The organism is Streptomyces sp. NPDC002232, from assembly GCF_042890295.1.
Lineage (GTDB): Bacteria > Actinomycetota > Actinomycetes > Streptomycetales > Streptomycetaceae > Streptomyces.
The window spans coordinates 508,909-565,095 of sequence record NZ_JBIARV010000005.1 but is presented as its reverse complement, the minus strand read 5'-3'; the positions used below and the strand labels follow the sequence as shown (position 1 = coordinate 565,095).

Here is a 56,187-nt window from a genome sequence, read left to right as displayed (position 1 = left end):
TTCCGTCCATGACCTCAACCGCGTCCTCCGGCAGACCCGGCCCCTCCGGCAGACCCGGCCCCTCCGGCAGACCCGGCCCCTCCGGCAGGCCCGGCTCCTCCGCCGGTGACGGCCGTGCCGAGCTCGCGCCCGGCACGGCCCCCGCCGACCCCCGCTTCGTCAACGACGACCTGCTGCCCGTCCCCGTGGCCGCCCGCCGCTGGACCACGTACAACTTCGCCGCCCTCTGGGTCGGCATGGCCCACAACATCCCCTCCTGGATGCTCGCCTCCGGTCTCGTCGCCCTCGGCATGGACTGGAAGCAGGCCGTCCTGACCATCGCCCTGGCCAACGTCGTCGTCCTCGTCCCGATGCTGCTCACCGGGCACGCCGGGCCGAAGTACGGCATCCCCTTCCCCGTCCTCGCCCGTGCCTCCTTCGGGCTCCGCGGGGCGAACCTGCCCGCCCTCGTCCGGGCCGGCGTCGCCTGCGCCTGGTTCGGCATCCAGACCTGGATCGGCGGCCAGGGCGTCTTCGTCCTGCTCGACAAGGTCTTCGGCGGCGGCTGGACCGAGGCGTCACGGGTCGGCGGCCAGCCGTGGACCCTGTGGCTCTGCTTCGTCCTCTTCTGGGCGCTCGAACTCGCCATCATCTACCGGGGGATGGAGGCGCTGCGCCGCTTCGAGAACTGGGCGGCGCCCTTCGTCATCCTCGGCGCGCTCGCCCTGCTGGTCTGGATCACGGTCGAGGCGGGCGGCCTCGGCCCGCTCCTCGACCAGCCGTCGAAGCTGGGCTGGGGGGCCGACTTCTGGCCCGTCTTCTTCCCCGCCCTCATGGGCATGATCGCCTTCTGGGCGACCCTGAGCCTCAACATCCCGGACTTCACGCGCTTCGGCGCGGGCCAGCGCGCCCAGGTGTGGGGGCAGACCCTCGGCCTGCCCACCACCATGACCCTGTTCGCGCTGCTCTCGGTGCTCGTCACCTCGGGCTCGCAGGCCGTGTACGGGGCGCCCGTCTGGGACCCGGTGGCGCTCGCCGCGAAGACCGACAACGTCTTCGGCCTGCTGTTCGCCCTGGTGACGGTGCTCGTCGCCACCCTCTCGGTGAACATCGCTGCGAACGTCGTCTCACCGGCGTACGACCTGGCCAACCTCGCGCCGAGACTGATCACCTTCCGCAGGGGAGCGCTGATCACCGGCGTCGTCGGCGTGGTCATCATGCCGTGGAAGCTCACCGCCACCCCCGAGCTGTACATCTTCACCTGGCTCGGTCTCGTCGGCGGCCTCCTCGGCACCGTCGCGGGCATCCTCATCGCCGACTACTGGCTCGTCCGCCGGACCGCCCTCGACCTGGAAGGCCTCTACCGGGCCGACGGGCCCTACTGGTACCGGGGCGGCTGGAACCCGGCCGCCGTCCTCGCCTTCGCCGTCGGCGGCGTCCTCGCCGTGGGCGGCTCGCACTCGGCGCCGGGCACCGGCCCCTTCCCTGAGGACGGGCTGATCCCCTTCCTCAAGCCGCTCGCCGACTACGGCTGGGCCGTCGGCCTGGCCGCCGCGCTCCTCCTGTACACCGCCCTCATGCGGCGCGCGGGAGCTTCCCGGCCGTCCTCGTGATCCAGCTGAGATAGGACCAGACCCGGGTGTTCACGGCGGGGGTGTCGGTCGCGCACCCCTTCCCGTACGAGACCAGACCGACCACGTACGGCGTCCCCGCGACCGTGTGGACCAGGGGGCCGCCGGAGTCGTACTGACAGGTGTCCCGCCCCGGCGCGTACGTGCAGAGCTGGGCGGCCGTGACCGGTGCCATGCCCCGGGCCTCGCACGCCGGATTGCCCATCGTCGACAGGACCGTGGTCCGCAGGACGTCGGAGGTGCGGCCCCCGAAGGAGGTGGTGCCCCAGCCGGGTGCCTCGACCTGGACGTGGTCGAAGGAGCCGTGCGCGAACCGCGCGGGCAGAGCGACCGGCCGCACGTCGCGGTTGAACGCCACCGGCGCGTCCAGCCGGACCAGCGCGATGTCGTCCCGCTGCGTGTCCGGGTCGTAGCCGGGGTGCGGGAGGAAGGCGGCGGGGGCGGCGAGCACGGCGTGCGGGCTGTCGTCGGCGCGCGTCAGGTCGTGGTCGCCGAGGAGGATCCCCACGCGCGCGGTGCTGCTGTACGAGCCGGTGAGGCAGTGCGCCGCGGTGAGCACGTACCGCTCGCCGACCAGCACCCCGCCGCACATCACCCGCCGCTCCTCCAGATCCACCAACCCGACCATGAAGGGGTACTGATGGGGCCGCGCCTCCCGCCCGCCGACGACCGCGTGCGCGGCGGGGGCGCCGCCGGCCGCACCGAGCGCCATGACGGCGCCCAGGAACCCCACCAAGAGCTTCCGCACCTGCCGTACCTGCCGCACCTGACCTCCTGCCCGGGCCCGGCCCACCGGCGCGGAGACGTTTCCGCACCACCACCACGCCCCACCAGATCCCCAACGACCCGAGGCCTTCGGGGTCACCGGCCGTCCCGTTGTGCTTGCGGCTCCGTTCTGCTTGCCGCTCCGTTGGGGGCATGCGTTCCGCCGGGGCGGAACGGGTGGGCACAACGGAACGGCGCCCTTGCCGGCGCCAGAGGCTGTAGTGCCCCGACCCGCACCACCAGTGACGGCACCCGGGTGGTGCGGGTCAGGCCCAGATCGCGGAGGCGCCGCTGAGCGCGCCGTCCCGTGTGCCCACCCGTCCCGCCCTGCGGGGCGATTGCCCACACGGGCGGGGCACACGGGGGGCACGGGGACACGCGGGGCGGCGCGCGCGGCAAGCCAACCGACCCGGCCCGCCCTACGGCACCCTCGCGGTCCACTCCTCCGTCGCGAACTTCGTCCGCACCAGTTCCTCCGCCCGGACCAGCTCCTCCCCGGTGACCTCTCCCGTGGTCAGCCCATAGCGGTCCCGGAAGGAGGCGATCATGTTCTCGATCACCTGCTCCCGCGCGAGGCCGGTCTGTCGCCGCAGCGGGTCGACGCGCTTCTTGGCGCTCTTGGTGCCCTTGTCGGACATCTTCTCCCGCCCGATGCGCAGGACTTCCAGCATCTTGTCGGCGTCGATGTCGTACGACATGGTCACGTGGTGAAGGACGGCCCCCGGCCCGCCGTCCGGGCCGACCACCCGCTTCTGCGCGGCGCCCGCGATCTTCCCGGCCTCGGTGGCGATGTCGTTGAGCGGTTGGTACCAGGCCTTGATCCCCATGTCACCGAGCGCGCCCAGGACCCAGTCGTCGAGGTAGGCGTAGCTGTCGGCGAAGGAGAGGCCCGACACCAGGGACTCCGGTACGGAGAGGGAGTAGGTGATCGTGCTCATGGGTTCCACGAACATGGCGCCGCCACCGGAGATACGACGCACCACGGTCATCCCGTGCCTCGCGGCCCCATCGGGGTCCACCTCGTTCCGCAGCGACTGGAAGCTGCCGATCACCACGGCGGGCGAGGCCCATTCCCAGACCCGCAAGGTGGGCGCCCGGCGCCCGGCCGCGACCTCGGCGGTGAGCACCTCGTCCAGCGCCATGTGCAGGGCCGGGGCCTGAGGCCCCGCGTGCACCAGCTGCCAGTCGTAGTCGCTCCACTCGGTCGCGTGGGCGAGGGCCCGACGGACAGCGATGCCGATTCCCTCCGAGGTCAACCCGAACATCACGGTCGACTCGGGCAGGGCCGCGGTGATCCGGGCCGCCAGCTCCGTGCTGCTTGCGGAGGAAGGGGCGCCTTCCAGGGCGCTGTTGATCGCCAGGATCGCCTCGTCGGGCTCCAGGAAGAAGTCCCCGGCCACTCGTACGTCGCTCAGTACGCCGTCCTCGACGTCCAGATCGACGACGACGAGCTTGCCGCCGGGCGCCTTGTACTCACCGTGCACCGTCTCGTTCCCTTCCCGCGCGCGGCCTCCTGGCCCTCGGGCTCCCAGGATACGGACGGACACCGTCCGACCCACACCGTTTCGTGAGCGTGTGCCGGTCGCGGCACGATTCAGCCACTCCAACGGCCTCTGACCCGATATCAGTTCCTGTACGCCGTTCCCGTTCCGTAAGTTGCTCGAGAGGTTGGTGAAGGGGGATGGGTATGGCCTGGGACGAATGGGAGCACATCAAGGCGGGCGCGGCGGCCGGGCAGTCCACGTCGACGCGGCTGAACCAGCTCGCGCCGAGTGCGGGAGGCGGGGGTGCCGGCAAGCCGGACCTGGCCACCAGTCCCGCGGCCAAGAAAGCGCCGACGGCCTGAGGGCACCCGGGGCGACGTGTCCCGGGGTGAGGAGAAGAACCGATGAAGCCCTGCCGTACCGCGCGCGTCCTCCCGCTGATCCCGGCGGTCACTCTCGCCGCGGGGCTGACACTGGGCGGCTGCACGTCCGCGCCCGCGGACCACGGCGCGCGTACGGATTCCTCCCCCCGTTGGGAGCAGGGAGCGGGCGCCCCGGAGGCAGCGGCTTTCATGAAGGTTCAGATCCCCCGGGGGGCGACGGAGGTGAAGGGGGCCGTGCGGGTCCAGCCGCAGGAGAACGTCTACCTGTTGTCCTTCGTCACGACCGAGCGGACCGCGCAAGAGATCACCGAGGACCTGCACCCCGACTACCCCCTGGCCGCGGAAGGTCCGTCGTCCTCGTCGTTGAGCGGACAGGGATTCGAGCACCTCGATCTCACTCCACCGCAAGAGCTCACGAACGTGCGGACGACGAGTGCGTGTCCGCCCTGCGCCGGCGACTCGAGGCGCCGCCACGTCCAAGCCGTCGAGATCCACATCGCGGCGGCTTCGGGAGATCGCGTGCGGGTCTATCTGACGGCGTACTGACCCACCCGTACCGCGAGAGTTCCCGTACGCGGGAGCTGGTACGCGCCGTGCACGGACCCTCCCTGCGTGTAAGGGGTGAACTCGGCCAAAGGGTACTCCCCGGGGAAACGGGGGGTGACAAGTGCGGCATTCCGGTTGTCAGCGCCCCGTGCTTAGCTGGACGCATGATCGAAGACTTCCTTGAACACGTGCTCGCCGGCCGTACGACCGAGGTCGAGGAGGCCGTCCGCAAGGCGGCCGCGGCCGAGATCATGCCGCGGTTCCGGCAGCTCTCCGCCGACGACATCGTCGAGAAGAACGGGCCGCACGACCTGGTCACCGTCGCGGACCGGGCCGCCGAGGCGCACCTCACCGCGTCCCTCACCGCCCTGCTCCCCGGCTCCGTGGTCGTCGGCGAGGAGGCGGTCCACGCCGACCCCTCCGTGTACGAGGCGCTGCGCGGCGACGCCCCCGTGTGGATCGTGGACCCGGTCGACGGCACCCGCCAGTTCGTCCACGGCGACCCCGCCTTCTGCACCCTGGTCGCGCTCGCACAGCACGGCGAGGTCCTCGCCTCCTGGACCTTCGCCCCCGCCCTGGAGGAGTTCGCCGTCGCCGTGCGCGGACGCGGCGCCACGCTCAACGGCCGGGCGATACGCTCCGGTTCCCCGGCGCCCGGGGCCGTCATCGAGGTCGCCACCTCGCACCCCGACTACACCACCCCGGACCAGAAGCGGGCCCTGCTCGGCCTCGCCGTCGACGGTGTCCGTCCGCGCCCCTGCGGATCGGCCGGCCTGGAGTACCTCGCCGTCGCGCGCGGCGCCCTCGACGGCACCGCCTTCAGCTGGGAGTACGCCTGGGACCACGCCGCCGGACTGCTCCTGGTCGCCGAGGCGGGCGGAGCGACCACGACGGTCGCGGGGGAGCCGTTCCGCATCGCCGGGGGGAACGCGCTGCCGTTCACGACGGCCCGGGACGCGGCGACCGCCGAGCGGATCCGGACGCTCCTCGGGGGCGCGTGAGGGGCCGCCCGGCACCCGCCTATCCTGGGGTCCCTGGCCATCGGCTGACGAAGGAGTCCGAAGGTGACGAACGAGACGTCGATGCTCGATGCCGTCGTCGTGGGGGCGGGACCCAACGGACTGACGGCCGCCGTCGAACTGGCCCGGCGCGGCCACTCCGTGGCCGTGTTCGAGGCCAAGTCCACGATCGGCGGCGGCGCCAGGACCGAGGAGCTCACCCTCCCCGGATTCCGCCACGACCCGTGCTCCGCCGTGCACCCGCTCGGCGCCGGGTCGCCGGTCTTCAGGACGATGCCGCTCGACCGGTACGGCCTGGAGTGGCTCCACCCCGAACTGCCCATGGCCCACCCGTGGCACGACGGCACCGCGGCCGTGCTGGCCCGCTCCGTCGCCGAGACCGCCGCCTCCTTCGGCCCCCGCGACGCCGGGACGTACCGCAGGCTCGTCGCCCCCTTCCTCGGCAAGTGGGACACGCTGGCGAGCGACTTCATGCAGCTGCCGCTCACCGCGCTGCCCCGCGACCCGGTGACCCTCGCCCGCTTCGGCCTCGCCGGACTCCCGCCGTCCACCTGGCTGATGCGCAGGTTCCGGGACGAGAAGGCCCCGGCGCTCCTGGCCGGCCTCGTCGCGCACGTCATGGCCCCGCTCGGCGGCTTCGCCACCGGCGCCGTCGGCCTGGTCTTCGCGCTCGCCGCGCACGCGGGCGGCTGGCCGCTGCCCCGGGGCGGCTCGCAGTCCATCTCGGACGCCCTCGCCGGGTACCTGAAGGACCTCGGCGGCGCCGTCCACACCGACTTCGAGGTCAAGCGGCTCGACGACCTGCCGCCCGCCCGCGCCTACGTCTTCGACACCTCGCCCACCGCCCTCGCCCGGATCGCCGGCTTCGGCGGGCACTACGACCACTACAAGTACGGCGCCAGCGCCTTCAAGATCGACTACGCGCTCGACGGGCCCGTCCCCTGGACCGCCGAGGAGGCCCGCCGGGCCGGCACCGTCCAGGTCGGCCCCACCGCCGGAGAGATCGGCACCGCCCTGCGCGAGGCCTCCTCCGGCACCGCCCCCGAGGCTCCCTTCCTCATCACCGCCCAGCCCAGCCTCGTCGACCCGTCCCGCGCCCCCGAGGGCAAGCACGTGTTCTGGGCGTACGGCCACGTGCCGAACGGCTGGCGCGGCGACCTCACCGAGGCCATCGAGCGCCAGATCGAGCGCTTCGCCCCCGGCTTCCGCGACCGCGTCCTGGCCCGCGCCACCGCCGGACCGGCCGAACTCGCCGAGCGCAACGCCAACTACGTCGGCGGCGACATCGCCTGCGGCGCCGCCCGCGGCCTCCAGCTCCTGCTCCGCCCCACCCTCTCCCTCCGCCCCTACGCCACCCCGCACCCGGCGGTCTTCCTCTGCTCCTCCGCGACCCCGCCGGGCCCCGGAGTGCACGGCATGTCCGGGCACAATGCGGCGAAGGCCGTGTGGCGGAGCCTGCGAAAATAGACTGCACCCATGGCCAAGTACTTCGACGTGCACCCCGACAACCCCCAGCCCCGCACCATCGGCGCGGTGGCCGAATCCATCCGGAACGGTGCGCTCGTCGCGTACCCGACCGATTCCTGCTACGCACTGGGCACCCGGCTCGGCAGCCGCGACGGCATCAGCCGCATCCGCTCCATCCGCGACCTCGACGACCGGCACCACTTCACGCTGATGTGCTCGAACTTCGCCCAGCTGGGCCAGCTCGTGCACATCGACAACGACGTCTTCCGCGCGGTCAAGGCGTCCACGCCCGGCGCGTACACCTTCATCCTCCCGGCGACGAAGGAGGTGCCGCGCCAGCTCCTCCACCCCAAGAAGAAGACCGTCGGCGTCCGCATCCCCGACCACGTCGTCACCCAGGCGCTCCTCGCCGAGCTCGGCGAGCCGCTGCTCTCCAGCACCCTGCTCCTGCCCGACGAGGCCGAACCGCTCACCCAGGGCTGGGAGATCAAGGAGCGGCTCGACCACCAGGTCGACGCGGTCCTCGACTCCGGCGACTGCGGTACCGAACCGACCACCGTCGTCGACTTCTCCAGCGGCGAGCCGGAGATCGTCCGCCGGGGCGCGGGCGACACCACCCGCTTCGAGTAGACGGCGGGCGGCGGGCCCTCCACCGGGCCCCGGGTCCGAGACGGCCCGGCCCCTCACCGGTCCACCGGTCCCGAAGCGGCCCTTCCCGGCCGGTCCGTGATCACCGTACGGTCGCGTGGACGCCCGTTCCCGCGCACCCACGGAGGCCCGGCCGCATGATCGTCATCGCCCACGTCAGCGACATCCACCTCGACGCCGGGCGGCGCAGTCAGGACCGCACCCGCGCCGTCCTGCGCCACCTGGAGCAGCTGCCGTACGACCTGGCGGCCGTCCTCGTCACCGGGGACGTCGCCGACCACGGGACGCCGGAGGAGTACGCGGTGGCGCGGGAGCTGCTGGCCTCCCGCCATCCGCTGCTCGTCTGCCCCGGCAACCACGACGACCGCGCCGCCTTCCGCACGGGCCTCCTCGCCGAGGAGGCGGCGGCGGGCCACGCCCCCGTCAACCAGGTGCTCCGCGGCGAGGGCTTCGTCGTCGCCCTCTGCGACTCCTCGGTGCCCGGCGAGCACCACGGCCTCCTGGAGGACGCGACCCTGGAGTGGCTCGACGGCGTCCTCGCCGGCACCCCGCACGAGGTGCCCGTCCTGGTCGGCTTCCACCACCCGCCGGTCCCGCTGCACACCCCGTACGTGGACGGGATCCGGCAGTTCGGCGAGGAGCGGCTCGCCGCGCTCGCCGACCGCCACCCCCACCTGACGGCCTTCCTCGCGGGCCACGCCCACACCGCCGCCGCCACCACCTTCGCCGGGCGTCCGCTGCTCGTCGCCCCCGGGGTCGTCTCCACGCTCCGGCTGCCCTGGGAGAGCCCGGGCCCCGACCATCCGCACGTCCACCTCGACCAGCCGCCCGCTCTCGCCTTCCACGTCCTCGGCGACGACGGCCGGCTGACCACCCACTACCGGACGGTCACCGTCTGACCGCGCGGCGCCCGGCGCGGACGTCCATGTCGTTTTCTCGCCAGCCCGCGCGCCGCCCGTCCCGGATCCTGGAACCATGCACACCGACACCGAGCGCTGCGTACGGGCCGTCCAGTCGAAGGAGTCCCGCTTCGACGGCGTGTTCTTCACCGCCGTCCGCACCACCCGGATCTACTGCCGCCCCAGCTGCCCGGCCGTCCCGCCCAAGCCCGAGAACATGGAGTTCCACCCCAGCGCCGCCTCCTGCCAGCGCGCCGGCTACCGCGCCTGCAAGCGGTGCCGGCCGGACACCAGCCCCGGATCGCCCGAGTGGAACGTCAGGGCCGACGCCGTGGCCCGCGCCGTACGGCTCATCCAGGACGGTGTCGTCGACCGCGAGGGCGTCCCCGGCCTGGCCCGGCGGCTCGGCTGGTCCACCCGGCAGATCGAACGCCAGCTCCTCGCCGAACTGGGGGCGGGACCGCTCGCCCTGGCCCGCGCCCAGCGCGCCCAGACCGCCCGGCTGCTCATCGAGACCACCCCCATGCCGTTCGGCGAGATCGCCTTCGCCGCCGGGTTCTCCTCGATCCGCACCTTCAACGACACCGTCCGCGAGGTCTTCGCCCTCACCCCCGGCGAGCTCCGCGCCCGCGCCGCCCGCCGCTCACCGGCCGGACCGGCCGCCACCCCCGGCGTCATCAGCCTCCGGCTGCCGTTCCGCACCCCGCTGGAACCCTCCAACCTCTTCGGCCACCTCGCCGCGACCGCCGTCCCCGGCGTGGAGGAGTGGCGGGACGGCGCCTACCGGCGGACCCTGAGCCTCCCGTACGGACACGGCATCGTCGCCCTCGCCCCCCGCGACGGGCACATCGCCTGCCGGCTCTCGCTGACCGATCCCCGCGACCTCACCCAGGCGATCAGCCGCTGCCGCCGCCTCCTCGACCTCGACGCCGACCCCGTCGCCGTCGACGAACGGCTCCGCTCCGATCCGCTGCTCGCCCCGATCGTCGACCAGGCGCCCGGCCGCCGGGTGCCCGGGACCGTCGACCCCGCCGAGTTCGCCGTCCGCGCCGTCCTCGGCCAGCAGGTCTCCACCGCCGCCGCCCGCACCCATGCCGCCCGCCTGGTCACCGCGCACGGCGTCCCCGTCGACGATCCCGAGGGCGGACTCACCCACCTCTTCCCGGGGCCCGAGGCGCTCGCCGCGCTCGACCCCGAGACCCTCGCCCTGCCGCGCAGCCGCCGCACCACCCTCCTCACCCTCGTCCGCGCCCTCGCCGACGGCTCACTGCCGCTCGGCCCCGCCGACGACCGCGAGGAGGCCCGCGCCCGGCTGCTCGCCCTCCCCGGCTTCGGCCCCTGGACCACCGAGATCATCGCCATGCGGGCCCTCGGCGACCCCGACGCCTTCCTCCCCGGCGACCTCGGCGTCCGCCGCGCCGCCGAGGGACTCGGCCTGCCCGGCACCCCGGCCGCGCTGACCGCCCGCGCCGCGCACTGGCGGCCCTGGCGCGCCTATGCCGTCCAGTACCTCTGGGCGACCGACGACCACCCGATCAACCTCCTTCCCGCCTGACGGACCGTAAGGACCCGCACCATGCCCGCCATCCAGCACACCGTCGTGGACAGCCCGTACGACCCCCTGACCCTCGTCGCCGTCGACGGGGTCCTCAGCCGGCTCCACATGACCGGACAGCGCCACCGCCCGCCCGAGGAGACCTTCGGCGAGCCCGACCCGCGCCCCTTCGGCGAGGTGATCCACCAGCTCGACGCCTACTTCGCGGGCGAACTCACCGAGTTCAACCTGCCGTTGAACCTCGTCGGCACCCCGTTCCAGCTGCGCGTCTGGGAACAGCTGCTGCGCATCCCGTACGGCGAGACCCGGACGTACGGCGAACTCGCCGAAGAGCTCGGCAGCCCCGGCGCCTCCCGGGCGGTGGGCCTCGCCAACGGCAAGAACCCCGTCGGCATCATCGTCCCCTGCCACCGGGTGATCGGGGCGGGCGGCTCACTCACCGGCTACGGCGGCGGCCTGGACCGCAAGCAGCGGCTCCTCGCCTTCGAATCGGGCACGGCGGCCCCGGAGTCGCTCTTCTAGACGGCGCCTGGTCGGCCCCGGAGTCGCTCTTCTAGACGGCGCCTGGTCGGCCCCGGAGACGCTCTCCTCGACGGCGCCTACCGGAGCCGTTCGAGCAGCGCCGGGAGCGCCGTGCCGATCGGCTCGCGCACCACCTCGTCGGCGACGGGATCGTACGGAGTGGGCTCGGCGTTCACGATGACCAGCCGGGCCCCGTACTCGGCCGCGACCCCCGCCAGGGAGGCCGCCGGATTCACCTGGAGGCTGCTGCCGACCACGACGAACACCTCGGTGGCCTTGGCGATCGACAGGGCCGTGCCGAGCACCACCGGATCGAGCCGCTGCCCGAACATCACCGTCGCGGCCTTCAGGATCCCGCCGCACCCCCGGCACGCCGGGTCGTCCTCGCCCGCCCGCACCCGGTCGAGCGCCTCCGCCATCGACGACCACGCGTCACAGGCCGTGCACACCACCGACCGCGCCGAGCCGTGGAGTTCGAGGACCTTCCGTGCGGACACCCCGGAAGCCTGGTGCAGCCCGTCCACGTTCTGGGTGATCACCCGCAGCGCGTGGCCGCTCGTCCGCTCGTACGCGGCGATCGCCCGGTGCGCCACGTTCGGCTCGGCGTCCAGGACGGGACCGTCGAGCCGCATCCGCCACGAGAGCCGCCGGATCTCCGGGTCGGCCATGTACGGCCCGTACGTGACGAGCCGCTCGGCCTCCGGGTCCCGCCGCCACAGGCCGTTCGGCCCCCGGTAGTCGGGGATGCCCGAGTCCGTGGAGATGCCGGCACCGGTGAAGATCGCGACCATCGTCATGGGGGAGACCCTAGGGATCGGCGAACCGCTCCCGCGAGCGGGTTTCCCGGTGCTAGGTTCCCGCCATGGCCAAGGTGAACATCGGTCTCGACGCCGAACTCGTCGTGGAAGTCATGGTCCTCGCCGGCATCGGCAACCCCCAGGACGCCGTCGAGGCCGTGGTCCGCGACTACATCGCCCGCGGCCACCGCACCGAGGCGCGGGCCGTCAGCCGCGAGGAATCCCCGCGCTCCGGCGAGATCGTCCCGCCGGAGCCCCAGCAGGGCTGACCGGCCGGGCCGGACGGTCAGAGCCCTCCCTCGGGAGGCTCCCCCTCGGAGCGGGACCGCGCCGCCCGCCGCAGCCGATGGTGACGGTCGCCGCCCTGCTCCGTCATCGCCTCCCCGACCAGCGTCCGCACCGCGTCCCGCAGCCCGTGCAGGGCGTGGTGCCGGGCCGGGCCCGCACCCGGGTCCTGCCGCAGCTCCTTCACGAGCGCGAAGCACAGCACCAGCATCACGACCACGAACGGGAGCGCCACCAGGATCGTCGCCGTCTGGAGCGAGGACAGGCCGCCCGCCACGAGCAGCACCGCCGCCACCGCGGCCATCAGCACGCCCCACGTCACCACGAGCCAGGTCGGCGGGTGGAGCGCGCCCCGGCTCGTCAGCGAACCCATCACCAGCGACGCCGAGTCCGCGCTCGTGACGAAGTACGTCATCACGAGCAGCATCGCGATCACCGAGGTGACCGTCCCGATCGGCAGCGCCTCCAGCATCGAGAACAGCGAGGCCTCCGCACCGTTCTTCAGCGCCCCCGCCAGGTCCGCCGCGCCCGTGGACTGCAACCGGATCGCGGTCCCGCCCATCACGCAGAACCACACCACCGTCGCCCCCGACGGCACGAGCAGCACCCCCACCAGGAACTCCCGGATGGTCCGGCCCCGCGAGATCCGGGCGATGAACGTGCCGACGAACGGCGCCCAGGACAGCCACCACGCCCAGTAGAAGATCGTCCACGCCCCCAGCCACTCCCGGTCGGTGAACGCGCCCGTCCGGCTCGCCATCGGCAGCAGCTGGTCCAGATAGCCGCCGACCGAGGCCGGGATCGTGTCCAGGATGTAGACGGTCGGACCGAGCAGGAACACGAACAGCATCAGACAGCCCGCGAGGACGATGTTCAGCGTGGACAGCCACTTCACGCCCTTGTGGAGGCCGGAGAAGGCCGACAGGACGAAGGCTGCCGACAGCGACACGATGATGATCAGCTGCGTGGCCGTGGTGTTCTCCACGTCCATCGTCAGGTTCAGCCCCTCGGCGACCTGGAGCGCGCCCAGGCCGAGGCTCGTCGCCGTGCCGAACACCGTCGCGAACACGGCGAGCAGGTCGATGGCCCTGCCCGGCCAGGAGGCCGCCCGGCGCGCCCCGATCAGCGGCACGAAGGCCGAGCTCAGCCGGTTCCCCCGGCCCTTGCGGAAGCCCGCGTAAGCCAGCGCGAGGCCCGCGATGCCGTAGATCGCCCACGGAGTCAGCGTCCAGTGGAAGAACGAGTACTCCAGGGCCGTCCGCGCCGCGGCGCCCGTCCCCGGCGCGACCCCGCTGGCCGGGGGAGGGAACAGGAAGTGCGTCAGCGGCTCCCCGACCCCGTAGAACATCAGGCCGATGCCCATCCCCGCGCTGAACATCATCGCGATCCACGCGAGGTTCGTGAACTCCGGCTCCGAGTCGTCCGCGCCCAGCCTGATCCGCCCGAAGCGGCTCAGCGCGATCACCAGGCACAGCACCAGGAAGGTGTCCGCGGCGACCACGAACAGCCAGGCGAAGTTCGCCAGCACCCACTTCAGGGCCGTGGACGAGGCACTGTCGAAGGAGTCCTCGCCCAGCGCCGCCCAGCCGACGACCGCGACGACCGCGGCGATCCCGATCCCGATGACCTTGCCGTCCGGCCGGCCGTCGGGCCCGCTGCCGGGTCCACTGTCGGCCGGGCCATCCGGAATGATCTTTTCCGTACTCATGTGACCCCACTATGGTGCGGAATATCGCCTTATCAGGGGGTGGCACGCCGTCTGGCGGTGCGGATAGGCTCCCCCTCGGCGCGACTGCACGTTCGAAAGCAAGGGATGCAAGGTGACGGACGGGGCAGCAACTCAGGTCGCTCACGTGCTCGTGGCGGCCGACAAGTTCAAGGGCTCGCTCACGGCCGTACAGGTCGCGGAGCGGGTCACAGCAGGACTGCGACGGGTCGTCCCCGACCTCACGGTGGAGACCCTCCCCGTGGCGGACGGCGGCGACGGCACCGTCGCGGCGGCCGTCGCGGCCGGTTTCGAGCGGCGCGAGGTCCGGGTCACGGGCCCGCTCGGCGAGCCGGTCACCGCGGCGTACGCGCTGCGCGGCACCACCGCGGTCGTCGAGATGGCGGAGGCCTCGGGCCTCCAGCTCCTCCCGCCCGGCGTGTTCGCCCCGCTGACGGCGACGACGTACGGCTCCGGTGAGCTGCTCCGCGCCGCCCTCGACGCCGGCGCGACCACGCTCGTCTTCGGCGTCGGCGGCAGCGCCACCACCGACGGCGGCTCCGGCATGCTCGCCGCGCTCGGCGCCCGCTTCCTCGACGCGTCCGGAGAGCCCGTGGGCCCCGGCGGCGCGCCCCTCGCGGACCTCGCCACGGCCGACCTCAGCGGCCTCGACCCGCGCTTCTCCTCCGTCGACCTCATCCTCGCGAGCGACGTCGACAACCCGCTGACCGGCCCCAAGGGCGCCCCCGCGGTCTACGGGCCGCAGAAGGGCGCCAGCCCGGACGACGTCCGCACCCTCGACGCGGCCCTCGCCCACTTCGCCACCGTCCTGGAGAAGGCCATCGGCCCCCGGGCCGCCGAGGCCGCCCTCGCGCCCGGCGCGGGCGGTGCCGGCGGCATCGGCTACGGCGCGCTCATCCTCGGCGCGAGCTTCCGCCCCGGCATCGAGCTGATGCTGGAGGTCCTCGGCTTCGCCCCGGCCCTGGAGCGGGCCACGCTCGTCATCACCGGCGAGGGCTCGCTCGACGAGCAGACCCTGCACGGCAAGGCGCCGGCCGGCGTGGCGGCGGCGGCGCGGGCCGCCGGCAAGGAGGTCGTCGCGGTCTGCGGCCGCCTCGCCCTGCCGGCGGAGGCCCTCGGCGCGGCGGGCATCCGCCGCGCGTACGCCCTCGCGGCGCTGGAGCCGGACCCGGCGAAGTCCATGGCGAACGCGGGGCCGCTGCTGGAGGAAGCGGCGGCGAACCTGGCGCGGGACTTCTTGTCGTAGGTCTTGGCGCGGGCTCGCGTCTGCCCGCGCCTTGAGTACCAGCCCCTGGCCGCCCTTGTGGGCCCGCCATGGCCCCGTGCGGGCCTTCGCCACGTGCCCGTGGGGGCCCGCTGCCCGCGCCGCCGTGCGGGCCGTCTCCCCCGCCCCGTGTGGGCAATCGTCCCGCTGGGGCGGGACGGGTGGGCACACGGGACGGCGCGCTCTCGCGGCGCCTCCGCGTCCTGTGCCTGGACCCGCACCACCATGTGCTGCACCTAGCGGTGCGGGTCGGGGCGCATGAGCCTCTGGCGCCGGCAAGGCGCGGCTCCGTTGTGCCCACCCGTTCCGCCCCTTGCGGAACGCCTGCCCACAACCGGGGCGGCGGGGCGCAAGCCCGCAGCGGGGACCTGCGGGGGCGCCGCCCACAGCGGGCGGGCGCGGGCTCGCAACGGCGGGGCCCGGGCCCGGAACGGGCGGGGCGCGGGGGCGGCGTCGTCACCTCGTCGAAACACCGTGGTGTGAAGCTCTCCCCATGACTGCCGCACGCATCGAGGAGAACCGCTCCCACCCCCGCCTCCCCGCCCTGCTCGCCGCCTACCACCTGGTCAACCAGGCCGGGAAGGGCGCGGTCGTGGCGACCGTCGCCGAGCTCCCGGCCGTATACCGGGTCGAGGCCGAGGACCCGGCGGGAGCCTTCGCCGCCGACACCGTCCTGCTCGCCACCCCGCCCGGCGCGGACGCCCCGGCCGGTTGCGTCGTCCTCAAGGCACCCCGCGAGGGCCACGCGCCCGAGATCAAGCGGCTCTGGGTGGAGCCCGGGGCCCGTCGCAACGGCCTCGCGAGGGCGCTGATGGCCGAGGCCCTGCGCCGCGCGGAGGCGTCCGGCGTCCCCGCCGTGCGCCTGACCGTCTGGGACGGCCGGGAGGAGCCGCTCGCGCTCTACCGGAGTCTAGGCTTCGAGACCGTCGCCTCCTGGGACGACCGCCCCGACCTGCTCTGCCTGGAGCGGCGGCTCGACGTCATCGAGCGGCTCGCGCCGGAGGCCGTCCGCGCCCACGCCCCGGCCGGACTCGCCGCGCTCCTCGTGGACGCCGTGGACGGCGGCGCCTCCGTCGGCTTCCCGGGGCCCCTGGACCCCGCCGAGGCGGCCTCCTGGTGGCTCGGGGTCGCCGAGGAGGCGGCCGGGGGCGTACGGGACGTCTGGGCGGCGCACGGGCCGGACGGGCGCCTCTCCGGGGTCGTCACCCTCGTCCGCGTGGGCGCGGCGAACGGGCGGCACCGGGGCGAGATCGCCCGGCTCCTCGTGCACCGTTCGGCCCGCGGCCGGGGTCTGGGACGCCGGCTGCTCGCCGCGGCGGAGGCCCACGCGGCCGCCACCGGGCTCCGTCTGCTCGTCCTGGACACCCAGACGGACAGCCCCGCCGAGCGCCTCTACCGGGGTGCCGGGTGGACCGCGGCCGGCACCATCCCGGACTTCGCCGCCGACCCGGGCGGCACCCTGCGCGCCACGACGCTCTACTACAAGCGGCTCTGAGCGGAGACGTGGAAGGGCCCGGGAGGCGATGTGCCTCCCGGGCCCTTCCACGTGCTTGCGTCGTGCCTGCGTACGCCGTCCGTCCGCTACGGCAGCTGCGCCGTCCGCGCCTCCCGGCTCTCACGCCGGTTGCCGCGGAAGGTGTTCACCCGGCGGGCCGTCGCGAAGAGGGGGATCACGGCGCCCAGCACGACCTGGAGCGCGCAGCCGGTCTGGAGCAGGAACGCCCCGCCCGGGGCGTCGAACGCCCAGGCCGCCAGCATGGCCATCGCGCCGACGATCCAGCTGAGCATCGCCACCGCGAGGACGCCCCTCGGCTTCGGGTACTCGACTCGGCTGACCATCAGCCACGCCACTCCGATGATCGCGAGCAGCGTCGGGATGAAGGGCAGCTCCAGAAGCACGATCGAGACGACCGTCAGCGCGCCGAACGGGCTCGGCATGCCCTGGAACATGCCGTCCTTCATCGTCACGCAGGAGAATCTCGCGAGCCTCAGCACCACGGCCAGCAGGACCACGATCGCGGCCACCGCCGAGACCTTCTGCTGCGCGTCGTCCGCGACCATGCCGTACACGAGTACGAAGTAGGCCGGGGCCAGACCGAAGCTGATCAGGTCCGACAGGTTGTCGAGCTCGGCGCCCATCGGCGAGCTGCGGAGCTTGCGCGCCACGATGCCGTCGAACAGGTCGAAGATCGCCGCGGCCAGCATCAGGATCACGGCGGTGGCGGCGCTGTTGCGCGCCATGCCGGTCTCGCTGCTGCCCGTGAGGTGCGGGATGAGGATGCCGGTGGTGGTGAAGTACACCGCCATGAAGCCGCACGTGGCGTTACCGAGCGTGAGGGCGTCCGCTATGGACAGCCTCAACGACAGCGGCATCTCCTCGGCGTCCTCGGCGGTCTCCGACTCGTCGTCGGCGGCCCACTCGGCAGCGCGTGTGTCGGGATCAATCACGGTCAATGCGAGTCACCCCCGCGGTGGTGGCCTGGCCGACCTCGACCGCGACCTCGACACCCTCGGGGAGGTAGATGTCGACGCGCGAGCCGAAGCGGATCAGACCGATACGGTCACCCTGCTCCACCTTCGTGCCCTGCGGGATGTACGGGACGATCCGCCGGGCGACGGCGCCGGCGATCTGGACCATCTCGATGTCGCCGAGCTCGGTGTCGAAGTGCCAGACAACGCGCTCGTTGTTCTCGCTCTCCTTGTTGAACGCCGGGACGAACCCGCCGGGGATGTGCTCCACGGACGTCACCGTGCCGGCCAGCGGCGCGCGGTTGACGTGGACGTTCAGCGGGCTCATGAAGATGGCGACCCGGGTGCGTCCGTCCTTCCACGGCATGATGCTCTGCACCACACCGTCGGCGGGGGAGATGACCCGGCCCGGAGCGATCTCACGCTCGGGGTCGCGGAAGAACCACAGCATGCCGGCCGCGAGCGCGGTGGTCGGCACGGCGATGGCCGCGGCGCGCCTCGACTTGCGCGCGCGCACGAGGCTGAGCGCCGCGGTGGCGACGGTCGGGAGGAGCCACGGCGATGCTCCGCGCGCGAGGCGTACGCCGGAGAGGCTGTCGCGGTGTGCAGAGGTTTGGCTGTGGGGCATGGATGACCTTCGTAGCGGATGATGCCGCACTGGCAACGGGGGACGGCGGCTTTCCGTCGATGCTATCGGTTGCGGGGCGCAACTGGGCAAGCCAGGAACCGAGTCGACGGCCGGAAGACGAACACGGGGTGTGATCTTCTTCGCGGCCGAACCGACTCAAAAGCGACAATCAACCCTGGAATCGGTACTCCTCGAGCAGCCGGCGACCAATGATCATTTTCTGGATCTCGGCGGTACCTTCACCGATGAGCAGCATCGGGGCCTCCCTGTAGAGGCGCTCGATCTCGTACTCCTTGGAGAACCCGTAGCCGCCGTGGATGCGGAAGGCATCCTCGACGACCTCCTTGCAGTACTCGGAGGCGAGGTACTTCGCCATCCCTGCTTCGAGGTCGTTTCGTTCCCCGGAGTCCTTTTTGCGTGCTGCATTCACCATCATGGCATGCGCGGCCTCGACCTTGGTAGCCATCTCGGCCAGCTTGAACTGAATCGCCTGGTGCTGGGCGATCGGCTTGCCGAAAGTGTGACGTTGCTGGGCATACGAGACACCGAGTTCGAAAGCACGCTGTGCGACGCCGCAGCCACGGGCCGCCACGTTGACGCGGCCGACCTCGACGCCGTCCATCATTTGGTAAAACCCTCGGCCGGTGGTGCCGCCGAGGACACGATTGGCCGGAATGCGCAGTCCGTCCATGATGAGTTCGGTCGTGTCGACGCCCTTGTAACCCATCTTGTCGATCTTCCCGGGGATCGTGAGGCCGGGGCGGACCTCTCCGAAGCCGGGCTCCTTCTCGACGAGGAAGGTCGTCATCGACTTGTGGGGGGCCGTGCCCTCCGGGTGTCCTTCGTCACTTCGGACGAGAACGGCCACCAGCGTCGACGTGCCGCCGTTCGTCAGCCACATCTTCTGGCCGTTGAGGACGTACTCGTCGCCGTCCCTGACCGCCTTCGACGTGATGGCGGACACGTCCGAGCCGAGGGCCGGCTCCGACATCGAGAAGGCGCCGCGCGTCTCGCCGGCCGCCATCCGCGGAAGGAAGTACTCCTTCTGCTCCTGGGTGCCGTGCTGCTTGAGCATGTACGCCACGATGAAGTGGGTGTTGATGATGCCGGAGACCGACATCCAGCCGCGCGCGATCTCCTCCACGCACAGCGCGTAGGTCAGCAGCGACTCGCCCAGGCCCCCGTACTCCTCGGGGATCATCAGGCCGAACACGCCGAGCTCCTTGAGCCCGTCGACGATCTGCTGCGGGTACTCGTCCCGGTGCTCCAGCTCCGTCGCGACCGGGATGATCTCCTTGTCGACGAAGTCCCGGACGGTGGCGAGGATCTCCTGCTGGACATCGGTCAGACCGTGGGTCTGGGCGAGTCGCGCCATGACTACTTCCCCTGTTCCTTCAGCTGGGGGCGGCCGGGCTGCTCGCCGCCGCGCTCCTTGATGTACGTCTCGGTGGGGACCATCACCTTGCGGCGGAAGACGCACACGAGGGTGCCGTCCTGCTTGTAGCCCTTGGTCTCGACGTAGACGATTCCGCGGTCGTTCTTCGACTTCGACGGGGTCTTGTCGAGGACCGTGGTCTCGCCGTAGATCGTGTCGCCGTGGAAGGTCGGTGCCACGTGCCGCAGCGACTCGATCTCCAGATTGGCGATGGCCTTGCCGGAGACGTCCGGGACGGACATGCCGAGCAGCAGCGAGTAGATGTAATTGCCGACGACGACGTTCCTGCCGAAGTCCGTCGTGTTCTCGGCGTAATTCACATCCATGTGCAGCGGATGGTGGTTCATGGTCAGCAGACAGAAAAGGTGGTCGTCGTACTCGGTGACCGTCTTTCCGGGCCAGTGCTTGTAGACGGCACCGACTTCGAACTCTTCATAGGTGCGGCCGAACTGCATCGCTCTCAGGCCTCCGGGATCTCGAACTTGCTCGTGCGCTGCATGCCGGCGGCGCGGCCCTTGCCGGAGATGACCAGGGCCATCTTGCGGGAGGCCTCGTCGATCATCTCGTCGCCGAGCATCGCGGAGCCCTTCTTCCCGCCGGCCTCGGACGTGTAGTAGTCGTACGCGTCGAGGATCAGCTCGGCGTGGTCGTAGTCCTCCTGCGAGGGCGAGAAGATCTCGTTCGCGGCGGCGACCTGGTCCGGGTGCAGCACCCACTTGCCGTCGAAGCCCAGGGCGGCGGCGCGCCGCGCGACGGCCTTGTAGCCCTCCTGGTTGCGGATCTGCAGGTAGGGGCCGTCGATCGCCTGGAGGTTGTTGGCGCGGGCCGCCATCAGGATGCTCATCAGGATGTGGTGGTACGCGTCCGCCGGGTAGCCGGGCGGCTGCTCGCCCACGACGAGGGACTTCATGTTGATGGAGGCCATGAAGTCGGCCGGGCCGAAGATGATCGTCTCGACGCGCTGGGAGGCCTGCGCGATCGCGTTGACGTTGTTCAGGCCCTGGGCGTTCTCGATCTGCGCCTCGATGCCGATCTTGCCGACCTCGAAGCCCATGGTCTTCTCGATCTGCGTGAGCAGCAGGTCGAGGGCGACGATCTGCTGGGCGTCCTGGACCTTCGGCAGCATGATGCAGTCGAGGTTCTGGCCGGCGCCCTCGACGACGGTGACGACGTCGCGGTAGGTCCAGTGGGTCGTCCAGTCGTTGACGCGGACCACGCGGGTCTTGCCGGTCCAGTCGCCCTCGTTCAGGAACTTCACGATGGTGTGCCGGGCCTCGGGCTTGGCCAGCGGGGCGCACGCGTCCTCCAGGTCCAGGAAGACCTGGTCGGCCGCGAGCCCCTGGGCCTTCTCCAGGAAGCGCGGGTTGGAGCCGGGCACCGCGAGGCAGGAGCGGCGGGGGCGGAGCCGGTTCACAGGGCTGGTCATGCGAGGACCTCCGTACTTTCAAGGGGGCTGAGCTGGTGGGCTGTGCGGATCTCGTCGACGATACGGCCGATGATCTCCGTGATGCCGAAGTCCTTCGGTGTGAAGACGGCGGCGACACCCGCGCGCTTCAGTTCTGCGGCGTCGGCGGTGGGGATGATCCCGCCGACGATGACCGGCACGTCGTGCGCGCCCGCCTCGCGGAGACGCTCCAGGACGTCCGGGACCAGCTCGGCGTGCGAGCCGGAGAGGATCGACAGGCCCACGCAGTGCACGTCCTCCGCCAGCGCGGCGCCGACGATCTGCTCGGGGGTGAGCCGGATGCCCTGGTAGACCACCTCGAAACCGGCGTCTCGCGCGCGTACGGCGATCTGCTCGGCCCCGTTGGAGTGCCCGTCCAGGCCCGGCTTGCCGACCAGCAGGCGCAGCCGGCCGACGTTCAGCTCCTCGGCGGTGCGGGCCACCTTGTCGCGGACGACGGCGAGCGGGGTGCCCGCCTCGGCCGTCACGGCGACCGGGGCGGAGGAGACGCCCGTCGGGGCGCGGAACTCGCCGAACACCTCGCGCAGGGCCCCGGCCCACTCGCCCGTGGTGACCCCGGCGCGGGCGCACTCCAGGGTGGCCTCCATGAGGTTGTCCGTGCCCTGGGCGGCCTCCTTGAGGCGCTCCAGGGCCTTGCAGGGCCTCGGGTGGTTGAAGGGCGGCTGGTAGCGGTTGTCGCGCCAGGTCTTCAGGGAGCCGGTGACCCGGGCCTCGACGGCCGGGTCGACCGTCATGATCGCGGTGTCCAGGTCGGCGGTGAGGGGGTTCTCCTCGGTCGACTGGAAGATGTTGACGCCGACGATCTTCTCGTCGCCCGCCTCGATCCGGGCGCGCCGCTCGGCGTGCGAGGAGACCAGCTGCGACTTGAGGTAGCCGGACTCGACGGCGGCCATCGCGCCGCCCATCTCCTGGATCCGGTCGATCTCGGCCAGGCACTCCTCGACGAGGGCCTCCACCTTGGCCTCGATCACGTGCGAGCCGGCGAAGATGTCCTCGTACTCCAGCAGGTCGGACTCGTGGGCGAGCACCTGCTGGATGCGGAGCGACCACTGCTGGTCCCAGGGCCGGGGGAGGCCGAGGGCCTCGTTCCAGGCCGGGAGCTGCACGGCGCGCGCGCGGGCGTCCTTGGAGAGGGTGACGGCGAGCATCTCCAGGACGATCCGCTGGACGTTGTTCTCCGGCTGGGCCTCGGTGAGACCGAGCGAGTTGACCTGGACGCCGTAGCGGAACCGGCGCTGCTTGGCGTTCTCGATGCCGTACCGCTCCAGCGTGATCTTGTCCCAGATGCGGCCGAAGGCGCGCATCTTGCACATCTCCTCGATGAACCGGACGCCCGCGTTCACGAAGAAGGAGATGCGGGCGACGACCTCGCCGAAGCGCTCCTCGGGGACCTGACCGGAGTCGCGGACCGAGTCGAGGACCGCGATCGCGGTGGCCATCGCGTACGAGATCTCCTGGACCGGCGTGGCCCCGGCCTCCTGCAGGTGGTAGCTGCAGATGTTGATCGGGTTCCACTTCGGGATGTGGTTGACCGTGTACGCGATCATGTCGGTCGTGAGGCGGAGCGAGGGGCCGGGCGGGAAGACGTGCGTCCCGCGCGACAGGTACTCCTTCACGATGTCGTTCTGGGTGGTGCCCTGGAGCCGGGTGATGTCCGCGCCCTGCTCCTCGGCGGCCACCTGGTAGAGCGCCAGAAGCCACATGGCCGTGGCGTTGATGGTCATCGAGGTGTTCATCTGCTCCAGGGGGATGTCCTGGAACAGCCGGCGCATGTCACCGAGGTGCGAGACGGGGACGCCGACCCGGCCGACCTCGCCGCGGGCGAGGATGTGGTCGGGGTCGTACCCGGTCTGCGTCGGCAGGTCGAACGCGACCGAGAGGCCGGTCTGACCCTTGGCGAGGTTGCGCCGGTACAGCTCGTTGGACGCCTCGGCGGTCGAGTGACCGGCGTACGTCCGCATGAGCCACGGCCGGTCCTTCTGGCGCTCAGTCATCTTCGGGACCTCAGATGTTCCGGAAGCGGTTGATGGCGTCGACGTGCTGGGCGCGGAGCTCGGGGTTGCTGACGCCGAGGCCCTCCTGCGGGGCGAGCGCGAGGACGCCGACCTTGCCCTGGTGCAGGTTGCGGTGGACGTCGTAGGCGGCCTGGCCGGTCTCCTCCAGGGAGTAGACCTTCGACAGGGTGGGGTGGATCTTGCCCTTGGCGATCAGGCGGTTGGCCTCCCACGCCTCGCGGTAGTTGGCGAAGTGCGAGCCGATGATCCGCTTCAGCGACATCCACAGGTAGCGGTTGTCGTACTGGTGCATGTAGCCCGAGGTGGAGGCGCAGGTGGTGATGGTGCCGCCCTTGCGGGTGACGTACACGGAGGCGCCGAAGGTCTCGCGGCCCGGGTGCTCGAAGACGATGTCGATGTCCTCGCCGCCGGTCAGCTCGCGGATCTTGGAGCCGAAGCGCTTCCACTCGCGCGGGTCCTGGGTGTTCTCGTCCTTCCAGAACCTGTAGCCCTCGGCGTTGCGGTCGATGACCGCGTCGGCGCCCATGGCCCGGCAGATGTCGGCCTTCTCGGGGGAGGAGACGACACAGATCGGGTTGGCGCCGCCGGCCAGGGCGAACTGGGTGGCGTACGAGCCGAGTCCGCCGCTCGCGCCCCAGATGAGGACGTTGTCGCCCTGCTTCATGCCGGCGCCGTTGTTGGAGACCAGCTGGCGGTAGGCGGTGGAGTTGACGAGGCCGGGGGCCGCCGCCTCCTCCCAGCTCAGGTGGCCGGGCTTCGGCATGAGCTGGTTGGACTTGACGAGCGCGATCTCGGCGAGGCCGCCGAAGTTGGTCTCGAAGCCCCAGATGCGCTGCTCGGGGTCGAGCATCGTGTCGTTGTGGCCGTCCGAGGACTCCAGCTCGACCGAGAGGCAGTGGGCGACGACCTCGTCGCCGGGCTGCCAGGCGTTGACGCCGGGGCCGGTGCGCAGGACGACGCCCGCGAGGTCGGAGCCGATGACGTGGTACGGCAGGTCGTGGCGCTTGGTCAGCTCCGAGAGCCGGCCGTAGCGCTCCAGAAAGCCGAAGGTCGAGACGGGCTCGAAGATCGAGGTCCAGACCGAGTTGTAGTTGACGGAGCTGGCCATGACGGCCACGAGCGCCTCGCCTGGGCCGAGCTCGGGGAGCGCCACGTCGTCGAGGTGGAGCGACTTGCGCGGGTCCTTGTCGCGGCTCTCGACGCCGGCGAACATCTCCGCCTCGTCCTTGTGGACGGTGACGGCCCGGTACGACTCGGGGAGCTTGATGTTCGCGAAGTCGGCGGACGTGGAGTCCGGGGACTGGATCGCGTCCAGGATTTCCTTCACGGGTTGCCTCCGGCGGTGAGCGTCCTGAGGGAGGGACGCCTGGGGGTTACGGCGGGACGTGCTGCTGTGGAGGTGTGCCGTCGGTTCGGCTGGGTGGTGCGGTGGCGGCGCTGTGTGGTGGAGCGCGAGGGTGCCTGTGACGCAGGCGTCCGGGCGCACCGGCCGTCGGTCGGTGGGGACAGCCGGCCCGCGGAGGTGTGTTCTCCGTGGGCCGGCCACCCGGACAACATCAACGTATGGCACGCCGTGTCACCTGACAAGGCACTGCGTGCCAACAATTTCACTCAGATGCAATCTGCCCCTCTCGGATGAGCGATGATCGATCGAAAACACCCGTGAGCTGCGGGAACACAAAGAGGGCCGCCCCCGGAAACCGGGGGCGGCCCTCTTCGAGGAGTGGTGCTCAGGCCTCCTTGAGCGCCTGCTGGATCGTCCGCATGACCTCGTCGAGCGGAGCGTCCGTGCGGGCCACGGCGACCACCACGTCGCCCGCGCCGGAGACCCGCGCGACGGGCGCCGCGGCGGAGGCGTCCGCCGGGGCCGCCGCCTGACCGGTCTGGCCCGCCGGCGTGGAGGCGGGCGCCGGACGGCCGCCTATGCCCGTGCCGAAGGTCTCCCGGACGATCGCGAAGGCGTGGTCGAGCTGGGCCTCCACGTCACCCTGGCCGCCCGCCCGCAGCCAGCGGCGCAGGACGTGGTTGTGGGCGGTGACGACCGCCGAGGCGGCCACCTCGGCGAGCAGCGGGTCGTCGTTGCCGTCGTGGTGGTCCCGCTCGTCGAAGTGCCCGAGGAGATAGCGGGTGAAGAGCCGCTCGTAGCGGGCCACCGAGGCGATCTCCCGCTCGCGCAGGGTCGGCACCTCACGGGTGAGCCGGTAGCGCTCCACGGAGACCGCCGGGGACGCCGCGTACATCTTCATGACTTCCTTGATGCCCCGGCACACCGTGTCGAGCGGGTGCTCGTGCGGCGGGGCCGCGTTCAGCACCGCCTCCGCCCGCACGAGGGTGTCGTCGTGGTCGGGGAAGATCGCCTCTTCCTTGGACCGGAAGTGCCGGAAGAAGGTCCGCCGCGCGACCCCGGCCGTGGCCGCGATCTCGTCGACGGTCGTCGCCTCGTACCCCTTGGTCGCGAAGAGCTCCATCGCCGCCGTGGCGAGCTCCCGGCGCATCTTGAGCCGCTGCGCGGCGGCACGCGTGCCCGCCGTGCTCTCCGGAGCGTCGGACGGGGACGTGGCACGGGGTGTCTTCGCGGCCTTGGGCATGGTCCGAACGTACTGCATCGGAGCGGGAGTGTGCCCAGGTGGGGGCGGGGAGGCCCCCGGGGCACCGGCGGTGCCCGGGGGACTCAGCAGACCGCCCCAGCCGGCGGCGCGGGGCTCAGCGTCGGGCATATTCGCGGAAGCCGCGACCCGTCTTGCGGCCCAGGCAGCCCGCCGCCACCAGATGCTCCAGGAGCGGGGCCGGGGCGAGGCCCGGGTCGCGGAACTCGCGGTGCAGCACCCGCTCGATCGCGAGCGAGACGTCCAGGCCGACCACGTCGAGCAGCTCGAACGGGCCCATCGGGTAGCCGCCGCCCAGCTTCATGGCGGCGTCGATGTCGTCCAGGGTGGCGTAGTGCTCCTCGACCATCTTGATCGCGTTGTTCAGGTACGGGAAGAGCAGCGCGTTCACGATGAAGCCGGCGCGGTCGCCGCAGTCCACCGGGTGCTTCCTGATCCGCGCGGTGACCTCGCGGACGGTCGCGTGGACGTCGTCGCCGGTCAGGACCGTACGCACGATCTCGACCAGCTTCATCGCCGGCGCCGGGTTGAAGAAGTGCATCCCGACGACGTCCTGCGGGCGGGTGGTCGCCCGGGCGCAGGCGATGACCGGCAGCGAGGAGGTCGTGGTGGCGAGCACCGCGCCCGGCTTGCAGATCTTGTCGAGCCGCGCGAACAGCTCCTGCTTGACCGTCAGGTCCTCGGCGACCGCCTCGACGGCCAGGTCGACCTCGGCGAAGGCGTCGAGCGAACCGGCCGGGGTGATCAGGGCCAGCGTCGTGTCGCGGGCCTCGGCCGTCATCCGGCCCTTGGTCACTGAGCGGGCGAGCGACGTGGCGATCCGGGCCTTGGCGGTGTCGGCCTTCTCCTGGGAGCGGGCGGCGAGCACGACCGCGTACCCGGCCTTGGCGAAGACCTCGGCGATGCCGGAGGCCATCGTGCCGGAGCCGGCGACGCCGACCGAGGAGACCGCGCGCCCGGCACCGGCGCCGGCGGAGGTCAGCGGGGTCAGGGCGTCGCGCACGAGCTCGCCGGAGCCCGGCGCCGCGTACGTGTAGAAGCCGCGGCCCGCCTTGCGTCCGGTCAGCCCGGCCTCGCTGAGCTGCTTCAGGATCGGGGCGGGCGCGTGCAGCCGGTCGTGCGAGGCCGCGTACATGGCCTCCAGGACCGTACGGGCCGTGTCGACGCCGATCAGGTCGAGCAGTGCCAGCGGGCCCATCGGCAGGCCACAGCCCAGCTTCATCGCCGCGTCGATGTCCTCGCGGGAGGCGTACTTGGCCTCGTACATGGCCGCGGCCTGGTTCAGGTAGCCGAAGAGCAGGCCGTCCGCGATGAAGCCCGCCCGGTCGCCGACCGCCACCGGCTCCTTGCCGAGGTCCTGGGCGAGGCGGGTGACGGTGTCGACGGCCCGGGGGTCGGTCAGGACGGACGAGACCACCTCGACCAGCTTCATGGCCTGGACCGGGGCGAAGAAGTGCAGGCCGAGGACCCGCTCGGGGTGCGCCGAGTCGGCGGCGAGCCGGGTCACGGACAGGGCGTTGGTGCCGGTGGCCAGGATCGCGTCGGGGCGCACGATGCCGTCGAGGGCCCGGAAGACCTCCTGCTTCGCCTCGTACGACTCCGGCACGACCTCGATCACGAGGTCGGCCTCGGCGGCCGCCTGGAGGTCGGAGTAGGTGCGGAAGCGGGCCAGGACGTCCTGCCGCTCCTCCTCGGTGATCCGCTCGCGGGCCACCGCCCGGGCGGTGGAGGCCTCCAGTGCGGCGACGGCCTGGGCCGCGGCGGTGTCGCTGATGTCGATGCCGATGACCTCGCGGCCGGCCCGGGCGAGGACGTCGGCGATGCCCGCGCCCATGGTGCCGAGACCGACGACGGCGATGGTGGAGAGAGGGGTGTCCATCAGGGGACTCCAGAGGAAGAGTGACGACTGAGGGCAGTGCGCGCGCGAAAGGCGCGGGAAAGTGCGAGGGCGATGCCCGGAAAGCAGGGCGGAGCCCTGGAGAAAGGGGCTACGGACTCTGTCCCGGAGCCACGTCGAAACTGCCGAACCGACGAACGAACACAACGGCTGCGTCACCAGGCCGTCGTGCGAAGTGCGGGTGGTGCCCGCTCACCTGAGACTAACCGGCCGGTAACGAGCGCGCCAGTCCCGGGAAGTTGGGAAAGTGTGATCTGGATCGCGGATAGGGTCGGATTCATGGAAATGTCCGAGGACCCGGAATTCTGCTCGATGATCGATCGATTGCGGGAAGAGATCGAGAATGACACCGGAGAAGTCCCGGCGGCATTCGGCGAACTCGCCGCGACGGACGATCCCGAAGAACTGCACCGCCTCCTCACCGCCCCCGGACAGCCGCTCTGGGCCCGCGAGATCGCCGCCTACGTCCTGGGCGTCACCGGCGACCCGCGCGCCTTCGAGGCCCTCGTCCTCCTCCTCAACCACCGCGACCCGGAGCGGTGCGTCACCGCCGCCCACGCCCTGGCCCGGCTCGGCGACCCGCGCACCGCGCGCGCCGCCGCCGCCCTCGCCACCAACGAACTCCGCGCCGCCTACGCCCTGCTGCCGGTGCGGCTGCTCGCCGAGCTGCGCGCCCCCGAGTCCGCACCGGCCCTGATCACCGTCCTGGAGCGGCGCCTGCGCACCGGCGACCCGCACTGGCGGGTCGGTCTCGCCTGCGTCGAAGGACTGGGCACCCTCGGCGACCCCCGGGCCCGCCCCGCCCTGGAGGCCGCGCTCCCGCACCCCCGGCTCGCCGCAGCCGCCCGGCGGTCACTCACCCGCCTCGACGGCGCCCGTTGACCCGGCACGCCGTCGCGCACCGGCCGGGGACGGCGTCACGACCGCCGTGAGCACCGCCGGGAGCAGCGTCACGACGGCCATGAGCACCGCCGGGAGTGCGGCCACGGCGAAGCACAGCGCCATCGGAAGCCGCCCCACCAGGAGCCCAGCCCCCGCCGTCGCCACCGTCGTGCCCGCGTTGAACCCGGTGCCGACCCAGGCGCCGGCCCGGGTGCGCCCGCCCTCCCCGGCGGACTCGTCGGCGAGGAGGTAGGCGCTGGTGATCGCCGGTGCCAGGAAGAGACCGCCGAGCGCCACCCAGCCGACCATCGCGTACGGATGCGGGGAGAGCCCCGCGGACGCCAGGACCGCGCCGAGGCAGAGGGACAGCACCGACAGGCGCACGGCCGTCGGGACCCGCCACGGCACGGCGCCGTGGACCAGGCCGCCGACCGCGCTGCCCGCGGACAGGGCCGCCATCGCCCACGGCACCGCCCCGGGACGGTGGTGTCCGTCGGCGAAGGCGATCACCAGCAGCTCGACGGCGCCCAGGCACATGCCGACCGCCGCCGCCACGGCCACCGCCCTGGACAGCCCGGGACCGGACGCACGCCGGCCGCCGGCCGCCCGGCCCTCGGCGGTGGAGCCGCGCTCCCCGGCTCCGTGCCGCACCGCGGGCGAGGCGACGAGGGCCAGGGTGCCGGTCAGCACGAGCCCCGCACTCAGCACGAGGCCGGCCGGCGCCGAGGCGAACCGCACGAGCAGCCCCACCAGCAACGGACCCGTGACGAAGAGGAGTTCCTCCGCCACCGTGTCGAGGCTGTACGCGCGCCGCAGCAGGTCCCGGTCGGTCAGCGTCGCGCTCAGCATCGCGCGGGTCACCGGCCCGAGCGGCGGCGGCAGCGCCCCCGCGGCGGAGGCCAGGACCGTCAGGGCGGCGGCCGGGGCCGCGGGCCGGGCCGTCGCCACCGCGAGCGCGACGAGCAGCAGCGCCTGCGCGGCGGCCGGCGGCACCAGGGCGCGGCGCGGCCCGAAGCGGTCGACGAGGGCCGCCCGCGCGGGCGAGAGCAGGACGGCGGTCAGCCCGTACGCGGCCATGACCGAGCCGGCCACGGCGTACGAACCGGTGCCGTCCTTGACGGAGAGGATCAGGGAGAGCGGGGCGGTGCCGTTGGACAGCCTCCCCAGGAGGCCCGCCGCGAAGGTGCGGCGCGCGTACGGAGCCCGCAGCACCGCCGCGTAGGTGGGTGCGGGGGAGTGGGCGGGGGAGGTCACGGACATGACGGGGTTCCTCGTCGGAGGGCGCCGGGCGAGGGCCCGGGACGCCGGGGCGTGCGGGGTCGGCGGGACACCGCGCCCGGTGGGCACGGTCGTCGGATCGCCGACTCCTACGCACGGAAGAGGAACATGCGCGTCAACGTAGCAAACGGAGCTCCGCCACGGTCTCGCCCGGGGCCGACCCGGCCTGCTCCGGAACCAGGGCGAACGCCTCGATCTCGACCAGGAGTTCCGGGCGGACCAGCGCGGAGACCTGCACCGCCGAGCTCGCCGGCAGCGGCGCTCCCGCGAAGTGGGCGTCCCGGGCGTCCCGGACCGCCGGGAGGTGGGCCACGTCCGTGACGAAGTAGGTCAGCTTCACCACGTCGCCGAAGCCCGCCCCGGCCGCCGCGAGGCAGCGCTCCAGGTTCGCGAAGACCTGATGGGCCTGGGCGGCGGCGTCGCCCGCGCCGACCACCGCCCCGGAGGCGTCGAGGGCGCACTGCCCGGATATCGCGACGAACCGGCCCGTGCCCCAGACGACGTGGCTGTACTGGGGGCTGGGCGCGAGGCCGTCGGGGGCGGGCAGGTGGGTGAGGTGGCTCGTCATGCCCCACATCCTCGCCCATGCCACTGACAGTGCCCGCCACCCCTGGCGGGGCGCGGGCACCGGGGGGTCGGAGGACCGGTCAGCGGACGTGGCCCAGGAGGCCGTGGAGGGCGGTTCCGGCCGGCTCCGCGCGCAGTGAGCCGGCCCGCTTGCCGGACGGCTCCGGGGCGGCCGCGGTCACCGGCTCCGGCTCGGGCTCGGGGAGCGCGGCGCACACCGCGTCCACCTCGGAGTCGCCCTCACCGCGCGGGACCTTTCCGGTGGCGAGGTAGGCGGCGAGGTGCTCGTCGAGGCAGTCGTTCCCGCCGAGGGTCACCCCGTGGTTCCCGCCGCCCTGCTCGACGACGAGGCTGGAGCCGCGCGTCAGCCGGTGCAGCGCGGCCCCTCCCTCGTACGGGGTGGCCGCGTCGTCCGTGGCCTGGAGGATGAGGACCGGCGGCAGCTGGTCGTTGCTGAGGTCCGGCGGGGTGAGGGACTCCACCGGCCAGAAGGCGCAGGGCGCGTTGTACCAGGCGTTGTTCCAGGTCGAGAACGGCGCCTTCGCGTGCACGTCCCAGGTGTCCTTGCGCCACACGTTCCAGTCGCGGGGCCAGCCCGCGTCCCGGCACTGCACGCTCGTGTAGACCGAGTAGCCGTTGTCGGCCGCCGCGTCGGCCTCCCCGTACCGCTCGTACGCCTCCGTGAGCGGCTTCGGGTCCGCGTCGTTGACGTACGCCGCGAAGGCGCTCGCCAGGCGCGGCCAGTAGCCGTTGTAGTACCCGCCCGGCAGGAAGGTGTCCTCCAGCTCGCCGGGACCGACCTTCCCGCCGGCCGGGGTCGCGCGCAGCGCGTCGCGCATCCGGTACCAGGCGGCCTCGACCCTGTCGGGGTCGGTGCCCAGCTTGTACACGGCGTTCTGCCGGGCCACCCAGGCCATGAAGTCCTTGTGGCGGGTGTCGAAGGCGTAGTCCTGGGCGATGTTGTCCTCGTACCAGACGCCGTGCGGGTTCACGACGGAGTCGAGCGCCATGCGCCGCACCCGGTCCGGGTACAGGCGCGCGTACACGGCGCCCAGGTAGGTGCCGTAGGAGTAGCCGAGGTAGTTGATCTTCTGGGCGCCGATCGCGTGCCGGATCGCGTCCAGGTCCCGGGCGGTGCTCACGGTGTCGATGTACGGCAGCACGTCCGCGTACTTCTTGCCGCAGGCCCGGGCGAAGGTCTGCGCCCGCTCGACGGCCGCACGCTCGGCCGCGGCCGAGCCCGGGACCGAGTCGGCCCGCACGGGGGCGAAGTGACCGGGCTCGCAGTCGAGCGCGGGCTCGCTCTTGCCGACCCCGCGCGGGTCGAAGCCGATCACGTCGTACTCGGCCGCCACCTTCGGGGGCAGCGAGGCCGCGACGTACCCGGCCATCCCGCGCCCGCTGCCGCCGGGGCCGCCCGGGTTCACGAGCAGGGGGCCCTGGGAGGTCTTCGCGGTGTGCGGGACCCGGGTGAGGGCGAGGGTGATCTTCCGCCCGGCCGGGTCGTCGTGGTTGAGCGGGACCTTCAGGGTGGCGCACTGGAGCCGGGGGTACGCCTGCGTGGCGCAGTCGGTCCAGGCGAGCGGGGGGAGCGGGCGGGGGGTCGGTTCACCGGCGTCCGCGGGGGCGGCGGGCAGGACGGTGACCGTCCCGGCGACCAGCGCTCCAGCGGCGATCAGCATTCCTGCGCGTGGGGTCATAGGGCGTTTGTGTCCCGAACCGGCCCGGAGAGGTCCTGTTTCGCCGAGAGTTGACCCGAACGGATGCGGATCCGACGGCGTGTCAGGTGACCGGTCCGATGATCGGAGAAGAGCTCCGGGGGTGCCTCACAGCAGGGTGAGCTGCTCGGGACCGGCGGCGTCGGCGGGCTCCTCCGGTACGGGGATCCGGCGTCCCGTGCCCCGGTGCGCGGGCCCGATGCCGAACTCGGCCGCCAGCTCGTGCACCTGACGGGTGATCCGGCGCTGGTACCAGGTCGGCGCGTAGGCCCCGTCCGCGTACATCCGCTCGTACCGCCGCACCAGGCCCGGGTGGTGCGCGCGGAGCCAGGTCATGAACCACTCGCGCGCGCCCGGGCGCAGGTGCAGCACGAGCGGGGTGACCGAGCTCGCGCCGGCCTCGGCGATCGCCCGGACCGTGGCGCGCAGCTGCTCGGGGCGGTCGCCGAGGAAGGGCACCACGGGCGCCATCAGGACCCCGCAGTCGATGCCGTGCGCGCCGAGGGTGCGGACGACGTCGAGGCGCCGCTGCGGCGAGGGGGTGCCGGGCTCGATCGTCCGCCAGAGCTCCTGGTCGGTGAAGCCGACGGAGACGGAGATGCCGACCTCGGTGACCCGGGCGGCCTGGGTCAGGAGCTCCAGGTCGCGCAGGATCAGGGTGCCCTTGGTGAGGATCGAGAACGGGTTGGCCCGGTCCCGCAGCGCGGTGAGGATGCCGGGCATCAGCCGGTAGCGGCCCTCGGCGCGCTGGTAGCAGTCGACGTTGGTGCCCATGGCGACGTGCGCGCCCTGCCAGCGGGCGGAGGCGAGCTGCCGGGCGAGCAGTTCCGGGGCGTTGATCTTGACGACGATCTGGGAGTCGAAGCCGAGGCCGGTGTCGAGGTCGAGATAGCTGTGGGTCTTGCGGGCGAAGCAGTACACGCACGCGTGCGTGCAGCCCCGGTAGGGGTTGACCGTCCATTCGAACGGCATCCGGGAGGCGCCGGGCACCCGGTTCAGGATCGAGCGGGCCCGGACCTCGTGGAAGGTGACGCCCCGGAACTCGGGGGTGTCGAAGGTCCGGGTCGTGACCGCGTCCGTGCCGAACAGCGAGATGTCGGCGGGGGCGGTGGGGTTTTCGCCCAGATTGTCCCAGCGCATGGACGCCTCCTCGGTGGCTCTGCCTCGACCGTTCGCCCAGAATAGAACATCTGTTCCCTTGATCGCCGCAACCCGGATTTCGCCCCCCGCAGCCCACGTGGTTCGCTTGGGCCACACCCTTGAGGAATCACGAGCTGGAGGAAGTCGATGGCGCAGGTCGAGGCCACCACGGAACGGATCATCGCCGCGGACGCGGAGACGGTGTTCGACGCGCTGGCCGACTACAGCGGCACGCGCGCGAAGGTGCTCCCCGAGCACTTCAGCGAGTACGAGGTGCGCGAGGGCGGCGACGGCGAGGGCACCCTCGTCCACTGGAAGCTCCAGGCCACCAGCAAGCGCGTCCGCGACTGCCTCCTGGAGGTCACGGAGCCCACCGAGGGGCAGCTCGTCGAGAAGGACCGCAACTCCTCCATGGTCACCACCTGGACCGTGACCCCCGCCGGTGAGGGCAAGTCCCGCGCCGTCGTGACCACCGTCTGGAACGGCGCCGGCGGCATCGGCGGCTTCTTCGAGAAGACCTTCGCGCCCAAGGGCCTCGGCCGCATCTACGACGCCGTCCTCGCCAAGCTGGCGGACGAGGTCGAGAAGTAACGCCCGGAGCGTTCACCGATTCGAGTGGATCGCCCGCACCCCCGTACCGGCGCTCCCGCGCGCCGGGGGGCGCGGGCCTTCTCGTAAACGCGCTGATGAGCGACCCAAGTGCGCCGTGGCGCAGGGACGTTCGCCCCCGGAGCGCCACCGCCCTCCCGCGCCGCCCGACTTGCTCCCCCTTCGCGCCCAATGCGAAGAATGGCGCGGCGCAGACGCCGCGACGAGGGGAGCAGGTACGTGGGTGCGATCACGATGGTCAAAGGCGTCCAGGACGCCGTGGGGGAAGCGGAACCCCTGCACGCTCCGCCCGCCGATCTCGCCCCGCCGGACGGGCCGGGCCCCGCCGCCCTCGACCCCCGCCGCGTACGGCTCGTCTTCTGCGGCCTCATGCTCGCGCTGCTCCTGGCCGCGCTGGAGCAGATGATCGTGGCCACCGCCCTGCCGAAGATCGTCGGCGAACTCCAGGGCCTGGACCGGATGTCCTGGGCGATCACCGCCTACCTGCTGACCTCCACCATCGGCCTGCCGGTCTACGGGAAGCTCGGCGACCTGCTCGGCCGCAAGGGCGTCTTCCTCTTCGCGATCGTCGTCTTCGTCATCGGCTCCGCACTCGCCGGCTGGTCCCGGACCATGGACGAACTCATCGCCTTCCGCGCGATCCAGGGTGCCGGAGCCGGCGGCCTCATGATCGGCGTCCAGGCGATCATCGCCGACATCGTCCCGCCCCGCGAACGCGGCCGCTACATGGGACTCATCGGCGCCGCCTTCGGCCTCGCGTCCGTCGCCGGCCCCCTGCTCGGCGGATTCTTCACCGACCACGTCTCCTGGCGCTGGTGCTTCTACTTCAACGTCCCCTTCGGGCTCGTCACCCTCGCCGTCGTCGCCGCCGTCCTCAAGCTCCCCAAGCCCACGGCACGCGCGCGCTTCGACGTCCTCGGCGCCCTGCTCCTCGCCGCCGCGTCCACCTGCCTGGTCCTCCTCACCAGCTGGGGCGGCACCGAATACGCCTGGGGCTCCCGGGTCATCCTCGCCCTGGCCTGCGGAGCCGCCGGAACGACCCTGCTCTTCCTGGTCGTCGAACACTTCGCGCCCGAACCGCTCATCCCGCTGCGCCTGTTCCGCGACTCCGTCTTCACCGTCACCGCGCTCGTCGGCGCCGTCGTCGGCATCGCGCTCTTCGGCGCCGCCAGCTACCTCCCCAGCTTCCTTCAGATGGTCGAGGGCGCCAGCGCCACCGAGTCCGGGCTCCTGATGCTCCCCCTCATGGGCGGCATCGTCATCGCCTCCGTCGTCTCCGGCCAGCTCATCAGCCGCACCGGCCACTACAAGATCTACCCGGTGATCGGCGGGGCCGTCGCCGTCCTCGGCATGTGGCTGCTCTCCCGCATGGACGCCGACACCCCGCGCCTCCAGCACAGCCTCTGGCAGGCCGTCCTCGGCACCGGCATCGGCCTGGTCATGCCGGTGCTGGTGCTCGCCGTGCAGAACTCCGTCCGCCCCGCGGACCTCGGCACCGCCACCAGCGCCCACACCTACTTCCGCCAGATCGGCGGCAGCGTCGGCGCCGCCGTCTTCGGCACCCTCTTCGCCTCCCGCCTCGACGACGCCCTCGGCGACCGCCTCGCCGGCGTCCTCGCCCAGGGCGGGCCGGTGTCCCTGCCGCCCGCCGAGTCGATCACACCGGGGACCGTCCACACCCTGCCGCCGGCCCTGCGGGACGCCTACATCCAGGCGTACGCGGACGCGATGCCGCGGATCTTCCTCTACCTCGTGCCGGTCCTCGTGCTCGGCCTCGTCCTCGCCTTCTTCCTCAAGGAGAAACCGCTGGTGTCCCACCACAGCCCCCTCACCGAGGCCACCGAGGCCATCGACCTCGGCGCCGCGCAGGCGTTCCCGCACGCCCGGCACGCGGCCCCCGCTCCCGCCAGCGCCGGACCCGCCCCCACGCACTCCGGGGTGCCGGTCTGCGGCACCGTCCAGCACCACGACGGCAGCCGCGTCCCCCGGGCCGCGCTCACCCTGATCGACGTCCAGGGCCGCCAGGTCGGCCGCGGCGCGAGCGGCGAGGACGGCCGGTACGCCCTCAGCGCCCCCGGTGGCGGCGCCTACGTCCTCATCGCCGCGGCCGGCGGACACCAGCCGCAGGCCGTCTCCGTCACGGTCGGCGACCGGCCCGTCGAGCTCGACGTCGTCCTCGGCGGCGCCGGGCGGCTCGCGGGCACCGTCGTCACGGCCGACGGCACGCCGGTCCGGGACGCCGCGGTCACCCTCACCGACGTGCGCGGCGAGGTCGTCGCCTCCACCCGCAGCGGACGCGAGGGCGGGTACGTCATCGGGGAGCTCGTCGCGGGCGAGTACACCCTCGCCGCCAGTGCCCCCGCCTTCCGGCCCGCCGCGCTCCCCGTCAGCGTCCAGTCCTCCCGCGAGACCCGCCAGGACATCGAACTGGCCGGCGGCGCGGTCCTGCGCGGCACCGTCCGGGCCGGCGGCGGGCGTCCCGTGGAGGACGCCCGGGTCACCCTCCTCGACGCCGCGGGCAACGTCGTCGACACCCTCACCACCGGCGCCGACGGCTCCTTCCGCTTCATCGACCTGTCCTCCGGCGAGTACACGGTCATCGCCGCCGGCTACCCGCCCGTCGCCACCGTCCTCCAGGTGGCCGGCGGAGGCCGCACCGAGCGCGACCTCCAGCTCGGCCACCAGGACTGACCGGGGCGGTGCTCAGGAGGTGGTCGTCGCCTTGCGCAGCGCGCTGATGCAGGTGCCGATCGCCTCCTGGAGGGCCTCCAGGCGCTGGAGCATGTCCGCCTCGTAGATGTCCTCCTCCATCACCTCGTCGAGGGTCAGCTCCTCGAAGACCTTCGTCGCCTTCTGCAAACTGCTGTAGAACCGCGTCCGCCGTTCCTGGACGCGCAGCGCCGGATCCTCCTCGACCGCCTTGGCGACCAGGCCCTTCACGGTGTCGTAGGCCTCGCCGGCCCACTCGCCCGCCTCCTCCGAGTCGTCCAGCTCGTCGAGGAGCGACAGATGGCGCTCGGCCTCGGCCCGCAGCTCGGCCGGCGCCTCCACGGTCTGTCCGGCGGGGGTCTTGATCTGGCCGTTCTCGACGATCTGCCGGACGTATCCGATGCGGTCGGCCGCCTTCGCCTCGCTCGCCACGGCCTTCTTCAGGTCGTCGGTGCGCGCGAAGGCCCTGGCCATCTCCGTCTGGAGCGCCGGGTCCTCCTTCATCCGGTCCAGCAGCGCCCCGCGCGCGGCCTCCGCCGTCCCGGGGTCGGCGAGGATCGCCGCCCGCAGCGCCGTCGGGTTCTCCGCGACCTCCAGTGCCTTCGTCGGCCGGATGCCCTCGGCCTCGGCCGCCGCGCTGATCGCCTGGCCCCGCACGGAGGAGGCGCTGTTGCGCGAGGCGTAGTACTGGAGCCACACGTCCGCGTCCGGCAGCTCGATGTCCTCGCCGGGGACCAGCACCTCGAACTGCGGGACCAGACCGTCGTCGGCCGCCATGTCCCAGGCCCGGTAGTGGCGCATGACCCGCTCGGGGGAGCAGCCGGCGAGCTGGGCGAAGGCCTTCGCCGAGACCTTCCTCAGGGCCGTCCCCTCGGCCGCCTGCCCGCCGGGCCGGACGCTCCGGGCCACCTTGAGGGCGAAGGCCCAGCCGCCGGTCCGCGCGTACACCCCGAAGTCGTGGGCGTCACGGACGACGACGGGATCGTGGGCCTGTCCGTCCAGGGGGTCGTCGTCGTCCTGGTCACCCTGGTCCTCCTGGGGTGCGTGGTGCTCCAGGGGCTCGGGGTCCTCCTGGTCCGGCTCGGGCTCCGAGTCCTCACGGTCCTCACGGTCCTCCAGGGGCTCGGGGGCCGACGGCTCCCAGAACTCGGGCTCCTCCGCCATGACGGGCCCCGCGGGCTCGGGGACGACGGGGGATCCGGGGACGACGGGGGATCCGGCGGGTCCCGGTACGACGGCGGATTCGGCGGGTCCGGGGACGGCGGGGGGCTGGGCCGCGACGGGCTCGGTCTCGGCGGGCGCGGATTCGGACGGGGTGAAAGCGATGGTCACCGAGAGCTCTCCGGAAGGTCGACAACGACGGCTGCGGCCGACAGCCTATACGCACCCCTTGGCGGCGTTTCGCCCGATTCGAGGGCCGCCGATCGGGTGGCGCGCCGGCGCGGCCCACGGCATCGTGCCCCACCGGGTGCCCGGGGCGCATCCGGAACCCGCCGGGCGAGCCGTAGGGCCGTCCGGCGGATGCCAGTGGTCCACTCCAACGACGTTTATCCACAGGGGTGGTAGGGCGGCCGGGCGGCGCGTACGGTGCCAGACATGAAGATCCTCATCAGCGCCGACATGGAGGGCGCGACCGGTGTGACCTGGCCCGCCGACGTGCTGCCCGGCACGCCCCAGTGGGAGCGGTGCCGCGCGATGTTCACGTCCGACGTGAACGCCGCCGTGCTCGGCTTCTTCGACGGCGGCGCGGACGAGGTCCTCATCAACGAAGCGCACTGGTCCATGCGGAATCTGCTCCTGGAGCGGCTCGACGAGCGGGCCGAGATGCTCACCGGGCGGCACAAGTCCCTCTCGATGGTCGAGGGCGTGCAGCACGGGGACGTCGACGGCATCGCCTTCGTCGGCTACCACACGGGCGCCGGTACCGAGGGGGTCCTCGCGCACACCTACCTCGCGAACTCCATCACCGGGGTCTGGCTCGACGGCGAGCGGGCCAGTGAGGGCCTTCTCAACGCCCAGGTGGTCGCGGAGTTCGGCGTGCCGGTCGTCCTCGTCACCGGGGACGACCTGACCTGCGAGGACGCCCTCGGATACGCCCCCGGGGCACCGAAGGTCGCCGTCAAGGACCACGTCTCGCGGTACGCGGCGGTGTGCCGCCCCCCGGCCAGGACCGCCGCCGACATCCGCGCCGCGGCGAAGACCGGCGCCGCACTCGCCGTCCGGCACGAGCCGGTCCGGGGCGGCCCCTTCACGGTGGAGCTCGAGTTCGACGCCGATCACCTGGGCGCCGCCGCCACGGTGGTTCCCGGCGTGGCGCGGGGCGGCGAGCGGCGCGTCGCGTACACCAGCGAGACCATGTACGAGGCAATTCGCACGTTCAAGGCGGTCACGACCATCGTCTCGGCCGCGGTGGAGGAGCAGTATGGCTGAGGAGGTCCGGAGCCCGGACACGAAGGCGCTCGACGAGGTGGTCACGTTCACCTCCGAGCTCATCCGCATCGACACCACCAACCGCGGCGGCGGCGACTGCCGCGAGCGGCCCGCCGCCGAGTACGTCGCCGAGCGGCTCGCGGACGCCGGGATCGAACCCACCCTCCTGGAGCGGACCCCCGGCCGCACCAACGTGGTGGCACGGATCCCCGGCACCGACCCCTCGGCCGACGCGCTCCTGGTCCACGGCCACCTGGACGTGGTGCCCGCCGACCCCGCCGAATGGAGCGTGCACCCCTTCTCCGGCGAGGTCCGCGACGGGATCGTGTGGGGGCGCGGCGCCGTCGACATGAAGAACATGGACGCGATGGTCCTGTCCGTCGTCCGCGCCTGGGCCCGCCACGGCGTCCGTCCCCGCCGCGACATCGTCCTCGCCTACACCGCGGACGAGGAGGCCAGCGCCGAGGACGGCTCCGGCTTCCTCGCCGACCGGCACGCGTCCCTCTTCGAAGGCTGTACGGAGGGCATCAGCGAGTCCGGGGCGTTCAGCTTCCACCCGCACCCCGGCCTCACCCTCTACCCGATCGCGGCGGGCGAGCGGGGCACCGCCTGGCTCAAGCTCACCGCCCACGGCCGGGCCGGCCACGGCTCCAAGGTGAACACGGCGAACGCCGTCACCCGCCTCGCCGCCGCCGTCGCCCGGATCGGGGCCCACACCTGGCCGGTCCGCCTCACCACGACCGTCCGCGCGGCCCTCACCGAACTCGCCGCCCTGTACGGCATCGACATCGACACGGCGGCCCGCGACCTCGATGTCGACCTCCTCCTCGACAAGCTCGGCCCCGCCGCCGCCCTCGTCGAACCGACCGTCCGCAACAGCGCCAACCCGACCATGCTCGACGCCGGGTACAAGGTCAACGTCATCCCCGGACAGGCCGTCGCGTACATCGACGGGCGGATGCTGCCGGGCGCGGAGGAGGAGTTCGCCGCGACCATGGACCTGCTCACCGGGCCCGACGTGGAGTGGGAGTTCCACCACCGCGAGGTGCCCCTGGAGGCCCCGGTCGACTCCCCGACCTTCGCCAAGCTGCGCGCCGCCGTCGAGCGCTTCGACCCGGCCGGCCGCGTCGTGCCCTTCACCATGTCCGGCGGCACCGACGCCAAGCAGTTCTCCCGGCTCGGCATCACCGGGTACGGCTTCTCGCCGCTCCGGCTGCCCCCGGACCTCGACTACGGCGCGCTGTTCCACGGAGTCGACGAGCGCGTGCCGGTGGACGCCCTGCACTTCGGCGTCCGCGTCCTCGACCACTACCTGAAGTCCGCGTAGACCCAGCACAGGGGGAGATGGGATGACCACGACCACGGCCCGGTACGGCAGCTGGCCGTCACCCGTGAGCGCCGCGCTCGCCGCCGCGCACGACGGGCGGCCCGAGTACCTCGGCACCGTCGGAGACGAGCTGTGGTGGACCGCGCCCCGCCCCGCCGAGGGCGGCCGGCGCGCCCTGGTCCGGCGGCGCGCCGACGGCACCGAGGAGAGCCTGCTGCCGCCCCCGTGGAACGTCCGGAGCCGGGTGATCGAGTACGGCGGCCAGCCGTGGGCGGCCGTCGCCCGGCCGGCCGGCGGACCGCTCGCCGTGTTCTGCCACTTCCCCGACCAGCGGCTCTACGCGTACGAGCCCGACGCCGCCCCCGGCGCCGAGCCGAGGCCGCTGACCCCCGTCTGCGACGTCGGCGGCGGGCTGCGCTGGGTGGACCCGGTCATCCATCCGGACCGGGACGAGGTGTGGTGCGTCCTGGAGGAGTTCACCGGCCCCGCGCCCACCGACGTGCGCCGCGTCCTCGCCGCCGTTCCCCTCGACGGCTCGGCGGCCGAGGACCGTGGCGCCGTCCGTGAACTCGCCGACGAGCGGCACCGTTTCGTCACCGGCCCCCGGCTCTCCCCGGACGGCCGCCGCGCGGCCTGGATCGCCTGGGACCACCCCCGGATGCCCTGGGACGGCACCGAGGTCCTGCTCGCCGAGGTCACCCCCGAGGGCACCTTCGGCGCGGCCCGGACCGTCGCCGGAGGGACCGCCGAGTCGATCCCGCAGGCCGAGTGGGACGCGGCCGGCCGGCTGCTCTTCGTCAGCGACCGCACCGGCTGGTGGAACCTCTACCGTGCGGAGGTCGCCGCCGACGGCTCCCTCGCCGCGCCGGAGGCGCTCTGCCCGCGCGCCGAGGAGTTCGGCGGCCCGCTCTGGAAGATCGGACTGCGCTGGTTCACGCCCCTGGAGAACGGGCTGATCGCCGTCGTCCACGGCCGGGGCACCACCACGCTCGGCATCCTCGACCCCGAGCGCCGCGCCCTCGCCGACGCGGCGGGCCCCCGCACGGAGTGGGCCGCCGCCCTCGCCGCGCACGGCACCCGGGTGGTCGGCGTCGCCGCCGGACCGCACAGCGCCTACGAACTCGTCGAGCTCGACACCCGCACCGGACGCAGCCGCGTCGTCGGCGCCGCCCACACCGACGCCGTCGACCCCGCCCACCTCCCCGAGCCCCGCGTCCGCACCTTCACCGGACCCGGCGGCAGGGAGATTCACGCACAGGTGTACCCGCCGCGCCACCCCCGCTACAGCGGACCCGAGGACGAGCTGCCGCCCTATGTGATCTGGGCACACGGCGGTCCCACCGGCCACGCCCCGCTCGTCCTCGACCTGGAGATCGCCTACTTCACCTCGCGCGGCATCGGCGTCGCCGAGGTCAACTACGGCGGCTCGACCGGCTACGGCCGGGAGTACCGGGACCGGCTGCGCGAGCAGTGGGGCGTCGTCGACGTCGAGGACTGCGCGGCCGTCGCGGCGGCGCTCGCCGCCGAGGGTACCGCCGACCCGGCCCGGCTCGCCGTGCGCGGGGGCAGCGCCGGCGGCTGGACGACGGCCGCGTCCCTCGTCTCCACCGACGTGTACGCCTGCGGCACCATCATCTATCCCATCCTCGACCTGCGCGGCTGGGCCACCGACGAGACCCACGACTTCGAGTCCCAGTACCTCCACGGACTCATCGGCCCCCTCGACCAGGTGCCCGCCCGCTACAAGGAACGCTCGCCGATCGAGCACGTCGACCGCGTCACCGCCCCGTTCCTCCTGCTCCAGGGCCTCGACGACGTCATCTGCCCGCCCGCACAGGCCGAGCGCTTCCTCGCCCGCGCGGCCGGCCGGGGCGTGCCGCACGCCTACCTCGCCTTCGAGGGGGAGGGGCACGGCTTCCGCAGGGCCGACACCATGGTCCGTGCTCTGGAGGCCGAACTCGCCCTGTACGCGGGGGCCTTCGGGATCGAGCGCACCGACGTGCCGGACCTGGAGTACCGCACGTGAGCCCCGTGGAGGCCCTCACCCGCGCGGAGCGGCTCCGGCCCGGGGCACGGGTCGCCGTCGTCGCCCCCAGCGGCCCGGTCCCCGAGGAGCGGCTCGCCCCCGGGCTCGACGTGCTGCGCGGCTGGGGTCTCGAACCGGTGGTCGCGCCGCACGTCCTCGACACCCACCCCGCGCTCCGGTACCTCGCGGGCGACGACGCGGCGCGGGCCCGCGACCTCACCGAGGCCTGGTGCGACCCCTCGGTCTCCGCGGTGCTCTGCGCCCGGGGAGGGTTCGGCGCCCAGCGCATGGTGGACCTCGTGGACTGGGCGGCGATCCGCGCGGCCGGGCCCAAGGCCTTCGTCGGCTACAGCGACGTCACCGCCCTGCACGAGGCACTCGCCGTCCGCGCGGGCTTCGCCACGCTGCACGGACCGATGGTCGCCGCCGCCACGTTCCTCTCCGACCCGGCCACCCAGGAGTCGCTGCGCGCCACCCTCTTCGAGCCCGACACGGTCCGGACGCTCGGCCGGGGGACGGGGCGGCCCCTGGTGCCGGGACGGGCCCGGGGCGTGACCCTCGGCGGCTGCGTCAGCCTCCTCGCCGCCGACCTCGGCACCCCGCACGGGCGGCCCTCGGCCCGGGGCGGGCTGCTGCTCCTGGAGGACGTGGGGGAGGAGCCGTACCGCCTCGACCGCATCCTCACCCAGCTCCTGCGCTCCGGGTGGCTCGACGGCGTCGCGGGCGTCGCCCTCGGCTCCTGGGAGGAGTGCGGTCCCTACGAGGACGTGCGGGCGGTCCTCACCGACCGGCTCGGCGGCCTCGGGGTGCCGGTGGTGGAGGAGATGGGCTTCGGCCACGGCCCGACCGCGCTCACCCTGCCGCTCGGCGTCCCCGCCACCCTCGACACGGACACGTGCACGCTCACCCTGGAGGTACCCGCCTTGCGGTGACGGGGCGTGTCGCCCCGCGCTGGTCGGACCGCTACTCCGGTGCCGTCCTGCGCTGGTGTGCGGCGGCCTCGTCGCGGCTGGTCTCCAGGTGGCGCAGGGCCAGCGCCTCGACGCGCTCCACGTCCCGTGCCTCGATGCCCCGGTACAGCTCCGCGTGCTCCTCGGCGACGACGGTGAAGTCGTCGTGCTGCCCGAGCATCCAGCGCATCCGGCTGCGCAGCGTCGCGTTGAGTTCGGTCAGCAGGGCGTTGTCCGCGAGCTCCGTGACGGTCTCGTGGAAGTCGGCCGCCGCCCGCCGGGCTGCCTGGCCGTCGCCCCTGGCCGCCGCGGCCAGTTCGGCGTCGAGGTCGGCGCGGAGCTGGGCGAGCCCCGCCCGGGTGCGGCGCTGCGCGGCGAGCCGGAAGCCGAGGACCTCCAGGGCGGACCGGACCTCGCCCAGGTCGGAGATGTCGGACGCGCTGAACTCGCGGACCACCGCCCAGGTGCGCGGCCGGGGCGTCACGAGCCCCTCCGCGACCAGGTCCCGCAGGGCGTCGCGGACGGGCAGCCGGCTCACGTCCAGCTCGGCCGCGATCTCCCGCTCGACCAGCCTGCTGCCGGGCGCCCGGGTCCCGTCGATGATCTGGTCGCGCAGGGCGCGCGTCACCCGCTCCGATTCGGGCTTGAACTCCTCAGCGCCTGTCATGCCGCCATTCTCCCACCGAGGAGGGCCGGGCGGGCCGCGGGACGAGCCGTCGGAGCGGGCTGCGCGGCCTTCACTGAATCTCCGTCAACAACCCGTGTCCGACGCGTTGACGGGCTTATGACACGTGTCACAGCATGGGCGGCGACCGAGTACCTACCAGTCGGTAGGTGCGGTGGGTCTCTCGGCGTCGCCCTCAGCGTGGAGGTCTCTGTGTCCCGTGCCGTGCCCCGATCCCGCAAGGTCCTCGCACTCGTGGCCGGTGCGGCCGCGCTCGCCGGGCCGCTCGCCCTCGCCGGCCCCGCCGTCGGTGCGGAGGAGCCGCCCGCCCCGTACACCGTCACCCCGCTCCGCTTCACCGTCGAGGCGGGTGGGCGCAGTTGCGCCGTCGACGCCGACCTCTACCGGCCCGCCGGGGTCGACGCCGCGCACCCGGCACCCGCCGTGCTCGCCACCAACGGCTTCGGCGGCAGCAAGAGCGACGACTCCACCGCCGCCGTCGGCAAGGCCTTCGCCGAGCGGGGCTACGTCGGCCTCGTCTACTCCGGCCTCGGCTTCGGGAAGTCCGGGTGCCTGATCTCCCTCGACGCCCCGGAGGCCGACGGCCGGGCCGCGGCCCGTCTCGTCGACTTCCTCGCCGGGACCCGCGCCGCCGACGACGGCACCCGTGCCGACTTCGTCACCCGGGACGGCGAGGGCGATCCGCGCGTCGGCATGATCGGCGGCTCCTACGGAGGCGCCGTCCAGCTCGCGACGGCCGCCGTCGATCCCCGCGTCGACGCCCTGGTCCCCCTCATCACCTGGAACGACCTGGCCTACTCGCTCGCCCCCAACGCCGCCGACCGAGCCACCCCCGGCGCCTTCAAGTGGCAGTGGGCGAACGGCTTCTACCTCATAGGCGAGGGCCAGCCCCTGCTGTCGCCGTCGCTCGACCCCAGCCGGATCAACTCCCTCGGCTGTCTGCACTTCGTCACCGACGCCTGCGACACGATCAGGCTCCTCAACTCCGGCCGCTACCCGGCCGCCGCCACCGAGCGCATGCTCGCCTACGCCCGAAGCGTCTCCCCGGTCTCGTACCTGGACCGGGTCGACGCCCCCACGCTCCTCGTGCAGGGGCAGTCCGACAGCCTGTTCAACCTGAACGAGGCGCGCGCCACCTACGACCGGCTCCGCGAGCGCGGCGTCGACACCCGCATGATCTGGCAGTCCTGGGGCCACAGCGGGGGACAGCGGGCGGGCGAGCTCGACCTCGGCGATCCCGGGGCGAGCTACGTCGGGCGGCGGATCCTGGCCTGGTTCGACCGGTACCTCGGGAAGAACACCGCCGCGGACACCGGTCCGGCCTTCGCCTGGTATCGCGAGGGCCGCGACGGCTACGGCACCGCCGACCGCGTCCCGGCGCTCAGCCAGCAGCTGTACCTCTCCGGCGACGGCAAGCTCGTCGACAACCGTACGAAGGTCGCACGCGGCTCCCGCCAGTACGCGAACTGGCTGGTCCCGACCAGCCACTCGGAGTCCTCGCTCGCCGGCATGATCGGCCTCCCCGACCCCCGTCCCTACGACACCCCCGGCACCTACCTCGGCTGGACCAGCGCCCCGCTCACCGGGCCCGTCGACCTCGTCGGCGCACCGAGTGCCACCCTCAGGGTCGTGTCGCCCGCGACCGAGCGCGTCCAGGACTCCGGCGACGCCGCCGACAAGCTCGTGCTCTTCGCCAAGCTCTACGACGTCGCGCCCGACGGGACGAAGACGCTGGTCAACAGGCTGGTCGCCCCGGTGCGCGTCCCCGACGTCACCCGCCCCTTCACCGTCGAGCTGCCGGCCATCGTCCACCGGTACGAGACGGGTCACCGGCTGGAGTTCGTCGTCGCGGCGAGCGACACCGCGTACTCCGGCAACCGGGGCATCAAGCCGGTGACCGTCGTGAGCGACCCCGAGTCCACCGGGACGCTGTCCCTGCCCCTGGTGGAGGGCAGGGTCGGCTAGGGCGTGTCGTCACACTCCCGTCTGCCCCGCGGGCGACGACGGGAGTGTGACGACCCGCCCTAGCGGGCCCTAGAGCGCCGCGTACCCCGGGCGGACGACCTCGTCGACGAGCCGTCGCCGCTCGGGCAGCGGCAGGAACGCGGCCTTCAGGGCGGCGACCGTGAACTCCTCGAAGACCTCCGGGCCGTATCCGAAGGCGTCCACCATGTGCTGGAACTCCTCGCTCATGGTGGTCCCGGACACCAGCCGGTTGTCCGTGTTGAGCGTGATCCGGAAGCCGAGGCGGCGCAGCTCGTCGATCGGGTGCGAGGCGTAGTCCTTCGCGGCGCCCGTCTGGAGGTTGGACGTCGGGCAGACCTCCAGGGCGATGCGGTTGTCCCGGACGTACGACGCGAGCCGGCCCAGCGTGCCGTCCTCGGCGATGTCGTCGGTGATCCGCACGCCGTGGCCGATCCGCTCGGTGCCGCAGACCTGCACGGCCTCGTGGATCGACTCCGCGCCGACGGCCTCGCCGGCGTGGATCGTGTAGTGGCAGTTCTCCCGCTTCAGGTGCTGGAAGGCCGCGAGGTGGCGGGCCGGCGGGTTGCCGATCTCGCCGCCCGCTATGTCGAAGCCGGCCACGCCGTTGTCCCGGTGCGCGACCGTGAGCTCCGCGATCTCCAGCGAGCGGTCGGTGTGCCGCATGCCGGTGAGCAGCGCGCGGACGGTGATCCGGCCGCCGGCGCGGCGCTCGCCCTCGCGGAAGCCGTCGTTGACCGCCACGACGACCTCGTCGAGGGTGAGTCCGCCCTCCAGGTGCTGCTCCGGGGCGTAGCGGATCTCGGCGTAGACGACACCGTCCGCCGCCAGGTCCTCGGCGCACTCGGCCGCGATGCGCGTGAGCGACTCGCGGGTCTGCATGACCGCGCAGGTGTGCGCGAAGGTCTCCAGGTAGCGCTCCAGCGAGCCGGAGTCGGCGGCGTCCCGGAACCAGACCGCGAGCTCGGCCGGGTCCTCGGTCGGCAGCGCGGTGTAGCCGCACGCCCGCGCCAGCTCGACGATGGTCGCGGGGCGGAGCCCGCCGTCGAGGTGGTCGTGCAGGACGGCCTTGGGGGCCCGGCGGATCCACTCGGAGACGGTGGCGGCGGCAGGCGTGGCAGGGTTGTCAGACAAGTGCATGGCCGGGAAGTGTACGCCACGGCGGCACGGGCCGCTGTGACGCCCCTGACGGCGGCCCCACGGGGGCGCGGGGCCGGGTGGCCGTGGGGACGCGGAGGTGAAGGGCGGAGGTGGGCGCGGGGGTGCCGGGTCAGGTCGCGGACACGGCAGAGTTCTGGCGCGCGAAGGTGGCGGGTGGGGCCCGGCGTGCGCCCCGCCCCGTCCCTCAGTGCGACTGGAGCACCGGCAGCGCGGGTGTGCCCGTCGGGAGCATGTGCTTGGCGGCCAGGACCGGTGTCTCGCCGACCCGCACCACCTGCGTGACCAGCACCGCGGGGGTGTCCGCCGGGCGGCCCAGCTGTTCCCCGCGCCGCCGACCGAGCAGCGTCGCCGTGATGCCGCTGTGCGCGGTCAGCGCGGTCTCCCGGGAGGCCGCGACCAGGACCGCCAGCATCGAGACCGCCCCGGCGCCCGCACCCTCCGCGTCCCGCAGGCCCCGCGCGAACTCCGGGTGCACCCGGTCGAGCAGCGCGTCGGGCGCGGCCCACTCGTGGCTCAGCGCCGCCGCCGTGCCCTCCCCGGTCAGGACCGACTCCCAGAAGCGCAGCTTGGCGCGGGCGGGCGCGAGCAGGTGCTGGGTGGTGAAGTCGGTCGGCTCCTCGGTGGTCCTCAGCAGCGCCCGCACCCGCAGCGGGGCACCCGCGCCGATCAGCTCCTCCAGCGGCTGGACGTGCTCGAAACCGCGCCTGGGGGGACGGTCGTTGACCGTACGGCCGACCCCGCGCCGCACCGTCAGGACGCCGTCCTCCTGGAGCAGCAGCAGCGCCTCGCGCAGGGCCGGCCTGCTGACGCCCAGCTCGGCCGCGAGCTTCGGCTCGGAGGGGAGCGTGGAGCCCGGCGGATAGGTGCCGTCGTGGACGGCGTCCGCGATTCGCTCGTAGAGCGCCACGACCGGTCGCCGCCGCTGTCCGCTGACCGCCACGGCCCCTCCTCGTCTCGTTCCCCGGCGCGCTTCCGGCCGGTCCGGGACCACGGTAGTCGGCCCTCGTTGTCTGACAAGTCACCCGTACGGCCCTGCTCGCCGTCACGGAGAGGCGCCGGGCGTCCCATTCTGGTCCCACGGCTGCGGCCGGTACGACCGACGGCACGACGGAGGAGAGGGCGGGCATGAGTCCCAAGGAGACGCCACCGACGGCGGGCGGGGGCACGTCCCGGCTCGCCGGAGCCTTCACCCCGGCCCGGATCGCGATGATCGCGGTCGCCGTCCTCACGCTCGTCTTCATCTTCGAGAACACCCGCGAGGTCAAGATCCGTCTGCTCGTCCCCGAAGTCACCATGCCGCTCTACGTGGCCCTGCTGGCCACCGCCGTCCTCGGCGCGGCCTGCGGCTACTACTTCGCGGCCCGGAGGCGGAAGTGAGACGGGCGGCCGTCCTCGTCGGCGGCGCGGTCCTCGCGCTGGCGGCCTTCGCCGCCTCCTCGGCGGAGGAGACCGTCGACGACGAGGCCGGGACCCGCCCGATGCCGGACTTCCTCGACGGGGGACTGTGGCGGGTCTTCACCCACCTGGACCGCCGGACCCGGCTCGACGTCCACGACGTCAGCGGCCGCGACCGGCGCGTGCTGTGGCCGCCCCGCTGGCAGGTCGGCACCCAGTACCCGGCGGCGGGCACGGGCCTCGACCGCCGGACGACCGTCATGATCGGAGTCGTACGGAAGGGTGAGACCTGCCCTCCCCGCGTCCGCGACGCCCGCCGCTGACGGGGAGGTCGGTTGCCTGCTGGGCCATGGGGAGGACCGCGCCCCGGCCGGGCCGCGGCCTGCGTCCGCGCCCCGCTGGCCCAAGGGCAGGACCGCGCCGTTACGGGCAGGACCGCGCCCCGCCAGCCCCGGGGCAGGACCGCGCCGCTACGGGCAGGACCGCACCCCGCCAGCCCAAGGCCAGGACCGCCCCGCCCAGGCCAGGACCGTGCCCCGCCGGTCCACGGGCAGGACCGCGCCCCGCCAGCCCCGGGGCAGGACCGCCCCGCCCAGGCCAAGACCGTGCCCCGCCGGCCCACGGGCAGGGCCCCGCCTTCCCGCGGTCACCCCGTCGGCCCCGGGCCGCATAACCTGCTGCGTATGTCCGACGACCCCGGTCCGTACCTCGCCACCGGGCCCCGCGTGGGCCTGCGCCCCTTCTCGCCGGCCGACGCCGACGAGTTCACCGCCCGTGCCCGCGAGAGCCGTGAGCTGCACCGCCCCTGGCTCTTCCCGCCGTGCACGCACGACGCGTACGCCGTCTACGCGGGCGGGCTGATCCGGGACCCGGCCCGCGCCGGTTTCCTCGTCTGCGAGCGCGCCGACGGCGCCCTCGCAGGCTTCGTCAACATCAACAACATCGTCCGGGGCGCCTTCCGCAGCGGCGCCCTCGGCTACGGCGCCTTCGCGCACGCCGCCGGACGGGGACTCCTGACCGAGGCCCTCGGCCTGGTCCTGGCGCACGCCTTCGGCCCGCTGGAGCTGCACCGCCTGGAGGCGAACATCCAGCCCGGCAACACCGCCTCGCGCGCCCTCGTCCGCCGGGCCGGCTTCCGCCTGGAGGGCTTCTCGCCCGCCATGCTGCACATCGACGGCGCCTGGCGCGACCACGAGCGCTGGGCGATCACCGCGCCCGACCGCCGCCAAGACACCCCTAGCGCTTGTAGTTGATCTTCATCGTGTCGAGATCGGTCACCGTCGAGCGCAGCGCCGTGTGCCCGTGGCCCAGCGCGCGGAGCGCCGTCTCCACCCGGTCCTCCGCGATCGCCCCCGCCATCTCGTCACCGTCCTCGGCGTCCGAGACGACGACCAGGCGGTACGAGAAGGCCTTCAGCGTCCGGTCGTAGGCCAGCGAGCCCTCCTCCGTGAACTGCATCGCCGTCAGCCCGTGCGCGTCCACCTCGGCGAGCAGCCGGGTCCGGCTCTCCTCCGAGAGACCGTCGAACGTGCCCCGCACGATGACCCGGTAGGTGTGCTGCGTACCCATGCCTCGAACTCCCTGTGCCCATGGTCCCCGGCCGCCACGACGGCGGACCGGCGCTCCACACTACGGCGGCGGCCCCCGCCGCCGCCCGGAATATCCGGGCCGCCGGGCCTGCGCACGTCCGGGCCGCCGGCCCCGCCGCCTTTGCCGAAGCCTGACGCGGAGAACCGTGGAGAACCCCTGGTCAGGACGGGCTCCGGCGTGTTCCATGGATCGATGACGACCGTACGACGTGCCGTACTGACGCTGCCCGCGGCCCCGTTGGGCCCGGACAACCCCCTTCCCGCACTGCAGGCCCCCGCCGGCGCCGGGGCGCACGCGGTCGACGCGCGGACCCTCGCGGAGCTCCCGCGCGACATGGCCCGGGGCATCGGGCGGGCGCCCCTGCGCAGCCTGCTCCCCGCCCCCGTGCGCGACGGCTACGGCCGCGAGCGCACCCCCGCGGACCTCGACGCGATCGTGATCGAGAACGACCGGCTCCGGGCGACCGTGCTGCCCGGCCTCGGCGGCCGCGTGCACTCCCTCCACCACAAGCCCACCGGGCGTGAGCTCCTCTACCGCAACCCCGTCCTCCAGCCGGCCGCCTTCGCCCTCAACGGCGCCTGGTTCTCGGGCGGCATCGAGTGGAACATCGGGGCCACCGGCCACACCACCCTCTCCTGCGCGCCCCTCCACGCGGCGACCGTCCCGGCCCCCGACGGCGGCCCGATGCTCCGCCTGTGGGAGTGGGAGCGGCTGCGCGACCTGCCCTTCCAGGTCGACCTGTGGCTCCCGGAGGGCTCCGACTTCCTCCACGTCGGGGTCCGCATCCGCAACCCGCACGAGCGGCCCGTCCCGGTCTACTGGTGGTCCAACATCGCCGTCCCCGAGGAGCGCAGGGTCCTCGCGCCCGCCGACGCGGCCTGGCACCACGGCTACGAACGGGGCCTGAACCGCCTGCCCGTGCCCGTCACCGAGGACGGCACCGACCGCTCGTACCCGCTGAACGGCGCGCACGCCGCCGACTTCTTCTACGACCTGCCCGACGGACAGCGCCGCTGGATCGCCGCCGTCGACGCGGCCGGTCACGGGCTCGTCCAGACCTCGACCGACCCGCTGCGCGGCCGCAAGCTCTTCCTGTGGGGTACGGAACGCGGCGGCCGGCGCTGGCAGGAGTGGCTGACCGCGCCCGGCGCCCCCGGCTACGCCGAGATACAGGCCGGCCTCGCCCGCACCCAGCTGGAACACCTGGAGCTGGCGGGCGAGGCGGAGTTCAGCTGGCTGGAGGCGTACGGACCGCTCTCCGCCGACCCCGCCGCGGCGCTCGGCGACGACTGGGCGGCGGCCCGCGCCGACGTCGAGGGGAAACTGGAGACGGCGCTGCCCCGGGCCGCCGTCGACGCCGCGTACACCGCCTGGCGGGAGGGCGCGGCCGACGCCGAGCCGGAGACCGTGCTCGCGGCCGGGTCCGGCTGGGGCGCACTCGAAGTCCTGCGCGCGGGATACGCGTTGCCGGGCACGCCCTTCCCCGAGTCGACCCTCGGACCGGACCAGGAGCCCTGGCGCGAGCTCCTGCGCACCGGCGTCCTGCCGCCCCCGGCGAAGGGCGCGGGCCCCGGCGCGCCACTGGTCGCCGCGCCCTGGCGGGACATGCTGGAGACCGCCCCGGCCGACCCGTCCACCGAGTACCACCTCGGGATCGCCCAGTGGCACGCGGGGGACCGCGCCCAGGCGGTACGGAGCTGGGAGCGCGGACTGGTACGGGCCGGGGTGCGCTGGCCCCTGCTGTACTGCCTGGCCGTCGCCGACCGGGAGGACGGTCACCCGGCACGGGCCGCCGAGCGGTTCGCCGAGGCCTGCGCCGACCACGAGGACCACGGGGGCGGCGCGGTCGTGGCGGCGGCACTCGGGCGCGAGGCCCTGGCGGCGCTGCTCGCGGCGGGCCGGACCGGCCGCGCGAGGGAGCTGTGGGGGCGGCTGCCGGACGAGGTCCTGGCCCGGGGTGCCTTCCGCTTCCTGGAGATCCGCCTCCTGCTCGCCGAGGGGCGGCCGGGCGAGGCGCGCGGCGTCTTCGACGCGGGCTTCGAGGTCGCGGACCTGCGCGAGGGCGCGGAGATCCTGGGTGAGGTCTGGGCGGAGCTCACCGACGAACCGGTCCCGGACGCCTACGAGTTCCGGATGCGCCCGAGCTGACCGGCCGGCGACCCGTGGCCCCCGGAGACGGAGGCCACGGGTCGGGGCGGGGGCGCGGGGTCAGGACACCCGGCACAGGATCTCGCCGTGCGGGACCATGAACCAGGCGTCGTCCTGCTCGCCCCACTCCCGCCAGGCCGCCGCGATCGACTCCAGTTCGCCGGCCGTCGCGTGTCCGCCGGCGACGGCCAGGTCGGCGTAACCGGAGGAGGTCGTACGGTCCGCCCACAGGCCGCTCCACCACGTCCGCTCCTCCGGGGTGGCGTAGCACCAGGTCCCGGCGGTCGTCGTGATCTCGGTGAAGCCGGCCTGCCGGGCCCAGGAGAACAGCCGCCGTCCGGCGTCCGGTTCGCCGCCGTTGGCGCGGGCGACCCGGTGGTACAGGTCCAGCCATCCGTCCAGCGCGGGCCGCTCCGGGAACCAGGCGAAGGCCCCGTAGTCGCTGTCGCGGGCCGCGACGACCCCGCCGGGGCGGCACACCCGCCGCATCTCGCGCAGGGCCTGGACCGGGTCGCCGACGTGTTGCAGCACCTGATGGGCGTGCACGACGTCGAAGGAGTCGTCGGGGAAGTCCAGGGCGTGGACGTCGGCGACCCGGAACTCGACGTTCTCCAGGCCGCGTTCGGCGGCCACCGCGCGGGCCTTCACCAGGACGTCGTCGGCCGCGTCGACGGCCGTGACCCGGCCCGGCGCGACCCGCGCGGCCAGGTCGGCCGTGATGGTGCCCGGTCCGCACCCCACGTCCAGGACGTCCAGCCCCGCGCGCAGTTCGGGCAGCAGGTAGGCGGCGGAGTTGGCCGCGGTCCGCCAGGTGTGCGACCGCAGGACGGACTCGTGGTGGCCGTGCGTGTAGACGGCGGTCTCATGGGCCGCGGGCTGCGCGGAGGCGTGCGTCATCGGAGCGACTCCCTCGGTGTGGGTGCGTGCCTCCACCGTACGCATCGTGGCCGAATGATGAGACCCGTGTCTTGCGATGTGGACATAGGGTCAGGCGAACAGGTCCCGCCGGTACCGGAGTTCCTCCAGGAGCCGGCCGCCCGTCTCCTCCCACGCCGAGGCGCCGTCGGCCCGCCAGCCCGCCGCCTCGTAGAACCTCCGCGCCCGCGCGTTGCCCGCGAACACCCACAGCGCGGCCGTCCTGAACCCGCCCGCGACGAGCGCCTCGGCGGACGCCGACAGGAGTGCCCGCCCGACGCCCGTGCCCCAGGCCTCCGGCAGGGCGTACAGCGCGGCGAGCTCGGCCGTGAACTCCTCGTCGGGACAGGCCCGGAAGCAGGAGAACGCGACGGCCCGGCCTTCGTCGTCCGTCGCCAGGAGCACCGACGGCCGGTCGGGGGCGGTGAGGCGGCCGTGCCACACGGCGGCGCGCTCCTCCACGTCCAGGGCGTCGAGATACGGACCGGGGACCAGGTCGCGGTAGGCGGCCCGCCAGGACAGGACGTGCACGGAGGCGAGGGCGGCGGCGTCATCGGGTCGAGCTGCGCGGAGGATCATGCGGCATTCTGCCCCGGGCCGGACCGGACCCGAGGGGAGCGGACCGGACTGGCCGGACCTGACGGGGCCCGGCCCCCGGCCTGGGGTGAGAGGCGAGCCGTACGCCCGGACCGGTCGACGGCAGGGCCGCATCCCCGGAACGGGGCCCCTGAAGGGGCGGAAACAGTCGAACCTTCGTATAAAGGGCACGGGAGTGCCTGCCCGGCGCCCCCGCGCGCTCAGGAGGTACGGGACATGCCGCAGACGGCTCCGGAAGGCCGTGGTCCGGTGCGCTACGGGCCTCCCGCACCCGACACCGGCCTCCCCGTCCTGCCCGGACTCGCCGGCCTGCTCGCCGGCGCCGCCGGGCGCACCGCCCCCGAACCGCCCGGTGGCGGGCCCGTCCTGCGCGAGGCCGCCGCCGGCTACTGGTGGCGGCGCGGCCTGCGCACCCATCCCGAGGACGTGGTGGCCGCCCCCGGCGCGCCCGGGCTCCTCCTCGCGCTGCTCGCGGCCCACGGCGGCGACCTCCTGCTGCCCCGCCCCTGCCCCGCCTGGTGGACCCCGCAGGCCCGGCTCCTCGGCCGTCCCGCCTACCACGTGCCCACGCCCGCCGAGGCGGGCGGCGTCCCCGACCCGTACGCCCTCCTGGAGACCGTCCGGCGGATCCGGGCCGAGGGCGGCGACCCCCGGGTCCTGCTCCTCTCCGTCGCCGACGACCCCACCGCCACCGTCGCCCCGCCCGAGCTCGTGCGGGAGGCCTGCGAGGCCGCCGTCGCCGAGGGCCTGCACGTCGTCAGCGACGAGACCTGGCGCGACACCCTCCACCCCCCGCGCGACACCGTGCTCCTCAGCCCCGCCGAGATGTGCCCGGACGACGTCACCGTCCTCGCCGACCTCGGCGGCGCCCTCACCCCCGCCGCCTGGCCCTGCGCCGTCGCCCGCTTCCCGCCCACCGACCCGTCCCGCGCCGACCGCTGGACCGACCGCAGGGCCCGCGTCCTGGACGTGCTGACCACCCTCGGGGCCCTCGTCCCGGGGCCCGTCGCGCCCGCCGTGGCGCACGCCCTCGACGAGCCGCGGGAGGTCACCGACCGGGCCCGGCGCGCCGCCGCCGTCCACGGCGCCCTCGCCTCCGCCGCGCACCGCGCCGTTCTCGCCGCCGGGGCCCTCGCCCGGCCCCCGCAGGCCGGCCGCCACCTCTACGCCGACCTCGGCCCGCTCCGCGCCGGGCTCGCCGCCCGGGGCGTCACCGACTCCCTGGAGCTGGAGAGCCACCTCACCACGCGGCTCGGCGCCCCGGTGACCGGCGGCCACCGGTTCGGCGACGAACTCGGCGCCCTGCGCGTCAGGTTCGGCACCGGCATGTTCCTGGGCTCCACCGAGGAGGAGCGCGCCGAGACCCTCGCCGCCGAGGACCCGGCGGGACTGCCCCACGTGGTCCGCGCGCTGACCGACTTCGGGGCGGCCCTGGAGGAGCTCCGATGACGACGACGAGCACGTCCACGGCCGCCGCGGCGACCCCCGCCACGGCAGCGGGCGGCCACCCCGCGCCCCCTTCAGGCGGCGCCGAGCACGAGCGGAACGGAGTCCGCAGATGACCGAACGGACGGCACCCCCCGCCCGGGCCGGACAGGGCGCGCACCACCCCGGCCAGGGCGCGCCCCCCGTCCCCGCCGCGCCCGTCCTCCAGCCCCTCGGCAGGCTCCGCCACGACTGGCCCCGCAGCTTCGCCGACCGGCTCACCGCGCCCCTGCCCGGTGTCCGGGCCCTGGCCCGCCTCGCCCGCGAAGGCGCCGTACGCCCCCGTCCCGAGGGGCTCCGCGACATCCCCCTGCTGCCCTTCGAGCCGGGCCCGCTGCCGCCCGCGGGACCCGACACCCTCGCCGTCACCTGGGCCGGGCACGCCAGCTGGATCCTGCGCGTCGGAGGACTCACCGTCCTCACCGACCCGGTCTGGTCGCGCCGCATCTTCGGCACACCGGCCCGGCTCACCCCCGTCGGCGTGCGCTGGGAGGACCTGCCGCCCGTCGACGCGGTCGTCATCAGCCACAACCACTTCGACCACCTCGACGGCCCCACCCTCAGACGGCTGCCCCGGCACACCCCGGTCTTCGTCCCGGCCGGGCTCGGCCGCTGGTTCACCCGCCGCCGCTTCAGCCGCGTCACCGAGCTCGACTGGTGGGAGGCGGCCGAACTCGACGGCGTCCGCTTCGACTTCGTCCCGGCGCACCACTGGTCCAAGCGCACCCTGCTGGACACCTGCCGGTCCCTGTGGGGCGGCTGGGTGCTCACCGACCGGGCCGGCCGCCGGATCCACTTCGCGGGGGACACCGGCTACGGCCACTGGTTCGGCGAGATCGGCCGCCGCTACCCCGGCATCGACCTGGCGCTGCTCCCCATCGGCGCCTACGACCCCCGCTGGTGGCTCAGCGACGTCCACACCGACCCGGAGGAGGCGGTCCGCGCCCACCAGGACCTCGGCGCGCGCCGGATGGCACCCATGCACTGGGCCACCTTCGTGCTCTCCTCGGAGCCCGTCCTCGAACCCCTCACCCGGGTCCGGGCCGCCTGGGAGAAGGCCGGTCTGCCCCGCGAGGACCTGTGGGACCTGCCGGTCGGCGCCTCACG

At 73.5% G+C, this 56,187-nt stretch carries 51 protein-coding genes (2 of these 51 cut by a window edge); 26 read left to right on the top strand and 25 right to left on the bottom strand.

The features are described from left to right. Positions 1-8 precede the first annotated feature (8 nt). Positions 9-1,592 carry an NCS1 family nucleobase:cation symporter gene (ncs1, locus tag ACFYXU_RS25640; protein ID WP_389460135.1) on the top strand — a complete coding sequence of 528 codons (1,584 nt, stop codon included), beginning with the start codon at positions 9-11 and terminating at the stop codon, positions 1,590-1,592. On the opposite strand, the gene ACFYXU_RS25635 is transcribed toward ncs1, so the two are convergent. Both ACFYXU_RS25635 and ACFYXU_RS25630 read right to left on the bottom strand, forming a co-directional pair. Next, positions 1,555-2,358 carry a serine protease gene (locus ACFYXU_RS25635; protein WP_389460133.1) on the bottom strand — a complete coding sequence of 268 codons (804 nt, stop codon included), beginning with the start codon at positions 2,356-2,358 and terminating at the stop codon, positions 1,555-1,557. The genes ncs1 and ACFYXU_RS25635 overlap by 38 nt on opposite strands. A 436-nt stretch (positions 2,359-2,794) precedes the next feature. Beyond that, positions 2,795-3,859, bottom strand: coding sequence for a lipoate--protein ligase family protein (locus ACFYXU_RS25630; RefSeq protein ID WP_389460131.1), 1,065 nt, complete (start codon positions 3,857-3,859; stop codon positions 2,795-2,797). A gap of 203 nt (positions 3,860-4,062) precedes the next feature. Here ACFYXU_RS25630 and ACFYXU_RS25625 point away from each other — a divergent pair, with 203 nt between their 5' ends. The 8 genes from ACFYXU_RS25625 to ACFYXU_RS25590 all read left to right on the top strand — a co-directional run bounded on the left by ACFYXU_RS25625 (position 4,063) and on the right by ACFYXU_RS25590 (position 10,898). Further along, on the top strand, positions 4,063-4,221 hold the full coding sequence (locus tag ACFYXU_RS25625; RefSeq protein WP_389460129.1) for a hypothetical protein: 159 nt from the start codon (positions 4,063-4,065) through the stop codon (positions 4,219-4,221). A 210-nt stretch (positions 4,222-4,431) separates the two neighbouring features. Continuing rightward, positions 4,432-4,788, top strand: a complete 357-nt coding sequence (locus tag ACFYXU_RS25620; RefSeq protein ID WP_389460127.1) for a hypothetical protein — start codon at positions 4,432-4,434, stop codon at positions 4,786-4,788. A gap of 164 nt (positions 4,789-4,952) precedes the next feature. Further along, entirely contained in the window at positions 4,953-5,789 is an 837-nt protein-coding gene (locus tag ACFYXU_RS25615) for an inositol monophosphatase family protein (protein WP_389460125.1), read from the top strand. Positions 5,790-5,870: 81 nt separating this feature from the next. After that, positions 5,871-7,274, top strand: coding sequence for an NAD(P)/FAD-dependent oxidoreductase (locus ACFYXU_RS25610; RefSeq protein ID WP_361397956.1), 1,404 nt, complete (start codon positions 5,871-5,873; stop codon positions 7,272-7,274). Positions 7,275-7,283: 9 nt separating this feature from the next. Beyond that, positions 7,284-7,904 carry an L-threonylcarbamoyladenylate synthase gene (locus ACFYXU_RS25605; protein WP_376512910.1) on the top strand — a complete coding sequence of 207 codons (621 nt, stop codon included), beginning with the start codon at positions 7,284-7,286 and terminating at the stop codon, positions 7,902-7,904. A 155-nt stretch (positions 7,905-8,059) separates the two neighbouring features. Then, positions 8,060-8,821, top strand: coding sequence for a metallophosphoesterase (locus tag ACFYXU_RS25600; protein WP_389460123.1), 762 nt, complete (start codon positions 8,060-8,062; stop codon positions 8,819-8,821). Positions 8,822-8,897: 76 nt separating this feature from the next. Further along, positions 8,898-10,376, top strand: a complete 1,479-nt coding sequence (locus tag ACFYXU_RS25595) for an AlkA N-terminal domain-containing protein (protein ID WP_389460121.1) — start codon at positions 8,898-8,900, stop codon at positions 10,374-10,376. A gap of 21 nt (positions 10,377-10,397) precedes the next feature. Continuing rightward, a complete protein-coding gene (locus tag ACFYXU_RS25590; protein ID WP_389460119.1) occupies positions 10,398-10,898 on the top strand; it encodes a methylated-DNA--[protein]-cysteine S-methyltransferase in 501 nt (166 codons plus the stop codon). Positions 10,899-10,975: 77 nt separating this feature from the next. Here ACFYXU_RS25590 and ACFYXU_RS25585 read toward each other — a convergent pair whose 3' ends face one another. Then, positions 10,976-11,695: an NAD-dependent deacetylase gene (locus ACFYXU_RS25585; RefSeq protein ID WP_389460117.1), complete on the bottom strand. Its 720-nt coding sequence runs from the start codon at positions 11,693-11,695 to the stop codon at positions 10,976-10,978. Positions 11,696-11,760: 65 nt separating this feature from the next. Between ACFYXU_RS25585 and ACFYXU_RS25580 the strand changes: the two genes are divergently transcribed. Beyond that, a complete protein-coding gene (locus ACFYXU_RS25580) occupies positions 11,761-11,964 on the top strand; it encodes a DUF2191 domain-containing protein (RefSeq protein ID WP_376512919.1) in 204 nt (67 codons plus the stop codon). A 17-nt stretch (positions 11,965-11,981) separates the two neighbouring features. Here ACFYXU_RS25580 and ACFYXU_RS25575 read toward each other — a convergent pair whose 3' ends face one another. Further along, positions 11,982-13,688 carry a BCCT family transporter gene (locus ACFYXU_RS25575; protein WP_389406364.1) on the bottom strand — a complete coding sequence of 569 codons (1,707 nt, stop codon included), beginning with the start codon at positions 13,686-13,688 and terminating at the stop codon, positions 11,982-11,984. A 112-nt stretch (positions 13,689-13,800) separates the two neighbouring features. Between ACFYXU_RS25575 and ACFYXU_RS25570 the strand changes: the two genes are divergently transcribed. Both ACFYXU_RS25570 and ACFYXU_RS25565 read left to right on the top strand, forming a co-directional pair. After that, positions 13,801-14,952: a glycerate kinase gene (locus tag ACFYXU_RS25570; protein ID WP_389406363.1), complete on the top strand. Its 1,152-nt coding sequence runs from the start codon at positions 13,801-13,803 to the stop codon at positions 14,950-14,952. A gap of 511 nt (positions 14,953-15,463) precedes the next feature. Continuing rightward, on the top strand, positions 15,464-16,465 hold the full coding sequence (locus ACFYXU_RS25565) for a GNAT family N-acetyltransferase (protein ID WP_389406362.1): 1,002 nt from the start codon (positions 15,464-15,466) through the stop codon (positions 16,463-16,465). An 86-nt stretch (positions 16,466-16,551) separates the two neighbouring features. On the opposite strand, the gene pssA is transcribed toward ACFYXU_RS25565, so the two are convergent. From pssA to ACFYXU_RS25520, 9 genes are all read right to left on the bottom strand, one after another. Continuing rightward, entirely contained in the window at positions 16,552-17,418 is an 867-nt protein-coding gene (gene pssA, locus ACFYXU_RS25560; protein WP_361397959.1) for a CDP-diacylglycerol--serine O-phosphatidyltransferase, read from the bottom strand. Further along, complete coding sequence (locus tag ACFYXU_RS25555) at positions 17,411-18,067, bottom strand: phosphatidylserine decarboxylase (protein ID WP_329853932.1); 657 nt, start codon at positions 18,065-18,067, stop codon at positions 17,411-17,413. The genes pssA and ACFYXU_RS25555 overlap by 8 nt, the downstream gene beginning before the upstream one ends. 169 nt (positions 18,068-18,236) lie before the next feature. After that, positions 18,237-19,442, bottom strand: coding sequence for an acyl-CoA dehydrogenase family protein (locus tag ACFYXU_RS25550; protein WP_376509375.1), 1,206 nt, complete (start codon positions 19,440-19,442; stop codon positions 18,237-18,239). Between the two features lie 2 nt (positions 19,443-19,444). Beyond that, the gene (locus ACFYXU_RS25545) at positions 19,445-19,957 is read right to left on the bottom strand and encodes a MaoC family dehydratase (protein WP_329853930.1); all 513 of its coding nucleotides are present in this window, start codon (positions 19,955-19,957) and stop codon (positions 19,445-19,447) included. A gap of 5 nt (positions 19,958-19,962) precedes the next feature. After that, positions 19,963-20,928, bottom strand: coding sequence for a CoA ester lyase (locus ACFYXU_RS25540; RefSeq protein WP_073907415.1), 966 nt, complete (start codon positions 20,926-20,928; stop codon positions 19,963-19,965). Then, complete coding sequence (locus ACFYXU_RS25535; protein ID WP_389406361.1) at positions 20,925-22,961, bottom strand: protein meaA; 2,037 nt, start codon at positions 22,959-22,961, stop codon at positions 20,925-20,927. Before ACFYXU_RS25535 ends, ACFYXU_RS25540 begins: the two co-directional genes overlap by 4 nt. Positions 22,962-22,971: 10 nt before the next feature. Then, positions 22,972-24,309 (bottom strand): crotonyl-CoA carboxylase/reductase, encoded by a 1,338-nt coding sequence (gene ccrA / locus ACFYXU_RS25530; protein WP_376509377.1) that lies wholly within the window; start codon positions 24,307-24,309, stop codon positions 22,972-22,974. A gap of 403 nt (positions 24,310-24,712) precedes the next feature. After that, the gene (locus ACFYXU_RS25525; RefSeq protein ID WP_389406360.1) at positions 24,713-25,570 is read right to left on the bottom strand and encodes a TetR family transcriptional regulator; all 858 of its coding nucleotides are present in this window, start codon (positions 25,568-25,570) and stop codon (positions 24,713-24,715) included. Between the two features lie 115 nt (positions 25,571-25,685). Next, positions 25,686-27,467, bottom strand: a complete 1,782-nt coding sequence (locus ACFYXU_RS25520; protein ID WP_389460115.1) for a 3-hydroxyacyl-CoA dehydrogenase family protein — start codon at positions 27,465-27,467, stop codon at positions 25,686-25,688. Positions 27,468-27,764: 297 nt separating this feature from the next. On the opposite strand from ACFYXU_RS25520, the gene ACFYXU_RS25515 reads away from it, so the two are divergent. Further along, positions 27,765-28,367, top strand: coding sequence for a HEAT repeat domain-containing protein (locus ACFYXU_RS25515; RefSeq protein ID WP_329853922.1), 603 nt, complete (start codon positions 27,765-27,767; stop codon positions 28,365-28,367). Here ACFYXU_RS25515 and ACFYXU_RS25510 read toward each other — a convergent pair. From ACFYXU_RS25510 to ACFYXU_RS25495, 4 genes are all read right to left on the bottom strand, one after another. Beyond that, positions 28,338-29,627: an MFS transporter gene (locus ACFYXU_RS25510; protein ID WP_389460113.1), complete on the bottom strand. Its 1,290-nt coding sequence runs from the start codon at positions 29,625-29,627 to the stop codon at positions 28,338-28,340. The two genes, ACFYXU_RS25515 and ACFYXU_RS25510, sit on opposite strands and share 30 nt — an antisense overlap. Positions 29,628-29,760: 133 nt before the next feature. Beyond that, positions 29,761-30,213: a RidA family protein gene (locus tag ACFYXU_RS25505; protein WP_361397798.1), complete on the bottom strand. Its 453-nt coding sequence runs from the start codon at positions 30,211-30,213 to the stop codon at positions 29,761-29,763. A gap of 79 nt (positions 30,214-30,292) precedes the next feature. Next, complete coding sequence (locus ACFYXU_RS25500; RefSeq protein WP_376509385.1) at positions 30,293-31,912, bottom strand: alpha/beta hydrolase; 1,620 nt, start codon at positions 31,910-31,912, stop codon at positions 30,293-30,295. Positions 31,913-32,038: 126 nt separating this feature from the next. Further along, positions 32,039-33,070, bottom strand: coding sequence for an Rv2578c family radical SAM protein (locus ACFYXU_RS25495; RefSeq protein ID WP_389460110.1), 1,032 nt, complete (start codon positions 33,068-33,070; stop codon positions 32,039-32,041). A 147-nt stretch (positions 33,071-33,217) separates the two neighbouring features. On the opposite strand from ACFYXU_RS25495, the gene ACFYXU_RS25490 reads away from it, so the two are divergent. Both ACFYXU_RS25490 and ACFYXU_RS25485 read left to right on the top strand, forming a co-directional pair. Beyond that, complete coding sequence (locus ACFYXU_RS25490; protein ID WP_329853916.1) at positions 33,218-33,661, top strand: SRPBCC family protein; 444 nt, start codon at positions 33,218-33,220, stop codon at positions 33,659-33,661. A gap of 237 nt (positions 33,662-33,898) precedes the next feature. Next, complete coding sequence (locus tag ACFYXU_RS25485; RefSeq protein ID WP_389460108.1) at positions 33,899-36,370, top strand: MFS transporter; 2,472 nt, start codon at positions 33,899-33,901, stop codon at positions 36,368-36,370. 12 nt (positions 36,371-36,382) lie between these two features. On the opposite strand, the gene ACFYXU_RS25480 is transcribed toward ACFYXU_RS25485, so the two are convergent. Beyond that, positions 36,383-37,552, bottom strand: a complete 1,170-nt coding sequence (locus tag ACFYXU_RS25480) for a hypothetical protein (protein ID WP_389406463.1) — start codon at positions 37,550-37,552, stop codon at positions 36,383-36,385. A gap of 432 nt (positions 37,553-37,984) precedes the next feature. On the opposite strand from ACFYXU_RS25480, the gene ACFYXU_RS25475 reads away from it, so the two are divergent. Genes ACFYXU_RS25475 through ACFYXU_RS25460 form a run of 4 tightly spaced genes read left to right on the top strand, consistent with a single transcriptional unit; the run spans position 37,985 to position 43,103 of the window. Next, positions 37,985-38,818 (top strand): M55 family metallopeptidase, encoded by an 834-nt coding sequence (locus ACFYXU_RS25475; RefSeq protein WP_384566190.1) that lies wholly within the window; start codon positions 37,985-37,987, stop codon positions 38,816-38,818. After that, positions 38,811-40,145: a M20/M25/M40 family metallo-hydrolase gene (locus ACFYXU_RS25470; protein WP_376509391.1), complete on the top strand. Its 1,335-nt coding sequence runs from the start codon at positions 38,811-38,813 to the stop codon at positions 40,143-40,145. Before ACFYXU_RS25475 ends, ACFYXU_RS25470 begins: the two co-directional genes overlap by 8 nt. A 22-nt stretch (positions 40,146-40,167) precedes the next feature. Further along, positions 40,168-42,171, top strand: a complete 2,004-nt coding sequence (locus ACFYXU_RS25465; protein ID WP_389406354.1) for a S9 family peptidase — start codon at positions 40,168-40,170, stop codon at positions 42,169-42,171. Continuing rightward, positions 42,168-43,103 carry an LD-carboxypeptidase gene (locus tag ACFYXU_RS25460; RefSeq protein WP_389406353.1) on the top strand — a complete coding sequence of 312 codons (936 nt, stop codon included), beginning with the start codon at positions 42,168-42,170 and terminating at the stop codon, positions 43,101-43,103. Before ACFYXU_RS25465 ends, ACFYXU_RS25460 begins: the two co-directional genes overlap by 4 nt. Positions 43,104-43,134: 31 nt before the next feature. Here ACFYXU_RS25460 and ACFYXU_RS25455 read toward each other — a convergent pair whose 3' ends face one another. Beyond that, complete coding sequence (locus ACFYXU_RS25455; RefSeq protein ID WP_376509398.1) at positions 43,135-43,788, bottom strand: GntR family transcriptional regulator; 654 nt, start codon at positions 43,786-43,788, stop codon at positions 43,135-43,137. Between the two features lie 210 nt (positions 43,789-43,998). On the opposite strand from ACFYXU_RS25455, the gene ACFYXU_RS25450 reads away from it, so the two are divergent. After that, positions 43,999-45,771: a CocE/NonD family hydrolase gene (locus ACFYXU_RS25450; RefSeq protein ID WP_389460105.1), complete on the top strand. Its 1,773-nt coding sequence runs from the start codon at positions 43,999-44,001 to the stop codon at positions 45,769-45,771. Positions 45,772-45,840: 69 nt separating this feature from the next. Here the strand turns inward: ACFYXU_RS25450 and ACFYXU_RS25445 are convergent, their stop codons facing one another. Both ACFYXU_RS25445 and ACFYXU_RS25440 read right to left on the bottom strand, forming a co-directional pair. After that, entirely contained in the window at positions 45,841-46,929 is a 1,089-nt protein-coding gene (locus tag ACFYXU_RS25445) for an adenosine deaminase (protein WP_389460102.1), read from the bottom strand. A 205-nt stretch (positions 46,930-47,134) separates the two neighbouring features. Next, entirely contained in the window at positions 47,135-47,890 is a 756-nt protein-coding gene (locus ACFYXU_RS25440; protein ID WP_389460100.1) for a GntR family transcriptional regulator, read from the bottom strand. 185 nt (positions 47,891-48,075) lie between these two features. Between ACFYXU_RS25440 and ACFYXU_RS25435 the strand changes: the two genes are divergently transcribed. The 3 genes from ACFYXU_RS25435 to ACFYXU_RS25425 all read left to right on the top strand — a co-directional run bounded on the left by ACFYXU_RS25435 (position 48,076) and on the right by ACFYXU_RS25425 (position 49,598). Next, positions 48,076-48,327 (top strand): LapA family protein, encoded by a 252-nt coding sequence (locus ACFYXU_RS25435; protein ID WP_361397829.1) that lies wholly within the window; start codon positions 48,076-48,078, stop codon positions 48,325-48,327. Next, entirely contained in the window at positions 48,324-48,668 is a 345-nt protein-coding gene (locus tag ACFYXU_RS25430; protein WP_376509405.1) for a hypothetical protein, read from the top strand. The genes ACFYXU_RS25435 and ACFYXU_RS25430 overlap by 4 nt, the downstream gene beginning before the upstream one ends. A 360-nt stretch (positions 48,669-49,028) precedes the next feature. Next, a complete protein-coding gene (locus ACFYXU_RS25425; RefSeq protein WP_329853900.1) occupies positions 49,029-49,598 on the top strand; it encodes a GNAT family protein in 570 nt (189 codons plus the stop codon). Here ACFYXU_RS25425 and ACFYXU_RS25420 read toward each other — a convergent pair. After that, positions 49,582-49,914 (bottom strand): DUF6204 family protein, encoded by a 333-nt coding sequence (locus ACFYXU_RS25420; RefSeq protein ID WP_361397837.1) that lies wholly within the window; start codon positions 49,912-49,914, stop codon positions 49,582-49,584. The genes ACFYXU_RS25425 and ACFYXU_RS25420 overlap by 17 nt on opposite strands. A 213-nt stretch (positions 49,915-50,127) precedes the next feature. On the opposite strand from ACFYXU_RS25420, the gene ACFYXU_RS25415 reads away from it, so the two are divergent. Then, a complete protein-coding gene (locus ACFYXU_RS25415) occupies positions 50,128-52,083 on the top strand; it encodes a DUF5107 domain-containing protein (RefSeq protein WP_389460098.1) in 1,956 nt (651 codons plus the stop codon). A 60-nt stretch (positions 52,084-52,143) separates the two neighbouring features. Here the strand turns inward: ACFYXU_RS25415 and ACFYXU_RS25410 are convergent, their stop codons facing one another. Both ACFYXU_RS25410 and ACFYXU_RS25405 read right to left on the bottom strand, forming a co-directional pair. Next, on the bottom strand, positions 52,144-52,980 hold the full coding sequence (locus ACFYXU_RS25410; protein ID WP_376509411.1) for a methyltransferase domain-containing protein: 837 nt from the start codon (positions 52,978-52,980) through the stop codon (positions 52,144-52,146). A gap of 90 nt (positions 52,981-53,070) precedes the next feature. Then, positions 53,071-53,577 carry a GNAT family N-acetyltransferase gene (locus ACFYXU_RS25405; protein WP_389460096.1) on the bottom strand — a complete coding sequence of 169 codons (507 nt, stop codon included), beginning with the start codon at positions 53,575-53,577 and terminating at the stop codon, positions 53,071-53,073. 234 nt (positions 53,578-53,811) lie between these two features. Here ACFYXU_RS25405 and ACFYXU_RS25400 point away from each other — a divergent pair, with 234 nt between their 5' ends. Together ACFYXU_RS25400 and ACFYXU_RS25395 are read left to right on the top strand one after the other, a co-directional pair. Then, a complete protein-coding gene (locus ACFYXU_RS25400; protein WP_389460093.1) occupies positions 53,812-55,044 on the top strand; it encodes an aminotransferase class I/II-fold pyridoxal phosphate-dependent enzyme in 1,233 nt (410 codons plus the stop codon). Positions 55,045-55,153: 109 nt separating this feature from the next. After that, positions 55,154-56,187, top strand: partial view of an MBL fold metallo-hydrolase gene (locus tag ACFYXU_RS25395; protein ID WP_376509417.1) — the 5' portion only. The gene runs 16 nt beyond the window's last position; the window shows 1,034 of its 1,050 coding nt (coding positions 1-1,034); it begins with the start codon at positions 55,154-55,156; the stop codon falls past the right edge of the window. Further along, positions 56,183-56,187: the 3' portion of a DedA family protein gene (locus ACFYXU_RS25390; protein ID WP_389460550.1), read on the bottom strand. It continues 637 nt past the right edge of the window; the window shows 5 of its 642 coding nt (coding positions 638-642); its start codon lies off the right edge, out of view; it ends in the stop codon at positions 56,183-56,185. The two genes, ACFYXU_RS25395 and ACFYXU_RS25390, sit on opposite strands and share 21 nt — an antisense overlap.

Bases quoted from the DNA above. Each gene is read 5' to 3' on its own strand.
- ncs1 (WP_389460135.1), top strand. From the start codon at position 9: ATGACCTCAACCGCGTCCTCCGGCAGACCCGGCCCCTCCGGCAGACCC.
- ACFYXU_RS25625 (WP_389460129.1), top strand. From the start codon at position 4,063: ATGGCCTGGGACGAATGGGAGCACATCAAGGCGGGCGCGGCGGCCGGG.
- ACFYXU_RS25620 (WP_389460127.1), top strand. From the start codon at position 4,432: ATGAAGGTTCAGATCCCCCGGGGGGCGACGGAGGTGAAGGGGGCCGTG.
- ACFYXU_RS25615 (WP_389460125.1), top strand. From the start codon at position 4,953: ATGATCGAAGACTTCCTTGAACACGTGCTCGCCGGCCGTACGACCGAG.
- ACFYXU_RS25610 (WP_361397956.1), top strand. From the start codon at position 5,871: ATGCTCGATGCCGTCGTCGTGGGGGCGGGACCCAACGGACTGACGGCC.
- ACFYXU_RS25605 (WP_376512910.1), top strand. From the start codon at position 7,284: ATGGCCAAGTACTTCGACGTGCACCCCGACAACCCCCAGCCCCGCACC.
- ACFYXU_RS25600 (WP_389460123.1), top strand. From the start codon at position 8,060: ATGATCGTCATCGCCCACGTCAGCGACATCCACCTCGACGCCGGGCGG.
- ACFYXU_RS25595 (WP_389460121.1), top strand. From the start codon at position 8,898: ATGCACACCGACACCGAGCGCTGCGTACGGGCCGTCCAGTCGAAGGAG.
- ACFYXU_RS25590 (WP_389460119.1), top strand. From the start codon at position 10,398: ATGCCCGCCATCCAGCACACCGTCGTGGACAGCCCGTACGACCCCCTG.
- ACFYXU_RS25585 (WP_389460117.1), bottom strand. From the start codon at position 11,695: ATGACGATGGTCGCGATCTTCACCGGTGCCGGCATCTCCACGGACTCG.
- ACFYXU_RS25580 (WP_376512919.1), top strand. From the start codon at position 11,761: ATGGCCAAGGTGAACATCGGTCTCGACGCCGAACTCGTCGTGGAAGTC.
- ACFYXU_RS25575 (WP_389406364.1), bottom strand. From the start codon at position 13,688: ATGAGTACGGAAAAGATCATTCCGGATGGCCCGGCCGACAGTGGACCC.
- ACFYXU_RS25565 (WP_389406362.1), top strand. From the start codon at position 15,464: ATGACTGCCGCACGCATCGAGGAGAACCGCTCCCACCCCCGCCTCCCC.
- ACFYXU_RS25555 (WP_329853932.1), bottom strand. From the start codon at position 18,067: ATGCCCCACAGCCAAACCTCTGCACACCGCGACAGCCTCTCCGGCGTA.
- ACFYXU_RS25550 (WP_376509375.1), bottom strand. From the start codon at position 19,442: ATGGCGCGACTCGCCCAGACCCACGGTCTGACCGATGTCCAGCAGGAG.
- ACFYXU_RS25545 (WP_329853930.1), bottom strand. From the start codon at position 19,957: ATGCAGTTCGGCCGCACCTATGAAGAGTTCGAAGTCGGTGCCGTCTAC.
- ACFYXU_RS25540 (WP_073907415.1), bottom strand. From the start codon at position 20,928: ATGACCAGCCCTGTGAACCGGCTCCGCCCCCGCCGCTCCTGCCTCGCG.
- ACFYXU_RS25535 (WP_389406361.1), bottom strand. From the start codon at position 22,961: ATGACTGAGCGCCAGAAGGACCGGCCGTGGCTCATGCGGACGTACGCC.
- ACFYXU_RS25525 (WP_389406360.1), bottom strand. From the start codon at position 25,570: ATGCCCAAGGCCGCGAAGACACCCCGTGCCACGTCCCCGTCCGACGCT.
- ACFYXU_RS25520 (WP_389460115.1), bottom strand. From the start codon at position 27,467: ATGGACACCCCTCTCTCCACCATCGCCGTCGTCGGTCTCGGCACCATG.
- ACFYXU_RS25515 (WP_329853922.1), top strand. From the start codon at position 27,765: ATGGAAATGTCCGAGGACCCGGAATTCTGCTCGATGATCGATCGATTG.
- ACFYXU_RS25510 (WP_389460113.1), bottom strand. From the start codon at position 29,627: ATGTCCGTGACCTCCCCCGCCCACTCCCCCGCACCCACCTACGCGGCG.
- ACFYXU_RS25505 (WP_361397798.1), bottom strand. From the start codon at position 30,213: ATGACGAGCCACCTCACCCACCTGCCCGCCCCCGACGGCCTCGCGCCC.
- ACFYXU_RS25500 (WP_376509385.1), bottom strand. From the start codon at position 31,912: ATGACCCCACGCGCAGGAATGCTGATCGCCGCTGGAGCGCTGGTCGCC.
- ACFYXU_RS25495 (WP_389460110.1), bottom strand. From the start codon at position 33,070: ATGCGCTGGGACAATCTGGGCGAAAACCCCACCGCCCCCGCCGACATC.
- ACFYXU_RS25490 (WP_329853916.1), top strand. From the start codon at position 33,218: ATGGCGCAGGTCGAGGCCACCACGGAACGGATCATCGCCGCGGACGCG.
- ACFYXU_RS25480 (WP_389406463.1), bottom strand. From the start codon at position 37,552: ATGGCGGAGGAGCCCGAGTTCTGGGAGCCGTCGGCCCCCGAGCCCCTG.
- ACFYXU_RS25475 (WP_384566190.1), top strand. From the start codon at position 37,985: ATGAAGATCCTCATCAGCGCCGACATGGAGGGCGCGACCGGTGTGACC.
- ACFYXU_RS25470 (WP_376509391.1), top strand. From the start codon at position 38,811: ATGGCTGAGGAGGTCCGGAGCCCGGACACGAAGGCGCTCGACGAGGTG.
- ACFYXU_RS25465 (WP_389406354.1), top strand. From the start codon at position 40,168: ATGACCACGACCACGGCCCGGTACGGCAGCTGGCCGTCACCCGTGAGC.
- ACFYXU_RS25455 (WP_376509398.1), bottom strand. From the start codon at position 43,788: ATGACAGGCGCTGAGGAGTTCAAGCCCGAATCGGAGCGGGTGACGCGC.
- ACFYXU_RS25445 (WP_389460102.1), bottom strand. From the start codon at position 46,929: ATGCACTTGTCTGACAACCCTGCCACGCCTGCCGCCGCCACCGTCTCC.
- ACFYXU_RS25435 (WP_361397829.1), top strand. From the start codon at position 48,076: ATGAGTCCCAAGGAGACGCCACCGACGGCGGGCGGGGGCACGTCCCGG.
- ACFYXU_RS25425 (WP_329853900.1), top strand. From the start codon at position 49,029: ATGTCCGACGACCCCGGTCCGTACCTCGCCACCGGGCCCCGCGTGGGC.
- ACFYXU_RS25420 (WP_361397837.1), bottom strand. From the start codon at position 49,914: ATGGGTACGCAGCACACCTACCGGGTCATCGTGCGGGGCACGTTCGAC.
- ACFYXU_RS25415 (WP_389460098.1), top strand. From the start codon at position 50,128: ATGACGACCGTACGACGTGCCGTACTGACGCTGCCCGCGGCCCCGTTG.
- ACFYXU_RS25410 (WP_376509411.1), bottom strand. From the start codon at position 52,980: ATGACGCACGCCTCCGCGCAGCCCGCGGCCCATGAGACCGCCGTCTAC.
- ACFYXU_RS25405 (WP_389460096.1), bottom strand. From the start codon at position 53,577: ATGATCCTCCGCGCAGCTCGACCCGATGACGCCGCCGCCCTCGCCTCC.
- ACFYXU_RS25400 (WP_389460093.1), top strand. From the start codon at position 53,812: ATGCCGCAGACGGCTCCGGAAGGCCGTGGTCCGGTGCGCTACGGGCCT.